General features: G+C 45.2%; 56 protein-coding genes (2 of these 56 running past the window's edge). 21 read left to right on the forward strand and 35 right to left on the reverse strand.

Annotated elements, in window-relative coordinates:
* From Q1A23_RS03315 to Q1A23_RS03385, 15 genes are all read right to left on the reverse strand, one after another.
* Positions 1-661, reverse strand: the 5' portion of a protein-coding gene (locus Q1A23_RS03315; RefSeq protein ID WP_299819454.1) for a restriction endonuclease subunit S. It extends 602 nt beyond the left edge of the window; 661 of the gene's 1,263 nt are visible here — the first part of the coding sequence; it begins with the start codon at positions 659-661; the stop codon falls past the left edge of the window.
* A 3-nt stretch (positions 662-664) separates the two neighbouring features.
* Positions 665-2,194: a type I restriction-modification system subunit M gene (locus tag Q1A23_RS03320; protein WP_299819456.1), complete on the reverse strand. Its 1,530-nt coding sequence runs from the start codon at positions 2,192-2,194 to the stop codon at positions 665-667.
* 14 nt (positions 2,195-2,208) lie between these two features.
* Positions 2,209-2,775 (reverse strand): restriction endonuclease subunit S, encoded by a 567-nt coding sequence (locus Q1A23_RS03325; RefSeq protein ID WP_299819459.1) that lies wholly within the window; start codon positions 2,773-2,775, stop codon positions 2,209-2,211.
* A gap of 612 nt (positions 2,776-3,387) precedes the next feature.
* A complete protein-coding gene (locus tag Q1A23_RS03330; RefSeq protein ID WP_363322020.1) occupies positions 3,388-4,383 on the reverse strand; it encodes a BT4734/BF3469 family protein in 996 nt (331 codons plus the stop codon).
* A 124-nt stretch (positions 4,384-4,507) separates the two neighbouring features.
* On the reverse strand, positions 4,508-5,533 hold the full coding sequence (locus Q1A23_RS03335) for an AAA family ATPase (protein WP_299819462.1): 1,026 nt from the start codon (positions 5,531-5,533) through the stop codon (positions 4,508-4,510).
* A complete protein-coding gene (locus Q1A23_RS03340) occupies positions 5,526-5,888 on the reverse strand; it encodes a helix-turn-helix domain-containing protein (protein WP_299819463.1) in 363 nt (120 codons plus the stop codon). Before Q1A23_RS03340 ends, Q1A23_RS03335 begins: the two co-directional genes overlap by 8 nt.
* An 80-nt stretch (positions 5,889-5,968) precedes the next feature.
* Entirely contained in the window at positions 5,969-6,997 is a 1,029-nt protein-coding gene (locus Q1A23_RS03345; RefSeq protein WP_299819466.1) for a hypothetical protein, read from the reverse strand.
* Positions 6,975-8,249: a site-specific integrase gene (locus Q1A23_RS03350; protein ID WP_299819469.1), complete on the reverse strand. Its 1,275-nt coding sequence runs from the start codon at positions 8,247-8,249 to the stop codon at positions 6,975-6,977. The genes Q1A23_RS03345 and Q1A23_RS03350 overlap by 23 nt, the downstream gene beginning before the upstream one ends.
* Positions 8,250-8,709: 460 nt before the next feature.
* Positions 8,710-9,444: a DUF4184 family protein gene (locus tag Q1A23_RS03355; RefSeq protein ID WP_299819472.1), complete on the reverse strand. Its 735-nt coding sequence runs from the start codon at positions 9,442-9,444 to the stop codon at positions 8,710-8,712.
* A gap of 163 nt (positions 9,445-9,607) precedes the next feature.
* Positions 9,608-10,525: a cysteine synthase A gene (gene cysK / locus Q1A23_RS03360; RefSeq protein ID WP_299819475.1), complete on the reverse strand. Its 918-nt coding sequence runs from the start codon at positions 10,523-10,525 to the stop codon at positions 9,608-9,610.
* 12 nt (positions 10,526-10,537) lie between these two features.
* Positions 10,538-11,380 (reverse strand): serine O-acetyltransferase, encoded by an 843-nt coding sequence (locus Q1A23_RS03365; protein ID WP_299819478.1) that lies wholly within the window; start codon positions 11,378-11,380, stop codon positions 10,538-10,540.
* A gap of 197 nt (positions 11,381-11,577) precedes the next feature.
* Positions 11,578-12,699: a hypothetical protein gene (locus Q1A23_RS03370; protein ID WP_299819481.1), complete on the reverse strand. Its 1,122-nt coding sequence runs from the start codon at positions 12,697-12,699 to the stop codon at positions 11,578-11,580.
* Positions 12,700-12,998: 299 nt separating this feature from the next.
* Entirely contained in the window at positions 12,999-13,721 is a 723-nt protein-coding gene (locus tag Q1A23_RS03375; protein WP_299819484.1) for a hypothetical protein, read from the reverse strand.
* 292 nt (positions 13,722-14,013) lie between these two features.
* Complete coding sequence (locus Q1A23_RS03380) at positions 14,014-15,213, reverse strand: MFS transporter (RefSeq protein ID WP_299819487.1); 1,200 nt, start codon at positions 15,211-15,213, stop codon at positions 14,014-14,016.
* 72 nt (positions 15,214-15,285) lie between these two features.
* A complete protein-coding gene (locus Q1A23_RS03385) occupies positions 15,286-15,780 on the reverse strand; it encodes a hypothetical protein (RefSeq protein ID WP_299819490.1) in 495 nt (164 codons plus the stop codon).
* Between the two features lie 372 nt (positions 15,781-16,152).
* Here Q1A23_RS03385 and Q1A23_RS03390 point away from each other — a divergent pair, with 372 nt between their 5' ends.
* Complete coding sequence (locus tag Q1A23_RS03390) at positions 16,153-18,093, forward strand: peptidylprolyl isomerase (protein ID WP_299819493.1); 1,941 nt, start codon at positions 16,153-16,155, stop codon at positions 18,091-18,093.
* Between the two features lie 87 nt (positions 18,094-18,180).
* On the opposite strand, the gene Q1A23_RS03395 is transcribed toward Q1A23_RS03390, so the two are convergent.
* A complete protein-coding gene (locus tag Q1A23_RS03395) occupies positions 18,181-18,843 on the reverse strand; it encodes a thioredoxin family protein (protein WP_299819496.1) in 663 nt (220 codons plus the stop codon).
* A 546-nt stretch (positions 18,844-19,389) separates the two neighbouring features.
* On the opposite strand from Q1A23_RS03395, the gene Q1A23_RS03400 reads away from it, so the two are divergent.
* The 8 genes from Q1A23_RS03400 (at position 19,390) to Q1A23_RS03435 (ending at position 26,145) form a co-directional block, all read left to right on the forward strand.
* Positions 19,390-19,644 carry an autorepressor SdpR family transcription factor gene (locus Q1A23_RS03400; protein ID WP_299819499.1) on the forward strand — a complete coding sequence of 85 codons (255 nt, stop codon included), beginning with the start codon at positions 19,390-19,392 and terminating at the stop codon, positions 19,642-19,644.
* Positions 19,645-19,648: 4 nt separating this feature from the next.
* On the forward strand, positions 19,649-20,308 hold the full coding sequence (locus Q1A23_RS03405) for an SdpI family protein (RefSeq protein WP_299819502.1): 660 nt from the start codon (positions 19,649-19,651) through the stop codon (positions 20,306-20,308).
* A gap of 26 nt (positions 20,309-20,334) precedes the next feature.
* Positions 20,335-21,744: an alpha/beta fold hydrolase gene (locus Q1A23_RS03410; RefSeq protein WP_299819505.1), complete on the forward strand. Its 1,410-nt coding sequence runs from the start codon at positions 20,335-20,337 to the stop codon at positions 21,742-21,744.
* Between the two features lie 103 nt (positions 21,745-21,847).
* Positions 21,848-22,828: a dienelactone hydrolase family protein gene (locus Q1A23_RS03415; protein WP_299819509.1), complete on the forward strand. Its 981-nt coding sequence runs from the start codon at positions 21,848-21,850 to the stop codon at positions 22,826-22,828.
* A gap of 104 nt (positions 22,829-22,932) precedes the next feature.
* Positions 22,933-23,940 (forward strand): STM3941 family protein, encoded by a 1,008-nt coding sequence (locus Q1A23_RS03420; RefSeq protein ID WP_299819512.1) that lies wholly within the window; start codon positions 22,933-22,935, stop codon positions 23,938-23,940.
* A gap of 158 nt (positions 23,941-24,098) precedes the next feature.
* Positions 24,099-24,632: a hypothetical protein gene (locus tag Q1A23_RS03425; protein ID WP_299819515.1), complete on the forward strand. Its 534-nt coding sequence runs from the start codon at positions 24,099-24,101 to the stop codon at positions 24,630-24,632.
* 465 nt (positions 24,633-25,097) lie between these two features.
* Positions 25,098-25,463, forward strand: a complete 366-nt coding sequence (locus Q1A23_RS03430; protein WP_299819518.1) for a DUF2200 domain-containing protein — start codon at positions 25,098-25,100, stop codon at positions 25,461-25,463.
* Between the two features lie 169 nt (positions 25,464-25,632).
* Complete coding sequence (locus Q1A23_RS03435; RefSeq protein WP_363322021.1) at positions 25,633-26,145, forward strand: VOC family protein; 513 nt, start codon at positions 25,633-25,635, stop codon at positions 26,143-26,145.
* Positions 26,146-26,255: 110 nt separating this feature from the next.
* On the opposite strand, the gene Q1A23_RS03440 is transcribed toward Q1A23_RS03435, so the two are convergent.
* The 6 genes from Q1A23_RS03440 to yidD form a co-directional block, all read right to left on the reverse strand.
* Complete coding sequence (locus Q1A23_RS03440) at positions 26,256-26,465, reverse strand: helix-turn-helix transcriptional regulator (RefSeq protein ID WP_299819521.1); 210 nt, start codon at positions 26,463-26,465, stop codon at positions 26,256-26,258.
* A 2-nt stretch (positions 26,466-26,467) separates the two neighbouring features.
* Positions 26,468-27,004, reverse strand: coding sequence for a DUF2975 domain-containing protein (locus Q1A23_RS03445; protein ID WP_299819523.1), 537 nt, complete (start codon positions 27,002-27,004; stop codon positions 26,468-26,470).
* Between the two features lie 263 nt (positions 27,005-27,267).
* Positions 27,268-27,546 carry a hypothetical protein gene (locus Q1A23_RS03450; RefSeq protein ID WP_299819526.1) on the reverse strand — a complete coding sequence of 93 codons (279 nt, stop codon included), beginning with the start codon at positions 27,544-27,546 and terminating at the stop codon, positions 27,268-27,270.
* Between the two features lie 105 nt (positions 27,547-27,651).
* Positions 27,652-28,347, reverse strand: coding sequence for an ABC transporter ATP-binding protein (locus tag Q1A23_RS03455; protein ID WP_299820098.1), 696 nt, complete (start codon positions 28,345-28,347; stop codon positions 27,652-27,654).
* A 28-nt stretch (positions 28,348-28,375) separates the two neighbouring features.
* Positions 28,376-29,851, reverse strand: coding sequence for a DUF5687 family protein (locus Q1A23_RS03460; protein ID WP_299819529.1), 1,476 nt, complete (start codon positions 29,849-29,851; stop codon positions 28,376-28,378).
* A gap of 151 nt (positions 29,852-30,002) precedes the next feature.
* Entirely contained in the window at positions 30,003-30,224 is a 222-nt protein-coding gene (gene yidD / locus Q1A23_RS03465; RefSeq protein WP_299819532.1) for a membrane protein insertion efficiency factor YidD, read from the reverse strand.
* A gap of 98 nt (positions 30,225-30,322) precedes the next feature.
* Between yidD and Q1A23_RS03470 the strand changes: the two genes are divergently transcribed.
* On the forward strand, positions 30,323-32,647 hold the full coding sequence (locus Q1A23_RS03470) for a S46 family peptidase (RefSeq protein ID WP_299819535.1): 2,325 nt from the start codon (positions 30,323-30,325) through the stop codon (positions 32,645-32,647).
* A 9-nt stretch (positions 32,648-32,656) separates the two neighbouring features.
* Here Q1A23_RS03470 and Q1A23_RS03475 read toward each other — a convergent pair whose 3' ends face one another.
* On the reverse strand, positions 32,657-32,839 hold the full coding sequence (locus Q1A23_RS03475) for a hypothetical protein (protein WP_299819548.1): 183 nt from the start codon (positions 32,837-32,839) through the stop codon (positions 32,657-32,659).
* 24 nt (positions 32,840-32,863) lie between these two features.
* Between Q1A23_RS03475 and Q1A23_RS03480 the strand changes: the two genes are divergently transcribed.
* The 3 genes from Q1A23_RS03480 (at position 32,864) to Q1A23_RS03490 (ending at position 36,208) form a co-directional block, all read left to right on the forward strand.
* Positions 32,864-33,703: a hypothetical protein gene (locus Q1A23_RS03480; protein WP_299819550.1), complete on the forward strand. Its 840-nt coding sequence runs from the start codon at positions 32,864-32,866 to the stop codon at positions 33,701-33,703.
* A complete protein-coding gene (locus Q1A23_RS03485; RefSeq protein ID WP_299819551.1) occupies positions 33,700-35,787 on the forward strand; it encodes a hypothetical protein in 2,088 nt (695 codons plus the stop codon). Before Q1A23_RS03480 ends, Q1A23_RS03485 begins: the two co-directional genes overlap by 4 nt.
* Before the next feature lie 295 nt (positions 35,788-36,082).
* A complete protein-coding gene (locus tag Q1A23_RS03490; RefSeq protein ID WP_299819552.1) occupies positions 36,083-36,208 on the forward strand; it encodes a hypothetical protein in 126 nt (41 codons plus the stop codon).
* An 87-nt stretch (positions 36,209-36,295) separates the two neighbouring features.
* Here the strand turns inward: Q1A23_RS03490 and sigZ are convergent, their stop codons facing one another.
* From sigZ to Q1A23_RS03530, 8 genes are all read right to left on the reverse strand, one after another.
* Entirely contained in the window at positions 36,296-36,907 is a 612-nt protein-coding gene (sigZ, locus tag Q1A23_RS03495; protein ID WP_299819554.1) for an RNA polymerase sigma factor SigZ, read from the reverse strand.
* A gap of 91 nt (positions 36,908-36,998) precedes the next feature.
* Positions 36,999-37,418 (reverse strand): ArsI/CadI family heavy metal resistance metalloenzyme, encoded by a 420-nt coding sequence (locus tag Q1A23_RS03500; protein WP_299819556.1) that lies wholly within the window; start codon positions 37,416-37,418, stop codon positions 36,999-37,001.
* Positions 37,419-37,546: 128 nt separating this feature from the next.
* Entirely contained in the window at positions 37,547-39,448 is a 1,902-nt protein-coding gene (locus tag Q1A23_RS03505) for a DUF3857 domain-containing protein (protein WP_299819558.1), read from the reverse strand.
* Between the two features lie 93 nt (positions 39,449-39,541).
* A complete protein-coding gene (locus tag Q1A23_RS03510) occupies positions 39,542-41,506 on the reverse strand; it encodes a DUF3857 domain-containing protein (protein WP_299819560.1) in 1,965 nt (654 codons plus the stop codon).
* 653 nt (positions 41,507-42,159) lie between these two features.
* A complete protein-coding gene (locus tag Q1A23_RS03515; protein WP_299819562.1) occupies positions 42,160-42,528 on the reverse strand; it encodes a hypothetical protein in 369 nt (122 codons plus the stop codon).
* 169 nt (positions 42,529-42,697) lie between these two features.
* A complete protein-coding gene (locus tag Q1A23_RS03520; protein ID WP_299819564.1) occupies positions 42,698-43,483 on the reverse strand; it encodes a TIGR03915 family putative DNA repair protein in 786 nt (261 codons plus the stop codon).
* Positions 43,484-43,493: 10 nt separating this feature from the next.
* Positions 43,494-43,700 (reverse strand): hypothetical protein, encoded by a 207-nt coding sequence (locus Q1A23_RS03525; protein WP_299819565.1) that lies wholly within the window; start codon positions 43,698-43,700, stop codon positions 43,494-43,496.
* Between the two features lie 16 nt (positions 43,701-43,716).
* On the reverse strand, positions 43,717-44,982 hold the full coding sequence (locus Q1A23_RS03530) for a putative DNA modification/repair radical SAM protein (protein WP_299819568.1): 1,266 nt from the start codon (positions 44,980-44,982) through the stop codon (positions 43,717-43,719).
* Positions 44,983-45,229: 247 nt separating this feature from the next.
* Here Q1A23_RS03530 and Q1A23_RS03535 point away from each other — a divergent pair, with 247 nt between their 5' ends.
* From Q1A23_RS03535 to Q1A23_RS03570, 8 genes are all read left to right on the forward strand, one after another.
* A complete protein-coding gene (locus Q1A23_RS03535) occupies positions 45,230-47,125 on the forward strand; it encodes a hypothetical protein (protein ID WP_299819570.1) in 1,896 nt (631 codons plus the stop codon).
* Positions 47,126-47,201: 76 nt separating this feature from the next.
* Positions 47,202-47,831 (forward strand): DNA starvation/stationary phase protection protein, encoded by a 630-nt coding sequence (locus tag Q1A23_RS03540; RefSeq protein ID WP_299819573.1) that lies wholly within the window; start codon positions 47,202-47,204, stop codon positions 47,829-47,831.
* 382 nt (positions 47,832-48,213) lie between these two features.
* A complete protein-coding gene (locus Q1A23_RS03545; protein ID WP_299819576.1) occupies positions 48,214-48,699 on the forward strand; it encodes a tetratricopeptide repeat protein in 486 nt (161 codons plus the stop codon).
* Between the two features lie 788 nt (positions 48,700-49,487).
* A complete protein-coding gene (locus tag Q1A23_RS03550) occupies positions 49,488-50,330 on the forward strand; it encodes a S1-like domain-containing RNA-binding protein (RefSeq protein ID WP_299819579.1) in 843 nt (280 codons plus the stop codon).
* Between the two features lie 82 nt (positions 50,331-50,412).
* On the forward strand, positions 50,413-52,902 hold the full coding sequence (locus tag Q1A23_RS03555) for a DUF5916 domain-containing protein (protein ID WP_299819582.1): 2,490 nt from the start codon (positions 50,413-50,415) through the stop codon (positions 52,900-52,902).
* A gap of 9 nt (positions 52,903-52,911) precedes the next feature.
* A complete protein-coding gene (locus tag Q1A23_RS03560) occupies positions 52,912-53,583 on the forward strand; it encodes an oxidoreductase (protein WP_299819585.1) in 672 nt (223 codons plus the stop codon).
* A gap of 41 nt (positions 53,584-53,624) precedes the next feature.
* Entirely contained in the window at positions 53,625-54,419 is a 795-nt protein-coding gene (locus Q1A23_RS03565) for a methyltransferase domain-containing protein (RefSeq protein WP_299819587.1), read from the forward strand.
* 104 nt (positions 54,420-54,523) lie between these two features.
* Positions 54,524-55,018 (forward strand): hypothetical protein, encoded by a 495-nt coding sequence (locus Q1A23_RS03570; protein WP_299819590.1) that lies wholly within the window; start codon positions 54,524-54,526, stop codon positions 55,016-55,018.
* Between the two features lie 237 nt (positions 55,019-55,255).
* Here Q1A23_RS03570 and Q1A23_RS03575 read toward each other — a convergent pair whose 3' ends face one another.
* From Q1A23_RS03575 to Q1A23_RS03590, 4 genes are all read right to left on the reverse strand, one after another.
* Positions 55,256-55,390, reverse strand: coding sequence for a hypothetical protein (locus tag Q1A23_RS03575; RefSeq protein WP_299819593.1), 135 nt, complete (start codon positions 55,388-55,390; stop codon positions 55,256-55,258).
* A gap of 336 nt (positions 55,391-55,726) precedes the next feature.
* Positions 55,727-56,668 carry a succinylglutamate desuccinylase/aspartoacylase family protein gene (locus Q1A23_RS03580; RefSeq protein ID WP_299819596.1) on the reverse strand — a complete coding sequence of 314 codons (942 nt, stop codon included), beginning with the start codon at positions 56,666-56,668 and terminating at the stop codon, positions 55,727-55,729.
* 1 nt (position 56,669) lies between these two features.
* Positions 56,670-57,572, reverse strand: coding sequence for a 30S ribosomal protein S6--L-glutamate ligase (gene rimK, locus Q1A23_RS03585; RefSeq protein WP_299819599.1), 903 nt, complete (start codon positions 57,570-57,572; stop codon positions 56,670-56,672).
* A gap of 7 nt (positions 57,573-57,579) precedes the next feature.
* Positions 57,580-57,671, reverse strand: partial view of a RimK/LysX family protein gene (locus Q1A23_RS03590; protein WP_299819602.1) — the 3' portion only. It continues 391 nt past the right edge of the window; the window shows 92 of its 483 coding nt (coding positions 392-483); its start codon lies off the right edge, out of view; the stop codon is at positions 57,580-57,582.

Genomic DNA, 57,671 nt, shown 5'->3' on the forward strand with positions numbered 1-57,671 from the left:
AACGTATCTTACCGGTGAGGAGCTGCTGCATGAGCGCTCTCTTTCGCTTTTGTTTGGCGGTAATCAATTGTTGCAGTTTGTCAATACCTTTATCCCAAGTAGAAAGGATAGAGGCTATAGTACGTTGCTCTGATAGAGGAGGTAGAGGAATATATAGTTGCCTTAAACTCTCTTGATTGATGTTTGTATTTGCACTAATTGAACTCCTTATTAAAAGCTGATTCCTGAATTTATCACCGTAAAAACAGTACTTTTTAAAATCATGATAAAATACATTTTTATTAGTTCGATATCTGATTATAAAACCACTATATACAGTATTAGCAAGGTCTGAATCAATTAATGACGTTAATCCAACACCATCAGGTTTTACTGAGGACCTTATAAATAAAACATCTCCCTTTTTCAAAGAATAAAGTTCCTGCTCTTTATCAGTAGCATTTACAAGTGCAAAATCTTGAGCCTCAATGACAGATTTCCCAAATACGTCTAAAAGATTTATAAAAGGAACCCCGTGACCAAAATCATCTTTAGATTTGTTAATCCCATTCTTAAAATCACCTACATCAGCAAGCCTAATTAATTTCCAATCATCAGGTAGCCAACCGTATTTAGTTAGTTTTAGCCCCTCTTTTTCCTCTATTTCTAAACTTGTCTGCATAGCTTATAGGCTTAATTCCTCCAAATAGCTTTTCATTTCCTGCTGCACCGCAGTCAATTCCTCCTCCAGCACCTCGATCTCCAGCTGCACCGCTAGCACGTCGATGGCCTCCTCCTCCTCAAATGTGTCCACATAACGTGGGATGTTCAGGTTGAATTCGTTCTCTATGATCTCCGCCATAGTGGCCACGTATGCGTATTTTTCCACCACCACGCCAGCTGTTAGCTCACCGCTGTTAAAGCGGCGGTACGTGTCAACAATGTCATTGATATCCTTTTCCCCTAACCTATTCTGGTTCTTACCTGGCTCGTAGCGCTGACTGGCGTCGATGAACAGCACGTTACCGGTTACTTTACCCCTGTTAAAAATCAGGATAGCGGCAGGAATACCCGTACCGTAGAATAGATTAGCAGGCAATCCTATTACCGCCTCCAGCAGGTTCTCCTCGATTGTTTTCTGGCGTATTTTCCCCTCAGATGCACCACGGAAAAGCACACCGTGCGGTACCACTACACCGACTTTACCCCTGCCCTCATAGGTAGTCTCAATCATGTGCGAAATAAAAGCCCAGTCTCCCTTACTCACAGGCGGAACACCGCGCCAAAAGCGGTTATAAGGATCGGCAGCTGCCTCATCTGCGCCCCACTTGTCCAGCGAGAAAGGCGGGTTGGCCACCACCGTATCGAATTTCATCAGCACGTCCCCCTCTTTCAGTTTCGGGTTGCGAATGGTATCCCCCCAGCGCACCGTGGCGTTATCGAACCCGTGCAGGAACATGTTCATTACCGCCAGAGCCCACGTACTGCCGTTGGCCTCCTGTCCGTACAGCGAGAAATTATCGGAGCCTACCTCGCGGCCCGCTTTGATCAACAATGAGCCGGAGCCACAGGTTGGATCACTAATACGGGCACCCGGTGCCGACTTAGTCAGTTTGGCCACTAACGTAGACACCTCTCCCGGTGTATAAAACTCTCCCGCTTTCTTGCCTGCGTCAGAGGCAAAGTGTGCAATCAAAAATTCGTAAGCATCCCCGATAATATCGTTGCCGTCTAGGTGGGACGGGCGCAGATCCAACTTTTTATCGCTGAAATCGGTCAGCAAGTTTTTCAGGCGCGTTTTCTTGCCTTTGGCATCACCCAAGTTGCTAGAGTTAAAGTCGATGTTGCGGAATATACCGGAACCATCCTCCCCGCCTAGTTTCTCACGGTTAGCCTCCTCTAGGTCGTTCAGGGCAATATTAATAAGCTCCCCGATGTTATTCTCGTTGCGGTGCTCATACAGAAACTCAAACGTGCAATGCTCCGGCACAACAAAGCGCTCGTGGCGCATAGCACGCTCGGCGCGCTCCTTATCCCCCTCGTATTTCTCCAGGTATTTGCCGAACTTATCCTTGTGCACATCACTTACATATTTTATAAAGAGCATGGTCAGGATATAATCCTTGTACTGACTCGGATCGATCACGCCACGAAAGGTGTCGCACGCTTTCCAAACGATGTTATTTATTTCTTGCTGTGTAATTTTTCTTTCCATTGTATAGGTCGTTTTTATCGTTGTACTGCCGTTAATAATTGGTTTTGAACAAGTTGCTCTCGCAGGGCCTCCAGCCGCTGAGTTAGCAACTTTTCTCTATCGCGCAGCCGCTGTATATTGAGCACCTGTTGCTGCCGCTGCAGGCTCGGCACCGGGACCTCCAGCTCCTCCAGCGTCTTTTTGGAAATGGAGAGCATAGAGGATCCCTTAGCCTGAGATTTTAAGTAGGCCTGAGTAGTCGAATGGTTGAGGTACCACGCTAGGTAATCTGGCAGTAGCACCCCGTTATTTGTTTTCATAGGCTTTAGTATTAAAAATGTTGATGATGCAATGGCTGGCCCAAAGGCTGAACTGTATACTACGGCAGAATTACCGGCACCTTTCGCCACAAACAGCACATCCCCCTCCTGCAGTAAGTGCTTATCATTCTCCTCAATTGTCACATTCGGCACAATCCCCACATGTAACGCACCAGAGGCTGTCAGCATACTTGCCTGCAGGTAAATAGCGTTCCCCGTAATAGTTGGCTTGGCATATACCCCGGTGTGAACTGTGACTATATTTTTTAACAATGCTAACATTTTTTATTTCAGTAATCGCTCTACAAATGTATTTAAGTTTTCTATATATGCAACTTAAATATCTCAGTACAAAATCTACAAAATTTATGGTTGTAGCATAAAGATTTGTGACTCAATAAAATAGAAAATAAAAAATAATAAAATTATACACGCGCACTTGCACGCTGCCCCAACCAGAGGGAGGGGAAACCGATTATACCACCCACCCCTCCGGCAATTCATTAAGACTAAGCATAAATAGCAGCAAGCAGGAATCTTAAAAAAACCAAAAGGAAAACTCTTTTTACCGGATACAAAAACGGCTGGATTGCAGCAAATCACGGTTTATGCAACCAGCGGAGGCAGGAGTAAACTACGCAAACGCTGCAAGCGTTGCAAACACAGTTCTCGGTATTTCCATTTGTGTTGGCTTGAGGTTATCACTTGCAAATGGGAGTTCACAAACTGGTGTACATTTTGGATGGTAACGCCTGCGTCCAGCTGCATAGGCCCTAACAGCAACTCCGCATTTTGGAAAAAGTGAATCACCTCCATTACGCCTCCCTTTTTTCAGGCGGCAGTCCAATGCTAACCTCTCTGTCTGTTGGAACACTTGTACTTAGTGCCCCATCCCTAGGAGGTTCTGACGCCGTGGTTAAACGCGCGCGTCCCCTGCTTTTCAGGCATATTCTGTTTTGACGCTGCCTGTGAGTGTGGTGATTGCTGCGCATGTTGCGCTCTTTTGTTTTCAGGCACTTTCATACCCGCCAGCTGGCAATGGTGGATGAATGTGCCGAAATTGATTTTACCGTTGCCATGTTTTAGGCAGTTAGAATATTGACGGTCTGTACGACCTGGATGGTACTCTGGGTGGAACTGACTCACCCGGTGAAAGTATTCTCTCCCTCCCTCTCCAAAGGTCGCGGCAAGGCTAAATCCTATTGCAAGCCAGTTATGGTAACCGCCTGTGATGTCGATCTTTCTTTCCTCGATCTCCCTAATATATACCTCAGCTGCCGCACGATCCCGGCTGCCCTCAGGTTGAACAAGCTTGAAATTAGGACGCTGCGGCTCATAGTAAACCTCCACCGGTATAGCGCGGTGGTTAAAGTAGGCATCAGGATCATAGCTGTAACCGCGCAGGCTCGCAACATTAGACGGGGCGGGGTCTACTTTAATATGGTATATCTTGTCGAAAGCCTCTATCAAAGCCAGGATATGCTCACGGTGCTTGTCAGGGAAAGCTATCGGTATCAGACACCAGAAACCCGTCCCTGATACAGAGTGCCCACAATAAGCCACGTTCGGGATTTTACTTATCTCCTCCTTTAACTGATTATAGTTTTCGATATGCCCGTTCTCCTTAAGGTCAATATCTAGCTGCACAAGGCCCGAGTGCCGAATGAGGCAGTTTTCATTGCGAAAGGAGAACACACCAGAGGGCGTGATACCTGGCAGCGCTGCTTTCAGCTCAAGACGCTTTTCCTTGCTTTCAAGGTTTCTGATTTGCTCGACTCTAGCCGCATGCTGGGCCGATGTCAACCAAGTAAGCATGTTTATATTGACCGGGTTACCAGGCGTTACATAGTTCTTAAAACAAGACACCTCTACATTTAGAACACTATCCATGATGTTAAACAAAACTCTCTCAAGAATCTTTCTTTGTGGCAGCTGTTTCCTGTTTCTTTTCCTTTAGAGAAAGAAACAGGAAACGGTATTGCTAGCCATTTCTCCATGTGTATCCCCTCTGAACTCAACTGCGGGCTGACCACCCGAGCTTTGCAGCTTTATCAAAGAGCTTGGATACGCTCCCCCTATTGGCATACCCGATTTGTGACGCTATCTCGTCATAAGCTAACCCCTGCTCTTTCAATTGTCTGGCCTGTTCGTACTTTTCACGCGCCTTATCAGAATCCGGGTGCTTTACCAAAAGCTCGAACGGAGTCCTTTCTCCCGAATTTGAGAATGTAAAGTTCTGTTGATCAAAGTTCAACACAAAGCTCTCGTTCTTAAAGTTAGACGAAAGGTAATTCCCCTTAACTATGCAGAGATGTCGCCTGTTTGGATCATTTGAGTCTGCCCTGAACTCTATTACCAACCTCATTTTCGCCTCAAAGCCCTGCCCGCTCAACAGATTGTTTTTACTGGGTTCATTTTGCTCTGTTCGCTTACTGGTGTGGTGCAGGAACAAAACCAGGCATTTGTGTTTTTCAGCCAGTTTCTGATAAGGATTCAGAAATGCCCTCATTTTCTGGGTGTCTTTTAGGTCACCGCTATAAACATCAGAAAAGCAGTCAACTACTACAAGGTCTGCCGGTCTGTTATCTAAAGCAGCATCAAGCATCGGCAAAAGTTCCTCAAAGTCAAATATAAAACGCAGGTTTCGCAACGCCTCATGATCATAACATGAGGCCTGACGTTGCAGCAGAAAAGCAGTAGCCTCTTTCCCATCCTCAGAGGATACATAGACACAGCTCTTGTGGGATGGAGAAAGGGGAAAGTCCAGAAAGGTATCCTCACCTGCCACTAGCTTGATCGCTAGATCGCGCAGGAACATGCTCTTGCCCGTATCTGAGGCCCCGGCAACCGCAGCAACACCCGTTTTGGGCAGTAAAGGGTAAACCAAATACTCCATCTCCTGCACATCCTCCAACAGTAGCTGTTCCCCTGTTACCTCAAACTCTCGATACTGCCTTGCTCCAGAACTCGTGCTTTGCCCGTTACGCACCAGCTCGTTTAGATCCGTCGATGGAATTTCTACTCTTATCGTGTTATCCATTGTTGCGCCCTCCTTTCTTTCTAGCTGACGCAGCCAACTTTAGACAAACATCCTGCCGGGCAGCACCTCTACCCCTGTCCGTTGTCTGGGACTCAACCCACTCCAGCAGCGCTTTCCGTGAAAAAACCAACCTGTTACCAAAGCGCTTGTGGGGCACCTCATCGGCGGCGGTCATCTTGTAGAGCTTGGACTTGCTGATAGGATACCCTTGTCCGTTCAGGAATACAAGAGCATGAGGCAAGCTGCATCTGTCCGCCTCCTCTGCAGGTTTTGAAAATGTTTTGTCTTTAAGGTACAGCAGCAATGACTCAATGCTGCTCAACCTGTTTTCAATGTATTCAAATGGGTTTTCCATTTCTCGTAATAAAATTAGTACGAGCGCAAAATCACCAAATGAAAAGGGGGTAAGGGGTGGTAAGGGGTTACGTAAGGGGGTTATCTTTTCATTTCGGCCTGTTTTAATTCATTTTGTACCAGTTCTAGTGCTTTTGGATAGCTTACAAGCAACTTTGTAACGGCCTGCAAATTTTTAACTTGACTACCTGCAACTCTAGTAGAACGTGAGTTTTGAATCTTATTATAAGCAGCCTGGAACGCTTTCGGGCTAAAGCCACTTTCCAACGCTATCTCCTCTATAGCCGCAAGCTTACCTCGCTCATGGCACTCAAAAGGCTTTTCATAACCTGCCTCCTGTAAATAATAATAGTACAAGGCACGGACAGCCTGTGTTAGGCCCAAACTTTTATGCTGTGCAACCGTGTTTGATTCCTTTCCTTTATTGGCCACAGTTCTAGCATCAATTTGCGGATTCCCTTGTTCTTGAACCATGTAATGGCTTAGTAGCCCCTGCAGATATGGTAAGAACAACCAACACAAAGCGTACACCATGGATGGCCGATCAAACGGGCTCCCCTCGTAAAAGTGGGTTTCGTAAAAGTCATTTTTGAGCCGCAAGTACTCAGCGGCATAGGACGTGTCTGCGATTCTGTAATCTACGTTACTGTCTACATTTGCCACTCCCTTGCTGGGGGGCGCATCCATAGCGTCATGCGTGTCCTGCTCCTCTGAATAGGCAATAAAACCCTGAATTCGTTCAACCTCATTTTTAAGCAGCAGCTCATTGACTCCGCCTGCATACATGCCATGGAAAGCAAGCTTGAGTGCCTCAAACGCCACCTGTGCATGAACCGCTTGCAGATATCTGTGCGCCACCCCAGGCGTTGTGATAACCAAAGAGGTAGCACCGGGCCCGGTATAGGCAATCCCTAGGTCAGCAGCCAAAGATTCGTCCACCTCTTTCCGAAAAGGGGCCTCTAGCTCCCGCTGTTTGGCAGCTAAGCGTCTGGCGTGTCCCTTGCCGTAGTCATTAATAAAGCTACCATCCAGATAGGACATTATCTTTTCCACCGCATCTGCGTTCGCAGCGTCGGCCTTTTTCTTATTATTGTTGTTCGCTTTGCTCATCTGCTACCTCTCCTTGTTCCACATTCTTAAAGCTAGTCAGTAAGGCAGCATTTTTGACCCGCTCCTCTTTTTCAAATGAGGCCAAGTAATTCTCCGTTGTCTTTACGTCGTTGTGTCCTAAGCTCTCCGCTATAAAGGCGATGTTTGCCCCTGACCGCTTTAGTACGGTGGCAAAGCTGTGCCGTGCGGTATAGGTGCTAATGTTGCCGAGTCCGAGGCTCCCACCGATGTCTTTCATTTTGTCGTTTATCAGGTGGGTGATGTTTTTAATAACGCGCCTTTCATCAACCGGGGATTCAGTCCCTTTCAGGATCGGGAAAATAAAATCATTCGGTTCACCACTTTTGTTTCCCCACCTGTCCATGATAGCCTGCATTTCAGGGGTGATTGTGGCATAAATCAGCTTTTTCTTTTTCGCCTTTGCGATGGTCTTTTGCCTGTAGAAGCAGATTTCCCCGTTGCGGCTATTAGAGTACTTTAACTTACATACATCTGTGATGTTGGCTCCGTTGCACAGGTACAGAAAGATCCACAGGTCCCGACACCTCTCAATAGTCTCTGTTTCACATTCGTAATTGTAGATCTTGCCTACATCCTGAACTGACAGGGCGATATTGCGGCCCTCGTGCTGAGGAATCTCATACTTGCCTTTCCCGAATGGATGCTGTGCGGCTTTCACGATACCGGCATCTTTCGCCTCGTTCATGATCACCTGTAAAGCGCGCATGTACATGGAGATGGTAGTATAACTTTTGTTTTCCGCCAACAGATGCTGTTGGTAGCGGTGGAGCCATTCAACTGTCACCTGCGAGAATTTTATTCTTTCACCGGCAAACAGTTTAATGCTGCGTAGCGTGTACTTATACCAATCTGCGGTACTAACTTTGCCTTTCGCAGTTAACTCGTCAATACGCGCCTGAAATGCTGTATTAAGCGTATCTCCTGTAGCACTACCCAAGCGCTTATTTAATGCCTCTAGTGAGAACTGATCTTGCTTGACAAGCTCTTTGACCGACTCCTTAACCTTGTCAGCCGCTACCTGTACGCTTTCTCGTATTTCTGACAAGGCCTTAGTTTTTGAGGACGGGAGCCTTTCCCACTCCACTAGCGAAATTGATTTACCCGTAGAGTAATATTGCCTGCTCCGTGCATAAGCAACCCTTATTTTAATCGGAAACTGACCTGACTTTTTAGCTCTCCTGTTATCCAGGATGGCTGCCAATGTGACGCCGTTATCTGAGTAGTGGTACATGCTGTCTCTGTTTCAAGGTTTGAAAATTTGCACACACAATTTGCACACAGACTCAGCGAATGCATGCTAAAAGGTGTTACATAATGAAACAGGCTCTCAACATAAACAATTCATTATAAGATACTTATAATAACTTTGAAAACATATGAAACTGCAGGAAAGACAGACTTTTTTGCATGGCATGCAAGAGGTCATCGGTTCGACTCCGATATTCTCCACTTGATAATCAAGCACTTACAAGGTAAAACTGGTAAGTGCTTTTTTTTGTGCATTCCTCATTCACTCAACTCGATTCTAAGTATACTATAAACTTAAAGTAAGCAGGTCAGAACTATCAGTTTTCTTTACTAATAACTGCACAGTTAGCAGCATTCTATACTCACCTAGCTAATGTGAACGCCCAATTCTAATGAGTTTAGAAAGAGCCTAAGTCACAAGACAACCAGAAGTAATTTCTAGCTTACTTTATACTATACCTCGCAATAAAGGACGAAACTGTTATCCCGATCAAGATAGCTGATATGGAAGTGATGATGAAGTTCCAGTATGCTTCGCTGTTTAGGGTTATTAGCGCCCTCAAAACCACAACCCCTATGGCTGTAAGCCCTGCAACGGGCCAATACATGCTCCATTTCCTGCCACTAAGTAGCTTGCGCTGGCCTGTGGGCAAACACATAACTATACCTACTATAAATAAGCCACCCACCATGGACCCAACCAGATCCAGGAAATGGTACAGAGGCATTTTCTCGCCAGCAACAGTTACAACCTGAGACAAGAAAGGAAATAACTTTACTCCCAAACCCTTCCGATGCGTAATGCTATCCCAGCAAATATGAGAAGTAGCACCAATCAGAATGGATGTGACCACAACGCCAAAGCGACTTTTGAAATGGAAATTCCAATCGAAGGCCATAAAACTTGTAAGGCGCTGTTTTAGAAAAGCAGGCAGATTGTTGATAAGAGGATTGCGAATGACATTATGAAACAAAAAGCAAAGCAGAATGCCCAAGGGCAAGTTAAACCAGAATATACCTTCCCAGGCATGGCTAATGGTGTTACCCGGCACCATTTTTAAAAACTTCTCAAAATCCGGTGCCAGGCTACCAATAACCAAGCCTGTAACAGATACCCACTTTCTGGGGAGAAGGCTTAGTGGCAGAACAATGGCCGGATGTGAAAAAGTAAATGGCATATTAAGTACGTTTAACTTAAGGTAAGAATTTAGTTGCACGCTTAGCCAAGCCTGCTGTTTACAGTAACAGGGCATAAACATGATCCACTTTGCTAGCCAGTTTGAATAATAAAAACCAGGGCAACCGGATAGCTGCCCTGGTTTTTATTGACAATAATCTTCGTTAAACAAATAAGTCTTCCACAGACAGGTAACGCTCTCCGGTATCGTAGCAGAATGTAAGGATTCTGGAACCATCCGGTATCCCCTCTTCGATTTTCTTATTTACAGCGGCAAGTGAGGCACCGGAAGATACACCAACAAAAATACCCTCTTCGCGTGCAGAACGGCGGGCAAAATCAAACGCTTCATCTTTGTCTACTTGGATAACTCCATCAAGCAAACTAGTATCCATGATTTTTGGAATAAAGCCGGCACCAATACCCTGTAAGGGATGCGGGCCAGGCTGCCCGCCACTAAGCACCGGCGATGCTGTAGGCTCCACGGCAAACACTTTTAAATCAGGGAAGCGCCCCTTAAGCACCTTTGCTACACCTGTAATGTGCCCACCTGTACCAACGCCCGTTATCACATAATCTAATCCTTCCGGAAAATCATCGATAATCTCTTGCGCGGTTGTGCTGATGTGTACCTGAACATTTGATTCGTTGTCGAATTGCATGGGCATCCAGGCGTTTCCGTTTTCCTGCACCAGTTCCTGCGCTTTCTCAATGGCACCTTTCATACCTTTCTCGCGCGGCGTCAGTTCCAGCCTGGCACCATAGGCCGTCATCAGCCGTCGCCGCTCAATAGACATCGACTCCGGCATTACAAGTATAAGCTTATACCCCTTAACGGCCGCCACCATAGCCAACCCTACTCCCGTGTTACCAGATGTTGGCTCTATAAGAATACTGTCCTTATTTAGAATTCCCTTCTTTTCCGCATCTTCGATCATGGCCAACGCAATACGATCTTTTATACTTCCACCAGGGTTATTACGCTCCTGCTTCATCCATACTTCTGCCTTATCTCCAAACAGATTGTTAATGCGCACGTGCGGCGTGTTGCCAATAGTGCCAAGTATAGTTTTCGCTTTCATATAGTATGTTTTTTAAATTGAGAAATTGATAAGGTATGACGGGTCCGGCTTTTGGCTTACTTTGATCTGAGACCTGTGATAAACCCTGGAGAAGGCCGGAACACTTTCTGTAAGCCATACATTGCCTCCTATTATGCTATGGCGGCCAACGATAGTATTGCCTCCAAGTATGGTTGCGCCTGCATAAACAATCACATTATCCTCTATAGTCGGGTGCCGCTTCGTGTTGGCCATCGCTTTATCTACGCTTGCTGCGCCTAACGTTACTCCCTGGTATAGCTTCACATTATCACCGATAACGGCTGTCTCGCCAATTACTACACCGGTACCATGGTCGATGCAAAAAGCGGCCCCTATACTTGCACCCGGATGTATGTCGATACCTGTTTTGGTATGTGCGTGCTCAGCATAAACACGTGGCAGCAAAGGCACCTGTAACCTATTAAGCAAATGGGCAATCCGGTATACTGCTACTGCATAAAAGCCTGGGTAGGTTCGTATTACTTCATCGGTATTTACGGCTGCAGGATCGCCGGCCTCTATGGCGCGGGCATCTTCCACTAGATCATTATACACCGTTGGCAGCGCATCAAAAAAAGCACTTACTATAGTTGCAGGGGCTTCGGGCAAGCGTTCCTGTAACTTAATCAAGATCAGGACCAAGTCCGACTCCAGTACCTTTAGCCGGTGCTCCACCTCTTTGCTGGCGCTTATACTTTGCTCAGACAGCGGCGGGAAAAGCAACTGCAGTAGGCCATCTAAAAAGGCGCAACTCACTGACCTTGGCACTACATGGGCTGAATTCCGGTGGCTGTTGGCCAGGTGCTCTATAAATGCCTTTTTATCTGAAAGCATGGATCGTTCAAAGAATTAGGTACAGTTACTTTTATACTTTAAATAGAACAAGAGGTTTTAGGCCTAAAGCACCAATCTTGTTGCTGTTAGTATGAACAACAGCTTAACCAAGAAGTAGTTTATACATCTTGCATATAATTAAGAGGGCCTGCGGTGTATACCGCAGGCCCTCTATCATTCAGCAAGGCTGAATTACCTTAGTCGCAATGGCTTACGCCCATTTTGCCGTTATTATATTTATCCAGGATATCTGCCCAACTTATAATTGTACCCCTGCTAGCTGTTGATGCCGACGGGTTAGTAAAGTAAGCTGTTGCCTTATCAAAGGCTGTTTTTACGTTTGCTGGCATTGAGGCCCCTGCAGTCATATTAAGCTTAGCTGCAATATACTGGTGTGCGAGTATGTAATATTCGTTTCCGCCTTTTGGTGGTGTGTTCAATACTTTAAGGTATGTTTGGCCACTTGTATAGAAAGTAGTGTTTGCCAGGTTACCCCATGCCGGATCAGCCTTTTTGCCATTTGCATGGTTTTTCCAGTAGCCTTGTGTGCGGGTGCAGCCAGTTGGTTCTGCAATAACAGGTTTATCGACACAGAAAACGACATTATCGATTGCGCCAGAGCCTACAGATGTGTTTACTCCATCCAGCACCACCATGAGTTTTTTAGCACTTGCCACGTTTAGGGTAACCGTCTGCACACTTCCTTCTTCCTTGTAAGGAGTAAGCGGGAAGTTATACTCCTGGTTTTTAGCATCAATCACCCGAACATAAGACTGGTCTTCCACCACGTGGTTTAAGTCTACATCCACAACATCAATAGATTTTAAGAAAACCCCGTTGGATATGGCTGAAAAATCCAACGCTAGGGTAGCTCCCCAGGCATTATCACTTGGGTCGGAGAATTTATGCCCTTGTGCATCTAAGCCATTAGGGTTTGCAGCCACCTCTGCTGGCGTGTATTGGTTAGCGATTAACATTTTTCCCAGATGATCAGGCACACCCAAATCATGCCCATCGTCGCCGGTATGCACCCGCGCATCGTATACTCTTGCTACATTTGTACTTGTGTAATCATCGTTTATACTATTAGCTTCACGTTTTTTAGCAAATATTCCTACTGTTCCATACGCCCCGGATACTTGGGATATTGGATAATCGCTGGCTGAGAAATTCTCGAAATCAATAGTATAGCAGTTCTGCGATACAGCATTCAGGCTTGCTGAAGCATTTGTACCCATTGCATCCTCCTCTTTCTCACAACCGAAAAACACAAGAGCACCTAAACATAAGGCACTCATTTTAGCTAGATTTCTTTTCATAAATTTCATAGTTTAATAATGGTTAAAAAATACACGCACCATATTCTGGTGATAATTAACAATAGCGGGCAACTCAAAAAGCAACCGCTATCTGGCAAAGGGTGAGGCGCAGCAGCCGTAAAGGCCGTGCGAGGGTATGTTGATTGTGGTAAGGGCAAAAAAAACCTGGCAAATTAACTCAGCCAGGTTCAAGGTATTTTATCATTAAAATTTCATAGCGTCTTAAATAGTACAGTTTTGGTTTACCTTTTAGCCTGCCTGTTTTACAAGCAAGCTAAAAGGAGTATAATTTTATAGTATTAGTCTCTACAGAATTCAATTACGTCGATCGCGCCAGAGCCGGAGTTTTTTCTACTGCCCGTGAAGGTTACGCGTATCTTCTCGACACCAGTTGTGTTTTCGGTGTTAAGGCGGGTTGCACCATAAGCACCTGTAACCGGCAATTTATAAGCTTTTATAACGTTACCGTTTTTATCTATCAGTTCTAATTCAGAGTCGGCTTCATCTTGTGTTATATCCAGCACATGTATGGCGTTCAAAGTTATACTTCCCATTGCCGAGAAGTCCATTTCGAGGCGGCTGCCTTTGTTATAAATAGCCGTTGCGTTGCCTTGTACCTTACCGGCGGTAAGCACATTTCCCATTGGCCTGATAGCCGCATTGTTTGGTGTTCTGAAGTTTTTGTTACGTTCGTCTGGCTGGCTGGTGTTATAAAGTATAGCAGCGTTAGTGTTAGAGTAAGTGCCTCTTTCGGTATTAAAATAAGCGCCTCTATCGGCTTTTAACTGAGCAGATACGCGTACTGGCGTACCCTCGCTATATACTGTAGTTACAGACCCTGCTCCTGTTTCGATGTCGTTGTAACCGTCAAATTCTATCACTTCACAGGCATCCGGGGAGGTTCCAAAGTTACTGGTGTCGTTTACTGCAAGCGGTGAAACTGCATCATTCTCATTCTCACAACCCAACAACACTACGCTAAACGCAACTACACACAAAGATTTTAAAGTAAACTTTTCCATACACACACTTTAGTTATTTACACATACTGGCAGACTTGCTTCCCTATTGGCAAAATTATACTTCCCTGCTGCTCATATAATAGCTTCAGGTTTAAGTATAGATCCGGATTATGTAAACCAGAATAGATTTGATAGGGAAGTTAAGAACTGCTTTGGGTGTGTGTACGGCAGATGTTTAAAATCTGTTAGCTAAATTTTGTTTTTTTAGTTAAATTTTTCAAAAGCTTTAATTGCACTAAAATATATCATTATCAATACCCTTAACAAATAGACATATATAAATAATACAATATCAGCTACTATACTTTCGTAGGAATGCGGGGCTGTCCAGTTGCCTTTTGGAAGAAGTTATCAAGTATAAAAAGGAAATAAAGGCACATGCGCCTGCCACCCAAAACGTGCGCGTAAAATAGTCAGGGTTATTGTCGTAAAGCCAGCCAGAACAGAGTGCACCCAAGCCAATACCAACTTCCAAAGCGATGTACATCGTGGCCATGGCTCTACCCCGGTGGGCCTCGTGGCTCAAGTCTATCGTCCAGGCGTAAACAGTTGGAGAGTTCATACCGGTAGCTACCCCAAAAAGCACACCAGCCAACAGCAATTGTGTTGCGGAGGCACATAAACCAACCATTACCATGGCTACTGTTAAAAGGCCTGTACTGATGCGCAGTACGTTGATGCGGCCATATTTATCGGATGCGCGCCCAGCCAAAAACCGAATTGCCAGCGATGACACAGTAAAACTGGTAAAGAAGAGACCTTTGTTCTGTATGCCAAGGTGTGCACTAAAATCGGGTATGATGGTAAGTATAGTGCCAAAGGCAAACGTAGAAAACAGCATCACAAACGAAGGCCCCCATACACGCGGCTCAAATATTTCGTGCCGTGATATACGCAATAGCCCCATCCTGAACCGGTGCGGGTTATCCAGGGTTTCGTGCATGCGCACCAGCACCGCCACCGACAGAAAAGCAGCCAAAGACGATGCGTAAAACATTGTGTTAACCGAGTAAAGGTTGGCAATGGCACCTCCCAGCGCAGGGCCAGCGGCCATGCCCATACTTCCTGACAGGCCGATCAAGCCCATTGCCTCGCCCCTTTTCTCCACGGGTACCACATCGGCTACGTAAGCAGATGTGCCCGTAGGTGTAAACCCTGTAGAAAAGCCGTGCAGAAACCGCAGCAGCAGAAAAGCCGCCACACTTCCGGTTACAGGGTACAGAAAACCGCAGAGGATGCAAACAGCCCCTCCTACCATCATAACAGGTATTCGCCCTATCTTATCCGCTAATTTGCCACTAAACGGCCTGGAGAGGCCTGCTGTAATCGTAAAGAGAAAAATGATCAGCCCTTTATACTCTTCGCCGCCCAAGCTGGTGAGATAATCCGGCAGCTCCGGGATAATCATGTTAAAACTGGCGAAAAACAGAAAGGAGCTTAAGCACAGTAAGCCAAACTGAAGACCATATACCCGCGTGATTTGCTTTGCCATACTTTACAAATGAGCCTGCAAAGGTGGCAAAGCTTACGCTTTGATGCCAGTAAATAAAGTTTTAAAGTATAACTAAGCCACAGAGCCTTGCTTAGCAGTCTGTACACCGTTTATCATGATGCCTTTCTCCAGGGCAACCAGGTGAATGCTTCTGGATACATGCAACATCACTTCGGATTGTTGGATATGGCCCAATCTCATTTTTATACTTGCCCCAGAAGTAAGATGGTAAACAATGGTGTATGCAGATATACTTAGTGCCTTTACATCTTTCCAGTAAATTACCCGCTCACGCGCAAACACGGCCAGCCTATACTTTACCAACTCTGGGTTCATGGAGAAATAAGCTTGATTTATCACCACCCGATTATTGCCAACAAACAGGCAGGCAAGACCTGCCAAAAGCACTACCCCGCTGCTGATTGCCCAACTTAACCGAAAAGTATCCAAGATAAAAATTTCTCTTGCTAAGGCATACAATCCACCAAGGGTTAAAAATGTGCCTGCTATAAGTATAAATCTCAAGCTTTGCTGAAGTTGCTTCTGAGGGTATAAAGTGACGTGCATACAAGTATATCATTGTGGCTAAACCAGCCTGTTACTACTCCAAGTTGTAGAAAGTGGAAATGTGAATCTCCCTCTATCTTATAAGGCGATGTTGCAATGCCCAGGTTTGCCTGAAGCTAGTAAACAGCAGCAGCAGCTACTGTCGTTCCGTGAATTTACATAAAATCTGCTACGCCGCCAGCCATCTTTCACTAAGACTTCGGATACAGGGTAAACATCAAAATTTTAATTTAAATAATTATAAGGCTATCTAGAAATATATACTTTATAGAAGTGATAAAGTTTTAATTATTTAAATTTTAAATTGAATTTATTTTATAAATAAGACCTGTTAATGATTTTGATTATATTGAGGCTTCAAATACAGGCTCCATGAGAAAATACTATTCCCTAGCAATCACATTCTTAGCATTGGCATCGTGCCGGCAACTGCCGCAACACACGCCCGAACTCACAGTAAACAAGTTTTCAGATACTAATTTACAAAAAATATACACAGTACAGGATGAGCGTAAAACACAGGAACTGCAGCCCTACCTGCACCACAATAAGCCGGCATACCGCACGCAGGCTGCACTTGCCTTTGCCTCTGTACAAGATACTGTTGCCATTCCGGACCTGCTAGGCCTGCTATCTGACACTACCACCGCCGTGCGCAAAGCTGCAGCGTATGCCCTGGGCCAGGTAGGCCATCGCAAAGCAGAAGATGGCCTTATAAAACACATGCCACACGAAGGCAAACCAGAAATACAGGCAACACTTTTAGAGGCTATAGGCAAAGTAGCCGGCCCTGCCGGAGCTGATTACCTGGCTAACTACAACGCCACCAGCGAGGTAGCATTGGCGGGACAGGCATGGGGCTTGTACCGGGCAGGCTTAAGGCAACAGTATACACCCAAGGGGGTAGAGCTGGCTGTAAAATTCTTATCGGCGGTGAGGCCTTATGAGGCGCGTTTGGCTGCGGCCCATTTTTTGGCCCGCGCCCCTAAATTAGACCTTACTGCTTACCGCCAGCCCCTGCTAACGGCTGCCACCTCTGATGCCGCCCCTGAGGTACGCATGGCCGTAACCCAGGCTTTAGGTAAAGTTAAGACAATGGATAAAGCACAGTTCCTATCCAACATAGCACAAAGCGACCCTGACTACAGGGTAAGGCTTAGCGCGGTACGTGCCATGTCTGGTTTGGAGTTCAGGCAGATAAAGCCTGCTATACTTAGTGCCCTGCAGGATAAAAACATAAATACCGCTGTGGCAGCCTCTGAGTTTATACAAGCAAACCCGGCTGGCGTAGAAATAGACACATTGCTGCAGATGCTGCCACAGGTACAGGACGCACGCGTTAGAAGCGGCATGATTTGGGTAATGCTGCGCAACAGCCAGCCTCACAACAGAGCCCTGCTGAATAACCGCTATAAGCAACAATACCAAAACGCCAAAAACCCTTACGATAAGGCCTACCTGCTTAAGGCGTTGTCTGGAGACGTAGAGAATTACAAATTTATTTCGGAGCAGATGTTTGCCGCAGAACAGCCAATTATAGCCACTACCGGCATGGAGGCAATTATAACGATGCGCCAGCAAGGTGATTTCCCGAGGAGGCTTGAGGCCGATTTTGCTGAAGTATTTAAAAAGGCCGTTGGCTCCGGTGATGTGGCTTTGGTTGGAATGGCTGCCGCTGCCATCCGCGATCCTAAATTTAATTTGCGCAGCCACTACAAAGACAATAGCTTTTTAACCGTAGCCCAGCAAAAACTGCAGCTGCCCCGCGACATGGAAACAAACATTGAGTTGCAGCGCACTATAGATTACCTGAATGGCAAGCGAGAGAGCATTACCCCCGAAAATCCGTTTACACACCCGATAGACTGGGCTTTAGTTAAAACAATACCGGATGGGCAGCAAGTACTGCTCAGAACAGACAAGGGTACTATTGTGCTGCAGTTGTTTATAGAAGATGCCCCGGGGTCGGTTGCCAACTTTGTGGAGCTTATCGAGAAGCGCTTTTTCGATAATTTATACTTCCATAGGGTAGTGCCAAACTTTGTGGCCCAGGGAGGCGACAAGCGTGGAGACGGCTGGGGAAGTTCTGATTACTCTATCCGGTCTGAATTTGCGCCCCTGCATTACCGCGAAGGTTATTTAGGCATGGCCTCGGCAGGCAAAGACACCGAGAGCAACCAATGGTTTATTACCCACTCTCCGGCTCCGCACCTTGACGGCAAGTACACTATATTTGCCAAAGTGATCGACGGCATGGAAGTGGTGCACCAACTGGAAGTAGGCGATAAGATTTTGGAAGTAAGCCTGAAATAGCAGAATAGGACAGCAATGTAAAACCTTAACTGCAAGTATAAACAAAAAGAGGCGACACGGTGTGTCGCCTCTTTTTGTTTATACTTGTTAAGAACAGCGCTCTACCAACTGCTCTTCCGGTGCAACCAACATGCCCCAATCCGATACCAAGCGGGTAAACTCTTGCTGCAAGGTATTGCTGCGGTCTTTGGCATACCAGCCATGCAGCTTTTCTGCCATCTCCTGAAAAGGCGTATCTTTTTGTTTCGCCTCTAGCACCAACTCCTGCGCAGTAGCGGGTCTTGGGCCCCAGGTGCCCAGGACTTGCAATGTATCGGCATGCAGGGCAATCAGTTTAGGTATAGAACGGCCGCCGTTGGTAAGGTAAGCATCCATAATCTCAGGATTTTCATCGCGGAGCAAAAGCTTTACCTCAACTACCGGAGAGGCATCTGCAACCTTAACAATGGCCGGTATGTTTTGGGCTGCATCGCCACACCAGGCTTCTGTAAGTATAACCCATACCATGGGGGTTTGCAGGCTTAGCATTTTCTGAACCATTTCATCCTGCAGCACAGTAGTTTTCTCTACCCGTCTCATGCGCTGCATGTTCATGCGGGTGTATTCCACCATTGCTTCTGAATGGTCGGTGCCGGTTGTTTTATTTTCAGCCAAAAGCTTATCAATCATCTCACGGTACTGTGTGCAGCTGATAGCCTTTGATAGTATTTCTTTGGTAATCAATGTATTTGCTCCGGTTCTCTCAGTCATAATATCTTTTATTCTTGATGTATGTGGTTGCAATAAAAATATGCGCTCACCTATATATTACAAATTATGGATATAAATAGTTCCCCTGCTCCTGCTTTAGCTGCTTTAAGCGGCTTTGTAAAACTGTGCTTCACAAACAGTAACTTATTGATTTCCAAAATTTAGCAAGGCAGTTAAGCATTAAGCTAAAATTTGACTTTTATCAGAGGTTATAATTTTTAATCTTGCTTAAAGATACATTAAAACAGCTGAACCTAGTATAGCCAAACTGCTGCAGCATGGCAATGCTATCTGTTTATCACTACTACACAACTATACTTATACTTCTAAAACACCTGGCGCTTCAGAAGTATAAACTTTGCATTTACAGGAGATAAAGCCCCGAAACCTAAATTTAATTCTCGGTGGCTTTAGCCTCATACTTTAACTTTTACTTTCTCATAGTTATCATCTGCTTATAACACTTTACCAATTACAAGATTTTACAAAGTATATTTTGCAATTAAGCATTTTATTTAGATATTTATCTAAATACCTAATAGCAGCGTGAACAAAGTATTTAAAGCTTTAAATGACAACACCCGTCGGGAGATTTTAAATCTGCTGAAGGAGAAGGATATGACAGCCGGTGAGATAGCGGAGGCTTTTAGCATTACAAAACCAAGCATTTCGCACCACCTCGATATTTTAAGCCAGGCAGAGCTGGTAACATCGGAAAAGCAGGGGCAATTTGTAATTTACTCGCTTAACACTACTGTACTTGATGATATACTAACCTGGATGATGACACTTAAAAATTAGGCCCATGAAACAGAGAAGCACATTACTGGAGACCCTGATTTGGGGATTGGCACTAATACCGCTGATTTACTTATTTATAAACTGGCAGGCACTTCCAGACCGCGTCCCGATTCATTTTAACTATAAAGGCGAGGCCGATGACTGGGGCAGCAAAAACTTTTTGGCAGGTGTTGTTTTGGTTGTAACGTTGGGCCTGAACCTCCTGTTACTGGCCATACCTGCCATAGACCCCAAAGACAAGATTACGCATATGGGCAGCAAGTACCACCAATTACGGCTGATGCTGTCCTTGTTTTCGTCGGCCTTAACGGTATTTATTATCTACAGCGCCAAAGCAGGCAGCCTCGAAAACTCAAACTTTATTCATTTGCTGGTAGGCGGCTTGTTTATCGCTTTTGGCAACTATTTCCAGGCTATCAAGCCTAATTACTTTATTGGCATACGCACCCCCTGGACCCTGGAAAGCGAAACCGTTTGGCGTAAAACGCACCGCATTGGCGGCAGGCTGTGGATGGTGGGCGGTGTGCTTATGTGCCTCACAGCACTCATAAATGACCCTATACTACGCCTTGTTATTTTTCTTGCCACGGCAGCCATTGTTGTACTTGTACCGGTGGTGTACTCTTTTGTAGAACAGCGCAAAGAACGACAGGCAGCGCATTAACCTTATCCTTAACCCAACTACATCTCATGAAAAAGCACCTCTTTTCCTTCTTTCTGCTTTCGCTGCTCACGTATACTTCGCTTGCGCAAGAGGCAAACAACGTAACTGGATCTTGGAATGGCTCTTTAACTGTAGGTGGCGCAAAACTAAGGCTGGTCTTCAATATCAGTACCGGCCCCGGTGGCACCCTCACCGCCACCATGGATAGCCCCGACCAGGGCGCCAAAGGAATTCCGGTAGCATCCGTGAAGCAGGAGCAGGACAGTTTATACTTAGATATTCCGGCTATTCGGGGAAATTATGCGGGCAAAATTACTGGCCCCGAAAGTATAGATGGCTACTTAAAACAAGCGGGCCAAAGCATGCACATCCCGCTTACAAAGGGAGAGGCATCAGAACCAAAGCGCCCGCAAACACCCGCTAAGCCTTACCCTTACCAGGAAACCGAGGTAACCTTAGATAACAAGGCTGCAGGAATAAAATTGGTTGGTACACTTACCCTACCGGCTGGTAAATCGGCTGCTCCGGCTGTTATACTTTTTACCGGCTCCGGCCCCCAAGACCGCGACGAAACCATACTAGGCCACAAACCTTTTTTGGTGCTTGCCGATTACCTTACCCGCCAGGGCTTTGCCGTATTGCGCCTCGATGACCGTGGCGTGGGTAAATCGGGAGGTAATTTTGCCACAGCCACCACCGCAGACTTTGCCTCTGATGCAGAAGCAGCTTATACTTACCTGAAGAACTTTAAAGGAGTTGATGCTAAAAAGATAGGCTTGCTAGGCCATAGCGAGGGCGCCTTGATAGCTGCAAAAGTAGCCGCAAAACACCCTGAAGTAGCTTTTGTTGTATTGATGGCCGGCAACGCAGTACCCGGAACAGAGCTGCTGGTGGCCCAGAACGAGGCATTGTTGAAGGCATCGGGAGTACCACAAGAGCAACTGCAAGTATACCTGCAACTGCGCGAAGCTCAATTTAAAGTAGCCGCCTCCGAAAAAGATGTGTTTAAGGCCGCTGAAAAAATAAAGCAACTGGAGCATGACGCAAAAGCCAAATTAACGGAACAAGAACAAAAGCAACTGGGGCTAACGCCGCAAAATGAGCAGGTTCTGGTGGCACAACTCAGCTCGCCCTGGATGCGCTACTACCTGGCCTACAACCCCGCTCCTGTTTTGCAAAAGCTAAAAATGCCTGTACTTGCCCTTAATGGAACCAAAGACCTGCAGGTGCCTTACCAGCAAAACCTGCCTGCTACCGAAAAAGCATTGCAAGCCGCTGGAAACAAAAAATATAAGATAAAGGAAATGCCAAACCTCAACCACCTTTTCCAGACCGCTAACACAGGCGGTCCAGCAGAGTATGGGCAGCTAGAGGAAACTATCGCTCCTGCCGCATTAGAGGAGATAGCAAACTGGCTAAAAGTAGTGGTGAAATAAATATACTCGCTTTGCCGATTACGGTTATCTGCTGATTTCGACAAAAAAGCGTATGTTTATTACGTTTATACAGTAGTTAGCGTTTATTAATACTACATAAAAAATGAAGAAAGCTTTAATGCTATTATTTCTTATTCCGCTCCTTTCTCATGGGCAAAAGTTAACTAAACAGGGGTTAGAAGAATACTTCCTTTTAGACAAAGGCGATACCGTCAACTTTTATATCTACAATCCGGAGAGACTAAAGAAAACAAAGGTCTTCTTGTTTTTGCAGGGTTCCAAACCAGCCCCTATGATAAGCAGTACTGACAGCGTGGAGTGCTGTTTCAATAACTTTCCAAAGTCTGAAATGAATCATTTTCCTAAGGAGTATGCCTTTGTGTATATCCAGAAGATAGGGGTCCCTTATTACGCCAATACAGACCATTATGTGGCTAGTGCTAAGTTCAATGAAAGGAACAACGTACTAGACAGGGCAGAGGTGGCTAGCAAAGTACTAAACTATGTGGTTAAAAGACTATACCCAAAGGCACAAGTTGTTGCAGTCATGGGGCACTCAGAAGGGAGCGACGTGGCGGCACGCTTGGCAGTAATCAACAAAAAAGTAACACACCTAGGCTTCGCTTCTGGAAACGGAGCCCCGCAGATGTTTAATGATGTTTTGTTCATCAGGCGTAAAATGCACAGCGGGGAAATAAACGCTGTGGAGGCCCAAGCTCAGCTTGACGCTTACTTTACAGGTATGGAAGGAGTGTTTAAAAGGCCCGGTTCTGTTACTGACACTTTTCGGGGTGATACCTATAAATGGCACTATGCGATAAACCAGCCCCCGATAGAGAACCTTTTGAAGCTGAAGATTCCTATCTTCCTGACAATAGGAAGCAATGATGAAGCCGTGCCTGTAGAAGCCACGGACTACATCAAGTCTGAGTTTGTTCGCCTGCAGAAGAGTAACCTAACTTACAAGGTATACCCCAACAGCAACCACAGCTATGTCGAAACTTTGCCTAACGGAGAGTCCAGAGACCATTGGTCGGAGCTATTCGCCGACTTCGCTGAATTTATCAAAAGTAACAACCGCTAACCAAGCACATGAGGTAAGCTTCGGCAGATGCCTTGCTCACCTCATGTACAAATCCGTTGGCGGTAATATTGACAGAGCCGACCTTAAAGACAAAGAAATAGTTAATGACAGAAATAAAACTATACAAGACAACAACCAAAGGGCTGAAAATTATCGGTATGTGTTTGCCGTTTGTGGTATTAGGTCTTTTTTTGTTATCTGACGCAACATTTGGGTCGACAAATTATATTATGAGTTGGCTTTGTATTTGCTTCTTCGGACTTGGTATTCCGATTGGGCTATTTCAAACTTTTGACAAACGACCACAAATTATAATATCAGAAAACGGCATTTGGGACAGGACGACAAATCAAGATGAAGTAAAATGGGAACAAATAATTGAAGCCTATCTACTTGACATTCACGGACAAAAGTTTATTTCATTAGTAACAGACGAAACATTCGTTTTCAAGAAGAAAATTTACAAGTGGGCTGAAAAAATAAATAGAGAAATTGGAGCACAAAATCTCAATCTGCATTTAGGACAAATAAACATTGACGAAATTGAACTAACTAATTTTCTCAACCGATTATGCAAAGAAAATATAGAAGAGCGAAGAAAATTGATTAAGACATTTAAAATCAAGAGTGCTGATTTTTCTATTTCCGACCTTCAGAAGATACTCGTTTACATTTTAGTTTCAGTAGCACTTCTTTTATTGTCCCTATCAAGTTTTGCCGCATTTATGACAATTATGATTGTGATGGGAATTTCTGCGTTTATTGCACGGTGGAGACCAGACAATTTGACTTTAAGAAGATATGCAGGAACAGCAACTTGGCTTGGACTTATAAATATGGTTCTATGTTTCGGTATAATTAAAGTTTACGACAATATAACCGAAGACGTGGCTGAACAAGTGGCAATTGAAATCGAAGAGTTCCAAAGGCAAAATGCAACTTTCCCGATTGACATTAAATCAATCAATGAGAAATTAGAACTTAATTTTATAGAACGCTATTTTGCTAACCAAATTGACTATAAGACACTTGACAACGACTATGAATTAGAAGCGAATATGCTTTTCGGAAAGCGTAGAAAGTATGACAAAAACAATAGTGAATGGAAATAAATACTACCGCCAACAGCCGTTTTGCAAAAGCGGGGGTTTTGTGCTTCTATGACAATGAAGTGCTAAATTCAAGCTTTGTGCATCTAATGATGTTCAGTGCTAAAAATCCCCGCCTTCGCAAAGCGGCAAAACGTTAGCCAAAAATTGGAATCATAGAAATGAAGAGAAGAACAGGAACAATGAAGAACTTGGGGCTTATTCTGATTTCCGTTCTGTTAATATCATCTTGCAGACAAGCACTCTATGACATTAATTATAAAGGAGAAGAAAATTTCAAATCATTTTATGTAGTTGACACTATAAGCATAAAGAATCCTGTGCGTGTCTTTTCTCAAAAGCATGGTGGAATGTTTATTCTTTCAAGTGATAAACTCAAAGAGTACCGAAATGAAGCAGACTTCTTTCTATCGCCTGATGTCTTCATCTTGGGACAGGATTTATATAGGGATTTGAGCACGGAAGATTTTAGACGTTACAACTATCCTGACCGTGGTGGATGTGAAGTGAGAGAGTCAGAAACTAAAGTTGATGGGTTAGAGATTTATGAATTCGTCAGCCAACCAAGGTTTGTAATGGGCTTGATAAACACGAATTACTATCATGTAAAGCATAATTCTGAAGTCTATTTTAATATTCCTGTAAAGAACCCCAAAGCAACATATCACAAAATGGTTTATCCATTGTGCCAGTAGGTTTTGTACATAGAATTCATCGAATAAAAAAGAGTAACTTAAATAAATCTCTGGCTAACAAAGTGCAGCTTTAGCCCTTGCTACGCTTCGGGCTTCGGCTGCACGAGTAACGTTACAAGTTTGTTCAACAACAGCAGGTAATGACAAAAGCAGAAAAATACTTTCACAGTTTGAACCTCAAAGTCAAGAGAAGCTGTCAAGCTTACGACAATTCTTTTTTGAGGTACTACCCGACACAGAAAAAGCATTCTGCATAATAAAGTCAGTAAATACCATCTGTAATTTGCTGCTTACAAGAAGTATATCAGCTTTTTTACAGTTTAGCAGAAATTGAAGATAAAGTCTCTGTATATAGCGTTAAAAAGACAATAGACAGATTTCATGCTCGCCAAACCCTTACCAATTGATTTGATACGGAAAATCATTTTACTAAAATCAACGCTTTGGTGCAATCAATAACCAAAAATGAAAATAACACCTGAACATAATGAGCGAATGGCGAAAATGACATTCGCATCAGTTTACCCTCACTACATCACGAAAGTGGAGAGAAAAGGGAGGACAAAAGAAGAACTGCATCAAGTAATAGAATGGCTTACAGGATTTAACGACAGTAAATTACAAGAGCTAATTGACGAAAAGGCAACTTTTGAAATATTCTTTAAAAACGCAGAACTCAACCCAAAAGCAAATTTGATAACAGGGGTGATTTGTGGCTACAGAATTGAAGAAATTGATAATCCTTTAACCAAACAAGTAAGGTATTTAGATAAACTTGTGGACGAGTTAGCAAAAGGTAAAAAAATGGAGAAAATACTTCGGGTTAAATAAATACTCAAATACCAGACGACACAACAGAAAAGACCACTAACAGCATGGTTAAGGGCTAAGCTTTGTGCGCCTCTCAAAGTTAATGTTTGGTTAGCGGTAAAGCGTATCCGAATCGCCTCCTCCGGGGGAAAAGCATGAAGGAGGGCTAGTACACATAGAAAATAACAACATGAAAAAATCTGTATTATTACTTGCAGGACTGCTGGCATCATTTGGGCTTGGCTTTTCCATTAATACCATTATTGCAAAACAACCTGACATTGCTGTTGGCAAAGCAGGCATCAATGTATACAAAACAGAAAAAGACAACATGAAACTAGGAGCATTTTCAGTAAGTATGAATGTTAAGGACCTTAAGGTGTCAAAGGAGTTTTATGAGAACCTGGGGTTTAAGGTTTTTGCTGGAGGGATGGAGCAAAATTACCTCATCATGAAAAATGAGAATGCACTCATCGGGTTATTTCAGGGCATGTTTAAAGGCAATATTCTAACGTTTAATCCTGGTTGGGACGAAAATGCCGCTAACATTGAACAGTTTGATGATGTACGGGATATTCAGCGAAAGCTAAAAAACAAAGGAGTTACATTGACAAGCGAAGCAGATGAGAAAACCTCTGGCCCGGCAAGCCTTATGCTCACCGACCCAGATGGCAACGTTATACTTATTGATCAACACCGTTAAGCCATACTACCGCCTGATACTGCTTAAAAAAAACCTACTAAACAACAATCAACCTCTTGCTGCAACCTGTAAAAGGCCGTGAGTCCTGATTTGCCGGAGGCCCCTGTAGCTCAGCTTTCTTTGCCATACTCAAGTAAATCTCCCGGCTGGCAATCAAGGGCTTTGCAAATAGACTCCAACGTGCTGAAACGAACCGCTTTTGCTTTACCGGTTTTAAGTATGGAGAGGTTGGCCAGCGTTATATCCACTTTCTCGGAGAGCTCGTTCAACGACATTTTGCGCTTGGCCATCATCACATCCAGGTTCACGATAATTGGCATACTTATACGGTCAGTTCGTTTTCAGATTGTATTTCAACACCTCGTTTAAATATCTGCGAGATCACAAAAACAAGCCCTGCCATAACAATGAATTCGTCTGTTGCCCACTCTTCCTGCAAAATTCCGGTTCTTTTCGCTAGCCATCCTATATGGGCATTGTAAAGTACTGCAACTATCCAGGTGCCTAACAAAATGTAGCTTATCTTCTCAATTACCTGCGCAACCTCAATCTTAAACGGATGCACCAACTTTATCTTTGATAAGATCTTGATTACCAGGTGTGCGACAAAAGCCTTCATAACCAACAGCGCAACTATAAAAGAAACAGTCTGCGAGTAATGCCAGAAATCAAACTGCCTGACGCTATACAGGTCAAGCCCTCTGTACAAGTCCTTTGCCGCATTGGGGTTGTTGTAGCTTATCCCGTACGCGAAAAGTATGGCGCCAGCCTTTATAAGAAAGCCAATAAAAGCCACCCATGCCACCACATGCATTACCTGAAGTATAAACTTGGTTTTGGTTTCGTTTTCCTTTTCCATAGTAGTATAAATATTATATCTCCTTTTACTGGCTAAATATAATATATGTTTATCGATAAACAATAAATTTAATACGATTCACAATAAATTTTATCTGTTTATACTTTATTGGTCATCACCAGGGGATAAAGTATACTTTAAACTATAAGGCAGGCAACCCAACTCCTGCTACTCTTGCAGCAAAAATGGGCTCTAATGGAAATTGTGGAGGAAAAGGATTTATGCGTGTGTGCCTGGCTTGAGTGATCAGGCCAGATAAAAATTTACATGGAGTGTACGGGTTCCATTTCTAACATAATATGCTGAGGGGATTTCTTTTTTATAAGTGCGGCAATGCAATTGTAGGCGCTCAGCATATCTTCTTCTTTCTGATAGCTGAACAAAGTATAAGCTTCCTCTCCCTGATGTAGCCCAACTATAATGTATAGGTTATAAACACGCTTCTCAAAAAAAGAAAGGGTGTGGTTTTCGATGCGGGTTACATCGGAGAGAGGTACCAGGTAATTAATGCAGCCGTTAGGCGCGGCAATCTTAATATTCATCAGCCTACGTAAAACTTTTGGAAAACTTAGGCATGAGCCAACGCTTGGCTCTGGTAAGCGCAGTTTACCAAATATATGCTTACGAAGCGAATTTAAGTTACGTTATTATACTGTGAAATAAGTTTCCAGCTCGTGAAGCGTATTTTCGTTTGTCTGCATGTCCTGCACTACTTGCCCTTTTTCCAGGATCACGATCCGCTCACAAACATCGATCACATGGCTTAGGTCGTGGCTTGAGATGAGCATGGTCATGTGCTTGTGCTCGCGCAAATTCTTAAGCAGGTTTTTTAAACGTATCTGGGAGCTTGGGTCCAGGTTGGCAAAGGGCTCATCAAGTATAAGCAGCTCTGGGTTAGAGAGCGCGGCAGCGGCTACCCCTATCTTTTTCTGGTTACCCTTCGAGAAGTCGCGGATGTACTTTCGCTGGTTCAGAATCTCGCCATTAAACAAATCCATAAAAGGCTGCAGGCGCTCTGTAATGTCTCCGTCAGAAAGGCCGTGCAAATCGCCTATAAACTTGAAATACTCTTCGGTGGTAAGATAGTCTATCAGAAAGCCTTCGTCTAAGTATGAGCCTGTGTAGGTTTTCCAGGCGTCAGACTCCATTACGTTTATATCTTTAGCGTATACCTCGCCTTTGCTTGGCCTGATCAGGTCAAGTATCATCCGGAAGAGCGTTGTTTTGCCGGCACCGTTGTTGCCCACCAAACCAACCGATTCGCCGGCCTTTATACTTAGCGCTGGTAAGTTTACTACTGTGGTTCCGTTATATATTTTCTGAAGATTCGTTATTGTTAGCATCATCGTGGGTTTTAATAGATAAGGTTTATTAGGATTGCCTGAAACCGGCGGCCAGTTTATACTTGTGCTCTACAAAGCGCTTGGCGGTCCATTGCAGCAGTTGCTTCTGGAAAATAATGCCTAGTAGCCCAAAACCGCCAATGGCAGCAACGCCTGCATAAGGTATATCCAGCAGCCAGAACGGTACATAAATAAGTATAGGCAGGAGCATGGCCGGCAGCATCATCACAAACTTAGAGGCTCCTACGCCCTGCCAGTTAAAGGTGGCGCTCTTGCTCAGGTCCAGCCGCTCTTTGTTGTACACCGAGAAGTAAAAAATCACGAATACATTAACACCGACATTGTAAAGCAGGGCGGCAGTATTGATGAGCAGGATCTTGTGCCCGAAAAAACCATACGGCAGGGTAAGTATATAGGCCAGGGTCATAACCGGTACCATCATCCAGTATTTGGCAGTAAAAAACTGTACCGGCGAAATGCGCTGTGTTAGCAAGCCATCGAAATGGGCACTTTGCCAGCCCGGCAAAAACTGCCCGTAATTAAACATGGGCATACCCGATAGTATGATGCCTACAAATATCAAAAAGCCAAATCCTTCGAGGTAAGTATCGTTTGTGTAAAAGATAAAGCCGTAGAACAGGAACATAACCGACAAAGCCGCAATAGACTTTGTGCGCTTGTGCCGCCAGATAAGCTTCAGTTCCAACTCTATCAGTTTGCCAAGCTCTCCGAACCGGCTTAAAAAAGCAATATTGCCGCCAGTTGCTTGCGTGGCTTTGCTTACTTTCATCTCTTCGGGGTAAGTATGGGCCCTCAGGAAAGTATAGTTAAGCAGGTAAGCGCCTAAAAGCAATAACACCGGAACCGCTACCAGCCAGGGCTGAAGCAAAACCTGCCCGAAAATAGCTTTGGAAACCACCTGCAACTGCAGCAGCTCCAGGTAGTCGAGCAGCATAAGCAACGAAATTACAAGCCCGAAGCCCAGCGTGTAAAATGGCTTGGTGCTCATTTGCCGCTTAAAGTACAGCAGCAGGTAGTTGTTAAAAAGGGTTACCGCTATCATAGTGCCCAACCACGCAAAAGCTATACTTTGGCCATACGCCGGCACCACCGCCGACAGCATAAAAGGTATAAAAACAAGCAGGGGCAGCAGATTGAAGAAGCTCGGGATCGATTTTAACAGGACGTAATGCACCAGCTTATTTTTACCGACAGGCAGATGCAAGTATGGCTGCACCGCCAGTACCGGCAAATCCTGCATCATAAACCGGAAAAACAGATCGATAAGAAAATAGTAAAGCAGCATGCCGTTAAACACAGCTACCGCACTTTGGCCAGGGTATATTTCTGCCAGTATATCATCGGTATAAAACCCAAGAAACAGGAAAATACCGCCAAAGTATACAACCAGCAGGCCTAGAATAATGTTGAGGGCAATGCTTTTCTGGAGAACAGAAGAACGCAGCTCTGATTTCCATTGGTGTTTGAGTAAGGTTAAGATCATAGGCGATTGACAAAAGAAGGAATATACTTTTCTCAATATACTTAAAAACTCACCAAAGCTCAACCAGCTCCGCCACTAACTAGACTAACATAGGATAAATTAATACTTACCGGCCACAAATACCGACAAACCCGCAGCCGGCAATGGATGGCTACGGCACAGGATCATACCCGCTTCCGCCCCATGGGTGGCAGCGGCCAATACGTTTCAGCGCCATCCAGCCGCCTTTAAAAGGGCCATACTTGTTTATAGCCTGCACCGCATACGTAGAGCAGGTAGGTGTGTAACGGCAGGTAGCAGGCTTTAGCGGCGATATAAGGTGCTGGTATACCCAGATCAACAGCAGCATTATCTTCTTAAATATCCAGGTCATACTATAGGTTTGCACAAAGCTAAACTATCCTAACATACGTTAGGACCAGTAATTTTTTGTTAAATTTGCAGTAGATTATCACATCTAAACAAATTTTTATGTTAAAAAGAATCCTTTCACTTCTGCTTTTAGTCTCGCTTAGCGCGCCTTTCGCTGCTAAAGCCGACGAAGGTATGTGGCTGCCGATGCTTATCAAACGTCTGAACTATACAGACATGCAAAAGCAAGGCCTTAAGCTTACTGCCGAAGAAATTTACTCTGTTAACAACTCCAGCCTGAAAGATGCCATCGTGCAGTTCGGTGGTTTCTGTACAGCCGAGTTCATCTCTCCTGAAGGCTTATTATTAACAAACCACCATTGCGGCTACGGCCAGATACAGTCGCACTCCACACCAGAGCACGATTATCTGACTGATGGCTTCTGGGCTACCTCTAAAGACAAAGAACTGCCAAACGAAGGCCTTTTTGTAGACATCCTCGTGCGTATGGACGATGTAACCGGCAAAGTGCTGGAAGGCATCAACGCCAACACTTCTGAGCAGGAGCGTGCACAGTTGGTAGGCCAGCGCATGCAGGCTATCGCCAAAGAGGCAAGCAGCAACGGCCAGTACGTGTCTTATGTGCGCGATTTCTTTAACGGCAACGAGTTTTACCTGTTCGTGTACGAGCGTTTCTCAGACGTGCGCCTGGTAGGTACTCCTCCATCATCTATCGGTAAGTATGGTGGCGACACCGACAACTGGATGTGGCCGCGCCACACCGGCGACTTCTCTATGTTCCGTGTGTACATGAGCCCGGACGGCAAGCCAGCTGCTTACAGCAAAGACAACGTTCCTTACAAGCCTAAGCACCACCTGCCCATCAACATCGGCGACAGAGAAGTAGGTGATTTCTCGATGGTATTCGGTTTCCCTGGCCGCACCAAGCGTTTTATGACATCGCATGGCCTGAAGCTGGAAGTAAACCAGCTGAACAAGTCTCGCATTAAACTGCGCAACGACAAGCTGAACCTGTGGAAAGAAGAGATGGACAAAAACGATGCTACACGTATCAAGTATGCATCTAAGTATGCGTCTACGTCCAACTACTACAAATACTCTATCGGCCAGAACGAGGGCATCAAGCGCATGCGCACCATCGAAGGCAAGATTGTAGACGAGGACAAGTTCCAGAACTGGGCTAATGCAGATGCTACACGCAAAGCTACCTATGGCAATGTACTGAACGAAATTAACGAGGCTTACACCAACATTGAGAAGTATAACCTGGGCAACGTTTACCTGAACGAGGCTGTGCTTGGTACTGAATCATTGCTGATGGCTTATCGCCTTGCCGGGCTTCACAACGCACTTAAGTCTAACGACCAGGGTGCTGCCAAAAAAGCTGTGGAAGACCTGAAGCCGCGCGTAGATGCTTTCTTTAAAGATTATCACATGCCAGCGGATAAGAAAGTTTTTGCTGCCCTGATGAAGTACTACGCTGAAGACATTGCCAAAGACCAGCAGCCAGAGGCTTTTAAAGCGATGGTGAAAAAGTATAACGGCAACTTTGATAAGTTAGCAGATTACGTGTACAGCAACTCGTTCGTAGTTTCTCAGCAGAAGATGAACGACTTCCTGAACAACCCAACTGCCAAGAAACTGGAAAATGACCCTGCTTACCAGATCGTTTCTTCTATCATTGATAACTACAGAACCAACATTGCTCCAAAGCTGGCAGAAAGCAACGCCAGACTTGACAAAGCTAACCGCCTGTATGTTGCCGGTCTGCGCCAGATGAACCCTGACAAAGTGTTTTACCCGGATGCGAACTCTACGCTGCGTTTAACTTATGGCTCGGTGCAGGATTACAGCCCAGAGGATGGCGTACGTTACAACTACTACACTACCCTGGAAGGCGTAATGGCGAAAGAAGATCCTAACAATGAGGAGTTTGTTGTGCCAGCTAAACTAAAGGAACTTTACAACAAAAAGGACTATGGCCAATACGCTAACTCTAAAGGCGAAATGGTTGTTAACTTCATCACTAACAATGATATTACAGGTGGTAACTCTGGTTCTCCGGTGATCAATGGCAAAGGTGAGTTAACGGGCCTTGCTTTTGATGGTAACTGGGAGGCCATGACTGGTGACCTTGTATTTGACCCTGATTATAAGCGTTGCATTAACATGGATGCTCGTTACGTGTTGTTCATCATCGACAAGTATGCCGGTGCCAGCAACCTGATCAGCGAGATGACGATTGTTAAAACCGATAGCCCCGGCGCTGAAGATGCAGCTGCCGCTGCTCCAGCTACGCCGCAGGCCGAACTTTTAAACGCTGCCGTACAGGAAGCCAACGAGCAACTGCGTGCTGGCAAAACAGAATTCAAAGTTGATAAAAAGAAAGGCAAAGCAAGAGTTAAGCTTCAGGTAAAAGACTAAGTTTAGTTTTTATACTTTTAAAAAGGCGCTGGATATCTCCAGCGCCTTTTTTTTGTACCTACCCTGCCCCATTGTTCTGGCGTCAGCATCCAGCTGGGACATCGGCATGTTTAAGTCTCCAGGTTCGTTTCTAGCCAGGTGTTTTGCAGCACCAAACCCTAAGCCCCTGAACATCCGTAATGTATACTTCAAAAAGTGTAACCCAAATACCCAAATGTGACGAACAAACTTTTACGCTTTTACCTGTATTTCATACTTTACCTCGCTTCTGACCTGGCCATTGCCCAAGCCGATGTACCTGCTGGTGCACGCGCCACAGCGTTAGGCAATGCCTCTGTTACCTTACCAGATTTATGGGCGCTGCACAACAACGTGGCAGGCATTGCAAACCTGCAGCAGGCACAGTTGGGCGCTTATGTAGAAAACCGCTTCGGGATGCGTGAATTAACTACCGTTGCCTTACTGGCTGCAATTCCAACGGCAAAGTATGGCAGTTACGGGTTAAGTTTTAGTCGGTTTGGTGATGCGTTATATAGCCAGCAGCACATTGGCTTAGGTGCAGCGCATAAACTGGGGCAGTTTAGCCTGGGCGCAAAGCTGGATGTGTGGCAGATTGCAGTACAGGGTTACGGTAGTCAGAAGGCAATGGCACTATCTGTTGGGGGCCAGGCAGAGGTAATACCAGATTTATACTTTGGCGCCTATGCATACAACCTGAACCAGGCAAAACTAGCGGCTTTTGAAGATGAACGTTTGCCCACCATCATGAAAGCAGGATTAGCTTACCGGCCTTACCACAAGCTACTGCTAGCCGCAGAAACACAAAAACACATTGACTACGATGCCACCTTTAAAGCCGGCGTGGAGTACCAGCTTCTACAGAACAAGTTTATACTTCGTACCGGTTTTCAGTCGCTTACAAACAGGGCAACTTTTGGTGTCGGTTTTATAGCACGCCACCTGCTCGTAGACTACGCCTTTGGGTCCACCACGCTGCTTGGCACCAGCCACCATGTATCTCTTACTTATCGCCTGAAGCCAAAGGAGGAGCTATGAGAAAGTATAGCATCATCCTCTTTATACTTTTTACTTTTACCGCTGCGCAGGCACAAGATTACCCACGCCAGCAGATTGATTTTGACCTTTTTGTGCAGGAACTATTCGCGCAGCAGGAAGAAGATGACATTCCCTACGAAGACTTTTACGAAACGCTTTTTCAGTATTACCAGCGGCCCATCAACCTAAACAATACCACACCCGAGGAACTAGCTTCGCTGTTTATACTCTCGCGGCCCCAGATAGCCTCCTTCTTTAAGTATACTTCTGATAACGGAAAACTGCTCAGCATCTATGAACTACAGGCCGTACCGGATTTTGATTTGCTGACCATTTACCAGCTCGTGCCTTTTGTGCGTGTAGATGATGCAGGCCTGAATGCGGATCAGCGGCCGCTGTGGCAAAGGGTAATCGGCGAAGACAACAACGCACTTATACTTCGCTATGAACGCACCTTGCAGGATCGCCGTGGTTATATGCCTGTAGATTCTAACAGCCGTTCCAGCAGCCGCTACCTGGGCTCACCAGACAAACTGTACATGCGCTACCGCGTTAGCCACACCCGCGACTATAGCCTGGGCATAACAGCAGAAAAAGATGCCGGAGAAGAACTTAGGTGGTCGCCGAGTAGCCGCCGCTATGGTTTTGATTTTTATTCGGCGCACCTGCAGCTTTATAACAAAGGCAAGTTTAAAGCTATTGCGCTAGGCGATTACCAGCTCCAGATCGGCCAAGGGCTGCTGCTCTCGTCGGGGTATAGCGTGGGCAAAGGCAGCGAAACCATTACCACCGTTAGCAGAGCCAACTTAGGCATAAGGCCCTACAGTTCGGTGCTGGAATATGCCTACTTCAGAGGTGGGGCAGTTACCTATACTTTGGGTAAGGTTGATGTAACAGGTTTTTACTCTAATAAACTGGTAGATGCCAACCTGCAGGCGCAGCAGGACACTCTAATCAATTCCAGCGACTTCTTTACCGGCTTTCAGACCACGGGGTTTCACCGCACCCCTACCGAGCTAGCCAACAAAGACCAGGTACGGGAGCAGATTTACGGCACAAACGCCAGCTACTTGTCCCGCGACAGATCCCTGGCTATTGGTGTTACGGCATTGGGAACCACCTACAATTCGCCGGTACAAAAAGCCGGAGCACCTTACCAGCGATTCGAGTTTGGTGGCAAGCGTAACTACAACATCGGCACCAATTACAGCTACACCTGGCAGAATGTATACTTGTTCGGGGAAACGGCTGTGAGCAAAAGTGGCGGTATGGGTACAGTAAATGGCCTGATCGCCAACTTATCTAACAAGGCAGAGCTAGCGATGGTATACCGCAATTACACCCGGGATTTTCATACCTTTTATGGAGGTGCTTTTGGAGAGGCTACCCGAAATATAAACGAACGAGGCTTTTACACCGGCATCAAACTAAAGCCTTTTGCAAAATGGGAGCTAACTGCTTACTACGATCGCTTCCGGTTTCCGTGGCTTCGCTACAGGGTAGATGCTCCTTCTTTTGGAGATGAGTACCTGGTGCGCTTATACTTTAAGCCTAACCGCCAAAGCAGCCTCTACGCCCAGTTCCGGACCGAAAGCAAAGGCTTGAATATGGCAGGAAATACCACAAGTATAGATTACGTGGCGCAGGTACTCCGCAGAAACTACCTGTTATACTATGAGTTTGCACCTACCAGAACCGTCGCCTTAAAATCGAGGGTACAGTTTAGCAGCTACGAGCAGGAGTCGCCGCAGCAGACAGGATATCTTATTGCTCAGGACATCAACTTCAATTTTGGCAACATCCGCCTCAGCACCCGCTACGCCCTCTTCGATACTGATGGCTACGACACCCGCCAGTATGCTTATGAGCGTGATGTGCTATATGCCTTTTCTGTTCCGGCCTTTAGCGGCAAAGGCACCAGGGTATATGGCCTGCTTCAGTTCAGCTTGTTCCGGGATCTGGATGTGTGGGTAAAGTATGGCTTAACGCATTACCGGGATCAGGATAGCATCGGCTCGGGGTTGGAGACGATCGAGGGATCCAGAAGGTCAGATGTGAAGGCGCAGGTTAGGTATAAGTTTTGAGGTTTTATACTTGTAGTTTGAGTTAGTGACTATACTGGCCAGCTCTGCCTTTCTTTTTGGCCGGCTGTTTACCTATAGTCTTACTTGTCTATACTTATACTTTTTGCTACACTATCTGGCAAAGTGCTTCCTCCGTCTTACAGCCTATACTTTCATTTCTGGCTTTTTTGCTCTCCCAGGCCGGAAGGCCTCGCCTTTGCGCATCGCCCTGTTTATTGAAAGCTGTCTCCGCGCTGCTCCGGCTGCCCTGCGGGCACCGCAACAATAGAAGGCGCGCAACACAAAGGCTGGATGTATGAATTCTTCGCAGGCAGCTTCTACAACTGGTTGGCTTGGGTTTTCCTCTTCGGAGGGGCTGGGGTGGGTTTATACCTTCGTAGAGACAGGTCGCGACCTGTCCAAGGAACGGCAGCAGCTATGACCCTTATACTTTGGTTAAAGCGACAGCAACAATTCCCCAGCTCGCAGCGGCAGGGCTGGTTAGTCCCGGAGCTGAATAATTTAGAATTTACTTAACCAAATGCTTTAACGGCTTGCAATTTTCTTTCACGCTAGCCCCTATCACCTGTCCATCGTGGCTAAACTCCAGGTGGCAGCATTCCATAAACAAAGCTTTTAGTTTTTCGCGCCCACGTTGCACCCTGGATTTTGCACCGGAGTATGAAATACCTAAACGCTCGGCAATTTCTTTCTGGCTTACTTCTTCCAGTTCGCTCAGGCGTAGTGCTTCGGCATATTCTGAGGGCAAAAGAGCAATGAGTGGCTCTACCAGGGCTTCTACATCATGGCGGGTTTCATCAGGCAACTCTCCCTCCGTTAACTCCAGATCAGCTATATTTTCGCGGCGGCTGTTCTCCCTGAAAAAGTCGTACACAGCATTGCGCGTAATCTGGTACAGCCATGCTTTTGTGTTTTTCACCTCCTGCAGCTGTTCGCAGTTCTTGTAAACTTTCAGGTAAAGCTGCTGCAGTATGTCGTTAGCCTCGTCTTTATCTACAATCCGTTTTCGAACAAAGCCTTTTAGCTGAGCTTCGTAGGCCAGAAACACAGGTGCCACCGCAGAGCAACTGTCAGCGGCGGGGCTAAGGTTATCGTTGGGAGTGGTGCAGCAGTTTTCCATACTTAAATAAACGAAAAATACTGAAATAATGCAGCAGCGACAGGTATAAAATACACCTGCCGCTAACGCTACAACTATGTTTTATTTTGTACTAAATGGCTGCTGTTTCTGGCTTTGCGGTTCTGGCATTTGCGCCTTCGCCGTATATGGTGGCTTCTCCAAAAGTATAGAACGCTTCCCAATCCACGCCCTGCGGGTCTGTTATCCAGGATTTTTCGGACTTAGCGTAGCAGCAGGTGCATTTTCCTTCTTCTCTTATCTTGCCTTTGGCTTCTTTTAAACGGCTGTATACTTCGGCTAATTCTTCCTCGCTTTCAGCTTGTATACCCAAGTGCTCAATGCCCGCATTCTCGGGGTGTAGCGAAATGGCAAAGTTAATTCTTGGGTCCTCCAGCATCCACTTGGCATAATCTTCTTTATGCACGGTAGGCGTAGTGCCAAACAAAGCAGTATAAAAAGCTACAGACTCGTCCAGCTCTTTTACTCTTACATTAACGTGAAATCTTTTCATGGCTTATCTTCTTTAAGGATTTTCTTTTAGATTACACCTTGATGACGGAGCCACTCTTAAAAAGACGCAGCCCTTTGCAAAAAATTTACAAAGGGCTGCGCGATTGAAGAAATACGATAAAGTTTCCGCTATGGAATGTTTTTTACAAACACGACCTGTTGGGTATCGCCCTTGATTATCTGATTCATAAACTCCAGGTATTTCGGGTACAGCTCTTTGCTGTAGCGCCCCTTATCCATTTGAAGAACGCGTACATAAGCCACATTTTGTCCATCTACTTTTATACTTGTTCTGTATTCGCCAAACTTAGACTTAAACACAATGTCCTGGGGCTTATGCTCTAATGTATAGCCAACCGGCAACTCATACGTTATACTATCTACATCCAGGAACGACAGCGTACGGATCACATCTGTTTTACGATTCTCTAAAGGCTCAGGAGCGTAGGACCACTTGTTCATCAGGTTAGTGGTTAAGAACATGCGCTTCCCGCTAATGGTAGCACTCTGCCGAAGGTCCAGTTCCAGTTTCTCTGTCACAGAGGGCAGCTTGGCCTTCTTTTGTTCTAGTGTAAAATTGGTGATCTCAAAAGATGGTAACTTAGTCTGCTGATAGATCCATTTTCGCTGCTCATCAGGTTTAAGGTTATGTAATACATCGCTGCGCGACTCCTGCTGAAGCCCCGTGTATAGCGTAGTTACTGACGCCTTGCCATTTCCTTTTTCGTCCAGTTTTACCTTTACAGCACGACGCTGCACGTTATCGGTGGCAGTATAATCCGGCGTTTTTATCAGCTTACCTCCCTCTGGCGTTATCAACAAAGCGTGTCGGCCACCTGTGTGGCTGCCTGCATAGCCTGCTGCCACATTCTGGCTCGTGCACTCCAGCCAAATAGTATCGTTGGCAGTAGGCACATAAAGCACCACGTGGTTAAACTGGCTGCTCGGGAAATCAGTTAGGATATCAGACTCCCCACCACCTGCACGTATCAGCGCCTGGTACGAATTAACGCCTACTGTTTTAAGCATGGCCTGCGTGTAATTCGTTAAGGCTTTGCAGTCGCCGTAGCCCTTGGTATCTACAAAACTGGCCTCAAATGGCTGCCATCCTCCTATTCCTAATTGTATAGATACATAGCGTGTTTTACTTTGCAGGTAATCATACACTTTCTCTATCTTTTCTTCGGGGGTTTTAGTTCCCGCTACCATGGCTTGCAGCTTCTGTGCAGTTTCGGCTGGCAGCACATCACGCCCCTGGTTTAGCTTATCGATAAATTGGCCGTAGCTCTTCCAGCTTTCCATGTTGCCCTGGTAACCGTCTACCTCAAACACAGTCGGAGCAGTTCTTACCAAGGGTACCATGTCTTTTAAATCCGGCCCATAAGGCTCTTCTCTAACCGGCTCCAGGTTCTTTACCTGCCACAGGTATACATCATGTGTTGCAGTAGCCTCCTGTTTTACCTTTTCCGGGAGGTTAGCCTCGTGGTAGCGCAGCTTCATTCCCTTGGGCATCTCTACCCGCAGAAAAGCATTCTCCACCGACAGGTTCTCTTCATCTAAGGGGTACCACGTTGGGTAAAACATCAGGTTTTTAGATATTTTCTGATATTCGTACTCTACCGTGAAAGGGTAAACAGGCATACTTAGGTTGGCGATTTTTATCCTGTTATCATCAAACAAGGAGGCATCAGACACGGCGCTCACATCTTTGATATCGCTGTTTTTAAGTTGCTTTACCTTTTTGCCATTTGCATCATAAAGCGTACCCTTTATATAAGATACTTTGCTAAGCTTATCGTAGGGTATGTACAGTTTGGCGCGGTGCTCGCCATTGGCATTAAGTATGGTAATGGTTGTTTTGAAAGTGGTGGTGGCGCTGTTGATGGCCGTAACTGTAAAAACTGTTTCTTCGGAACGAATAATAGCATTCGATTTTTGCTTTGCTTTATCATCGGCATTACCTGCAGCCATACTTCCGGGTACATATAGCAAGCTCACCAAAAGAAGGGCTAATGTGTAGACGTGTTTCATATCTTGGAGTATTAAATTTATACTTTATGCATAATGCCTTTTACAGTAATGTTACTGTAAAAGGCATTATGCATCTGTTGGCTTTGTTTCTGATTAATTACTTGCTGAGGATTTTTTGATCACTATCTGCTCTGCATGTTTAGCAACAATCTGGTTGTAAAACTCTTTCAACATAGGGTACTCCGGGGCAAAGAACACAGCTTTGTTTATATTGATCTTACTCATTACCTGTATCTGATTGCCCTGCTTTTCTACCAGGTACATAAAGCGGCCGTGCCCTTCAGGTAAATTCACAGCTACATTTTTTGGTGCTTCATCAATTTCGTAACCTTCTGGTATGGTAAAGCTGCAAATAAATGTTTCATCTATTGGCGTAGCAAAATCAACAGGGTAAATGCGCTCTTCCAGCTTAAACGGGTTTTCTTTTTCGCCGTGCCCCATCAGCGGGTTAAGGTAAATCACATCGTTAATATGGCCGCTGCCGCTTGCTGTTAAATCATAAGTAATATCGAGGGCCTTATCAACATCTTTCAGGTTACTGATTTGAGGTTTGCCTACTTTTAAGTTTCCTACTTCCTTGGCCAACTTCTCCATATACTTGTCTTCGCCATCTTCCAATATCGATTTGCGCATGTACAAGGCATTGTACCCACCAGCCGATTCTTTACCGGTGCCTTTCATTTCACCGTCTTTGGCAATGGTTAAGTTGGCGCTAAATAGCTTCGTGTATTTAGAAGCAGGGGTAATATTAACCCAACGCTGATCATTTTTCTTGATAAGTCTGCCGATACCGTTAAGGCACCTTACAGGCAGCATCCCTGCCGGCAAAAGCGGCTCTGTTGCATCAAGTAAAAATTCTTTCTCCCCGATTTTAACGTGCGATACAACATAATTAAACTTCGTGATCATAGGCGGCCCCTGGCGTACCATTCCATTTTCGCGGGTACTTAGCAATACTGGTGCTGCATCTAAACCTGCCTCCAATAACATGGATGTCATAAGCAGGTTTATTTCTGCAGCGCTGCCTGTGCCTGCATCGTATACTTTACGGATGGGGTCTTTTGTGTAGATGCCATACTTACCGTTCCAGGTCATGCGCTTTTGCACTAAGCTGAAGATGGCATTCATCTGCTGCACAGGCTCTTTGTTGCCGGCCAGAACCGGGGCTAAATCTGCTTTAAAGAAGTTGCTTCGGTTTAGCTGTGTCCCAAAGTCCTCGTCCTGCAGCAGCTTTTTGGTAACATCGTCCCAATCGCCTGTCATGGTGCGGACAGGCTGGTTAGGGTACCTTATCCGCTCCAGCTCGAATTCTATTTTAGACTGATAATCGTTTAAGGTAGTAATGTATTTTTCGCTTTTTAAGGCAGGCACATCTTTCATAACCCAGTAGTACTCGCTGTTGAGCATGTTTGTCTGACTGTTACTGGAGTTGCTTTTCTTCGTATCATCCAGAGCTAAATAGCCCTGCATCAAAAATTTATAATCATAATACTCTGGTATTTCGGCGCGATACTCGCTGTATACCGTTGGGATAGAATGCTGAAATTCCCACTCACGCATCGTATAAATAAAGTCAGAATGGACTGTGTAGTTTATGTCCAGCACAGAGCCCTCTTTTACATTAGGTAAAGTAAACTTCTTCAGATACCTGTTATCTGTCTGCTTTTCATCAAACACATCTTTCGACTCCAGCTTATCTTTTTGCTCTTTGCCGTCTACTAAGTTAAAGGTGTAGGCTTTTATGTTAGACACCCGTTCTTTTGTAGTGCCTTGTATATAATATGGCACCGACACGTTTGCCCAATCGTAACCGGATTTCTTTAGAATTTTGATACGAATATGACGTTCGAACACTACCTGAACATTGTTGTTGAAGGCAAATTTGGTTCTGCCAAAATCATAAAGTATAACAGCCGATGCACTCGTGTCCTTGGCATATGACTTCATGGTAAGTTCGGCTTCGTCAACCTTGCCAAACTTTTTAGGAGAGCCTTGAGAGTAACCTGAAAGACAAATTAAGAGCAAGAAAGAAATGAGGGTAAAAGTTTTAGCTTTCATAGGCAAATAGTATAAATGGTAAATTAAACTGCATGTTAAACCATGACTCTATCCGCCCTAAAGATCCTTCAGAATATATAGATTCATATTTCAATCTATAAATAAACAGATATATTCCATTTTTGACAAATTAATACCCGAATTTTACCAACATAAAGTATAAATCCAACCGGCAGCATAACAAATGATGTACAAACGTAACTAACGGTTATAGCCCAGTCAGCCTCAGCAGCTTAACCCAAAGCCTCATCAGAAACCCTGATTGATTAACTTTATTTATACTTGTATTGATGCTGCTACCGACTGTTAAAGGATACCTGCAAGAGAAGCAAAGTATAAATACCGATACGATGGCAAATTAACAGAAAAGGATAGTGAGTTGGTGAAGAGTGGCAACGGAGGGACATACCAGAGAGGTAGCTGTAACAGCTTATGCAATCTCAATCTACTCTCCATGGAACAGGAGTTCATTTGATTTTAGTCGAATTTCAGGATTATTAACCTAAAAGCGCAGGTTCTGTTGCAGTTTATTCTTAAAAAATAAACGCCAGGCTGCTAGCATGGCGCAAGTATAGGAATATACTGTAAAAAAGAAAAAAGAGGAGCGGCAGCAAAGGGTGTGGCAAGGTTTGGTGCTGTCGCTCCGCTTTATACTATAGGAAGGATGAATAATTTACTTTGTTTTTCCAGAAGTCACGGCAAGCCTCGCGTTGTTGCTCTATGAAAGTTGCGTCGCGTTTTAGTTCTTTCCAGTTACCCAAACCTAAGCGTTCACATAACCTGTAAAAGCTATCTCCCTGATTTTTTTGCCCTTTTACCTGCACCAGACTGCTAAGCAGGGGTCTGCCTTTTTTATACTCACTCTCTGATATTTCATCAATTACCTCTGTCAGCATTGATCTTTCGTATGAGTTTTCGAGATTAAGTCCTAGCTCGGCTTCGTAAATGAGGTTTTGGAAGGTCATCAGGTTAGCCCTGCCGCGAGCTACTTGAATGAGTTTCTTTCGTACGCGTGTGTTCATAATGTGAAAAACGGTTTAGAACAGGCAATTACATGTAACAAGTTATGCGCTTGAAAATGTGGCCTATATAGTACAATTAAAGATATATATATTGTTTTAAACGTATTTCCGGGAGAAATAGTTTCAGAAGCGGTGCAATTTTGAAAGTATGAAACTAAGCTGCAGCAACTTAGTTAGTTGGTTTGGCAGTAAGTGCGCGGGGTTGCTTCTCTGAAAGGTACTTCCAGTAGCGCTTTGGCACATGCCGTAAGTGCAGTTTTGGGTTTTTACGCTCCGGTATGTTTACATGATCAAAGTATACTTGCCACAGTTGTTTATACTTGTCTTCTTCCTCTGAAAAGGCATTTGCAGGTACTGTGCGCTGCTGCTGTGGCAGCTCCAGGTTAATGAGCGAAACCGTATGCAGATCGTAGTAGGCGCCATACTTGCGCTGTGTATCATAAATTGCCCACCGCTGGTCAGCGTAACGCTTCTCAAAGTGCTGAATTATCAGAGGGAGCACGTTAAAATCCGGAGAGATAGTGGCGTAGTATAAATTATCTTCTGTTTTCTGGAAACGGACAAATGCCTCCATACGGTGTTTTTCGCGGAACATTTGCTTGGCCACCTGCTGCACCTGCAACACACAAGGCGCCGCATAATTATCTTCTATGTTTTGATCTGTGCTAAAAACTAACTTAATGTAGCTAAAAATCAGCATCTCGAAGCCGGGTTGCTCCCATAGGTAAGTATGGTATAAGGCCTTAAGCGCACTTACTGATAGCTTCTTCTGGAGGCCTTTCCATACCCTGCTCACCTTTTCTTCGTCGGTAGCAACGGCAATGGTTTGGCCAAACATGATGGGCTGTGCCAGCTGCTCCTGCTCTATGGCGGTAGGCCATGCCTTGCGCTCATAAGCCTCAAACACCACCGTCAGCAGTCCTTCAAAAGTGCCGTCATAAGTATAAAGACACATAGCTTAGCTGTTACTGATGGTTGTTTGCGCTGTTCCTGCCTTTTTCGCCTGCCTCTGTCTGCATTCTGGCTGATAGGTTCTTAAGCTGCGGCACCAGCATGTTCAGTTTGCAGTAAAGGGATACGCGGGCTACTTTCTGGTTCTTTCTCATAACAATAACTTTTTTGGCTTGTATGGTTGGTTTCGTATTAGCTGGTTTGTTTTTACTCGATGCCATGGTACTAAACTTTATATCATCCTGCGTTTTTAAACAGGTCTAGCTGCTGTGTCAGCAAGGTGCTTCTAACAGAGCCATCCCCAAAGAGGATGCGGTTTTTCAACGTGTGCGAATCAAAGTCCTGGCGGTACATGCTCTTTGTCTGGCAGGTAATAAAGTACTTTGCCCGTTTTAGCACGACGCCCATCTGGCGCAGGTTCTCAAAGTTGAGCGGGGTGAACCTTCTGGCAGATACAATCTTCTTTGCGGACTTTACCCCGATGCCCGGCACACGCAAAATCATCTCATAATCGGCTGTGTTCATCTCCACCGGAAACATGTGGCGGTTGCGTAGCGCCCAACCCAGCTTCGGATCGATGTCCAGGTCCAGGTGCGGGTTTTGCTCATCCACAATCTCCTGCACATTAAAACCATAAAAGCGCATCAGCCAATCGGCCTGGTATATGCGGTTCTCACGTATAATGGGTGGCTCTGTAATAATGGGCAATCTGTTGTCGCTGCTGATGGGTACATAGCCTGAATAATACACACGCTTCAGGCTATAGTCTTTGTACAGTTGGTTAGATAACTGAAGGATCTGATGATCGTTCTCTGCCGATGCCCCTACTATTAGCTGCGTACTTTGCCCTGCCGGCGCGAAAGCCGGAGCAGACTTAAACAGCACTTTTTCTTCCTTTGCCTGTATCAGCTGGTTTTTTATGCTACCCATCGGCTGCAGTATCTCCGCATAATTTTTCTCGGGTGCCAGTTGCTGCAAACTCATTTCAGATGGCAACTCAATATTCACGCTTAATCTGTCGGCATACAGGCCTGCTTCTTTTATAAGCTCGTCGCTGGCGCCGGGTATAGTTTTCAGGTGTATGTAACCGTTAAACTTCTCTTCCTGGCGCAGCTTCTTAGCTATCCGCACGAGCCGCTCCATTGTATAGTCTGCATTCTTAAAAATGCCTGAGCTAAGGAAGAGCCCTTCGATGTAGTTGCGACGGTAAAAATTTATGGTGAGGTCTACTACCTCCTGCACCGTAAAAGCGGCACGTTTTATATCGTTGCTTTTGCGCGTTACACAGTAGGCACAGTCAAATATGCAATGGTTGGTAAGCAATATCTTCAGCAACGAAACACAACGGCCATCTTCAGTATAGCTATGGCATATTCCCATTCCCTCTGCATTGCCCAACCCCTTGTTCTCATTTTTGCGTTTACCACCGCTAGACGAACAGGAAACATCATACTTGGCAGCATCTGCTAATATCTTTAGTTTCTCAGTTATTCTACTATCCATTTTCTTAACGCTTTGTAGGTAAGACGGTTTAAAGATACAACAACCGCCTTACATCACCCAATATTATTAGCATTTATTTATCAACCATGTTATCAACACCCTCTTGTTTGCTAACAATATTAGCAATTAATATATCTTAAACATTGCCCTAAAAGCGCCCCAGCACCTAAAAACAACACGAAGCGCCACATGTACACAGATAAATCGTTATATTAGAAAGCTTTTTTAAAGCCTGGCTTTTCCACACATGTACTTATCGCACCCTTTTGTAAAATTGACGCTCCGCACGCTACTGGCAAGTGCGCTGCTACTCTTTACCTGCGTGTGTTATGCACAGGACCCTATTACACCTAAACAGGACACAGCAGCCCTTAAAACCGATACAACTAAAATTAAATTTGATGAACGCCTGCTGGAAAACCTGAGGCGCATGTCGGAGCGCAAAACCATAATGGGCAAACTGCTGGACGCCATACTTGTGTTTGACAGGAAGTATGAGGAAGTATATGGCCTGGATGCCGAATTGATACAGCGGGAGTATGAACGGCACAATTATAAAGTGGTGAGAAAGCTGGATATTGTTACACTAGATGCCTTTGGCTACTCTATACACGACTCTACGCGTACCCCACGTAATTTTCTGGAGAAAGCCGGTAATGCCATACACATTAAAACCAGCCGGGGCTTGGTGCGCAACCAATTGCTTTTCAGAAGAAACGAACCGCTAGAGCCACTTGCCCTTGTAGAGTCGGAGCGATTGCTGCGCCAGACAGATTATTTACTGGATGCCCGCATTATCGTGAACGAACTTACCACCGATGATGACAGCGTAGATGTATTTGTGATAACTAAAGACGTTTTTAGTTTAGGCGGTTCCGGCTCCTACTCCCCGTCATCTGGCTCGGGCAGGATATCGTTGCGTGACCTTAACTTTTTGGGCCGGGGACACCAGGTGCGCGGCACGTACAGGTTTAACATGAACCGGCCACGCCCCTGGGAAATATCAGGAGCATACTCTGTACAAAATATTGGCAGGACGTATGTTGGAGCCGACCTGGTATACACCAATGAAAACTACTACAAGGAAAAAAGCGCCTACCTGCGCAGAGACTTCTTCTCTACTAATACAAAGTATGCCGGTGCCGTTGGCTACGCCGCCATAGAGGAACGTTTACTTGTGCCGCCCGTAGCAGGTGATACCATTGCTTTATTCGATGACCTGAAGTATAACCGGACAGATGTATGGCTGGGCCGTTCCTTTAAGTTTAAGTCTTACCACCTGGGGTACGAGCCGCGAGGCCGCCTGATCTTAGGCCTCCGCATGATAGACACCGACTATACCCTCGCTCCTACTGATAATTTCCAGAGCAATGTACTTACCCTGGCTAGTGTAGGCTATAGTGTGCGTAAGTATTACAAAGACCGCTACTTGTTTGGCTTTGGTAGAACCGAGGATATCCCTGCCGGTGCGCTAGTGTCGTTTACTGGCGGCTACGAAAAGGGGGCCAATACAGAGCGGCAGTATTTTGCCGCGTCAGCCTCTTTTGCCAGGTACCGCACGCACTCCGGTTATTTTTACGGCAGCGCCACCTGGGGCTCCTTTATCCGCGACGACAGATGGGAACAAGGGTTAGTGGAGTTTGAGAGTTTATACTTTACAGAGCTTAAAGAATGGGGCAATTGGAAGCTGCGCCACTACATACAAGGCAGAGGCACGTTTGGCATCAACCGCAACCCTGAAGAGCTGCTCGCCATCAACAACGAAAGTGGCCTGCGCGGTTTCCGGTCTGAGTTGCTGCGTGGCTCGCGCCGCGTCACGTTTAACTATGAGGCAAACCTGTACACACCGTTCACTTTATTGGGCTTCAGGTTAGCAGGCGTGCTGTTCGCTGATATTGCCTGGCTGTCGTCGGGCAACAAAAGTTCTCCATTTAAAAACACTCCTTATCGCGGCTATGGCCTTGGGGTCAGGTTCCGCAACGAGTACCTCTCCTTCAGCACGATACAGATATTACTGGGCTATTACCCTAAGCTCCCGCCCAACGAGGATTTCGATAGTTTCAGAATCCTTGAGTCATCGCGCCCGTACTATGACTTTACAGACTTCAGGTTTGAGCGCCCCGGCGTAGCAAACTTCCGGTAAGCCAGGCATACTTATACTTGCCTGGCCAGCGTCTGATTGTAGTATGTATAACCGCTTAAACAAGCACATTTTACCTATGGAAAAACTAAAAGAGAAATCTGAATACGATGGCAACCCGGTAGGTTTGTCTAAAGATACAGCCACTAAAATGGCATCTGAACTTGACCGCCACCTGGCGTCGTTAATCACACTTTACAACCAGTACCACAAGCACCATTGGGTGGTAGAAGGCCCTCAGTTCCGTGACCTGCACCTGTTTCTGGAAGAACACTATACCGAAGTGCACGAGCAGTACGACGCAATTGCAGAACGGCTTACCGTTATGGGCTACTGCCCTACCTGCCACCCAGCCAGGCAACTGGAGCTAACCTATATTCAACATGAAGAAGAAGGCGTGTTCAGGATAAGGGAGATGCTGCAGAAAGACATGGAAGACGAAAAGCAGATTGTGGTAGAGTTGCGCAAAAGTATAAAGCTGGCTTTTCAGCACGATGATTTTGCAACCAAGGCCCTGCTGGAAGGCATCCTGTTAAAAACAGAAGACAGATGCCACCACATTGAGCACTTCCTGGGCGAAGACAGCCTATCTATCGGCCTGACCACGAAGCCGGAGGATATACTGGAAGAGGATACGCAAGCAGCACCAGGCAAAAAAGCCCCTTTGCGTGCAGGCACTAAAAAGGCAGCAACCAAAACCAAGGCATAAAAGTCTCCTTGTTTCAGTAAAGTATAAAGGCAGCCCCGCAGGCTGCCTTTATACTTTATATACTATTCATAATTGTAATTTAAGTATATTAAACTTACTCATATGATTTAATGAATGGTCAAATCTAAAATACCTATCTCTAAAAGCTTAAATTGCTGATACCATTTTTTTCTAAAACGCGCTTCTGATATTTTAAAAATACTTTACAATTGATTAAGGAAGAGATAGATTTCCAAAATTCTGTGCCCCCTTGCTCATAAAGTACGCATCTGCTTTATATAATAATAATTTAGGTGCTTCATAGCTTTTTCGCTTTTGCTTCATATTACCTTTTTCTTTCCAGGCTATATTATTTGAGACAAGTTTGAAGTAAATTACGATTATGAATTATTGCACTTACAAATATTTCAGAATTGTACTGCTACTAGGTACAACTGGGCTATCAACATTAAGTTGCGATAGTAAAGCGCAGCCAGGGAACCGGAACGATGAAACTATCCAGTTTGCGGATGTTAACTATCTAAAGGAAGTTGCTGATCAAGCATATCAAAACAAGGAATTCGACAAAGCTAAATCTTTTTATTCAAAGCTAATCAGTTTGGATTCCCTGAGTGGTGAATACTATTACAGAAGAGGCGTTAGTTATGCCCATTTTTACGACTTTGAAAAGGCCATTGAAGATTACAGTAGATCGGTTGAGTTAAGCTATAGAGTACATGATAGTTACTATAATATGGGCATTATATATTACATCATGTTTATGAATGATTCAAAGGCGATAGATTGCTTTAAGAAAGCACTTGAGGCGGATCCAAACTCCAAGGATGCCGCCGAAATGTTGGAGTCAATTTATCAGAAAGTAAATTAATATACTGAAAATGGCGCTTTACCACAACCTGTTTTATTTGGTATATAGTTTTCTGAAAGGGCTCGAAAGCGGTTATAATTATCAGAATCGTACCAACAGAGTATTGTTTTCAATTTTTATCATCAGTTACCTAGAAATTTCAAATCTCGTATCTATAAATCCATCCCTTTTTCAGGGTGAAGTATGGCTATTTTCTTTTGCTACTTTATTGTTAATTAATTTTCACCTCTTCTTCTACAAAGAAAAATATACAAGCATAGTTAAGAAACAGCAAGAGAAATCTAATAACACATTAAACTATATTAGTGCAACATATATCATTGCAAGTGCTATTGCGCACTTATATATAAATGTTTTTAATTGATTGACACCTTGGTATTTTCGCATTAAGACTTAATCAATTCCTGCTAAATCTATGTGTATTCGGCCGGTTGGTTCCGAATAAGGTAAATTAATGAACTCACAAAGGCTGGTGAATTGCGGAATTCAGCACTTCTGCTTTGCACTTTCTAAGATTATCTTTCTTTCTCTTCCTACTCTTTCACCTCCCCGTAGTTTTCCGGAGGAACAGAAAAGGTAAGTAAGATAGCACAAACAACGTGTAAAGGCGCCTGCTTAGAAACGAACAGTTTAATAATTTGCTGAGATGGCTCCCTTTCAACACTATATAATTTATACTTTACAGCTTTTATACACCGGCACCCTACTTATCAGTTATTTGTACTTTCAGCACAGTACGCTTTTTACTAGCTTTGTAAAGCAGCACTTTATACTTTAACACAACAAAGATGGTAGCATTAGGCGATTATAACGAACTGGAAATTGCACGCGAAGTAGACTTCGGCGTTTACTTAACTTCTGAAGACGGCGACATCCTGCTTCCAATGAAATACATACCGGAGGGAGCCCGTGTGGGAGATAAAATCCGTGTATTTATTTACCGCGATTCCGAAGACCGCATGATCGCCACTAACCTGACGCCATACGCTACCGTTGGCCAGTTTGCCTGCCTTACCTGCACCGATGTAACACCTTTTGGCGCGTTCCTGGATTGGGGCCTGGAGAAAGACCTGCTGGTGCCGCTAAATAACCAGAAAAACAAAATGCAGGTAGGCAAAAAGTACTGCGTGTATTTATACTTAGATGATGCCTCAGACCGTGTGGTAGCCACATCAAAGCTGGGCAAGTTTCTGCAAAACGAGAATGTTGAATTAACGGAAGGCGAGGAAGTACAACTGTTGGTGGCTAGTTTTACAGATCTTGGTATTAAAGTGATCATCAACAACGCCTATATGGGCATGCTGTACAGAAACGAGGTTTTTAAAGACCTGCGTATCGGCGATACCGCAACCGGCTACATTACGCACATCCGCTCTGACAATAAGATTGATGTAAGTCTGCGCAAGCCCGGCACTAGTCTGAAAGCGGAATCAGACGAAGCATCTGAGAAAATAATGAGATTATTGCGCCAAGGCAGCGGCTGGCTTCCCATATCTGATAGCAGCACCCCGGAAGACATCTATAAATTACTGGGCATGAGCAAAAAAACCTTTAAGCGTGCCATAGGCGGTTTATACAAAGCCGGGGCCATTACCATCTCTGAAGACAGCATACGCCTGACAAAAGAATAAACCGCTACTGTGCACCCTCTACAACCTAACCTTATCTGATAACCTTTAAAAGCTGCGCACTACACCCGCGCAGCCTACTGTAATGTTTTACAAGTTATTCTCGCTTGCAGGTATACTCTGCACCCTATCCTCAGCTGTTTATGCCGGCAACGGTCATAATGGTAAGTCTTCGGCTAAAGTAAAAACAACAAAAGCTGCACGCACCGCCCTGGCTCCTGTAGTAGATGGAGTACTGGAACCCGAAGTATGGCAAAACGTGACGCCGGCTACCAACTTTATAAATTACGACCCGCATAACGGCAAACCCTCTTCTCAGAAAACAGAGGTGTTTATGCTGTATGACAACGATGCCATTTACATAGGTGCACAACTCTACGATACCGCCCCCGATTCTATACTTACCCAACTTGGCGAACGCGACTCTGGCGAGAATAACGCGGATATGTTTGGTGTGTACCTGGATACATACAACGATAAGCAGAATGCCTTTGCATTTCTGGTGTCGGCGGCAGGCGTGCAAACAGATATAAAGATATCGCAGGGTAGCGAAGACCGTTACTGGGACGCGGTGTGGGCAAGCAGCGTAAAGCGCAACGAACAAGGCTGGACAGTAGAGGTAAAAATACCTTACGGTGCCCTCCGCTTCCCGAAAGCACAAGTACAAACCTGGGGCGTAAACTACATGCGCATTATCCGCCGTACCCGCGAAAAATCATACTGGAACCACGTGGACAATGCCGTTTCAGGTTTTGTGAACCAAGGGGGGCGCGCCATTGGCATCGAAAGTATAGAATCGCCGGTCAGGTTGCAGTTTACACCCTACGTATCTGGGTATGTAAACCATTTCCCGTCTGATGTGGCAGGCAAAAGCAACTACAGCTACTCCGTTAATGGTGGCATGGACGTAAAGTATGGCATAAACGATGCCTTTACATTAGATGTAACCCTAATCCCTGACTTCGGCCAGACACAATCAGACAACCAGGTGCTGAACCTTTCGCCGTTTGAGGTAAAATTTAACGAGAACCGGCAGTTTTTTACCGAGGGTACAGAGCTGTTTAACAAAGCAGGCTTATTTTACTCTCGCCGCATAGGTGGCACGCCCATCTTATACAACCAAGCCAGAAGCTATTTAATTGATGGCGAAACGCTGGAAGAAAACCCGGGCACAAGCAGCCTGGTTAACGCGGCAAAGGTATCTGGCAGAACCCGCAAAGGATTGGGTATTGGTCTTTTTAATGCGATTACCCGCAATATGTTCGCAAAAGCCAAAAACGAAAGCGGCGAGACAAGAGAGATATTAACCGACCCGTTAACAAACTACAGCGTTTTTGTGCTGGACCAGACGTTGCGCAACAACTCCTTCGTAACCTTTACCAATACCAACGTAACCCGCTCCAAAGGTTTTTACGATGCCAACGTATCAAGTATAAAACTGCGCTTTGCTGATAAGTCCAACACTTACGCAGTAAGTGCAGGCAGTAACCTAAGCCAACTGTTCGGGAAGTATGATGGAGAAGATGTCACCCTGGGCCACCAGTACAACATAAATCTGGCAAAGATAAGCGGCAACTTTCTGTACAGCCTGAACCACAGCGTAGAGTCTGATACCTACGACATAAACGACTTGGGTTACCTGCAAAACAACAACGAGGTAGCCACATCGGCACAGGTAAACTACAACTTTTACCAGCCTGTCTGGAAATTCCTGACCTGGAGCAACCGCCTGAGCGTAAACCACAACATGCTGTATGCACCACGCAAGTTCACTAACTGGAGCTTTGGAGGCAGCCACTCGGTAAAGTTCCGCAGCTTTACCAGCGCCTATTTTAACTGGACTGTAAGGCCGGGCAATGCCTACGATTACTTTGAGGCACGTGCTTTTCCGGCGGTTTACATCAGGCCTGCTGCTACAGAGGCTAACATAGGCATCTCCACAGATTACCGTAAGCGCCTGGCCCTGGATGCATCGTTGGGCCATTGGGAGTCGGGTAAGTATAACCAAAGCGACTGGTGGGGAAGTTTTAGCCCACGCTTTAGAGTAAACGATAAGCTGCTCCTGATAAACGGTAACGACTACAGTATTAACAGGCATAGCATTGGGTATGTAAGAGACCCGGAAATGAAGAGCCCTCAAACATTCTTTGCAGACCGCGACCTCAAAACGCTTACGACAACACTTTCTGGTGCCTACATCTTTAACGAGCGCACGGGCCTTACGCTGAACATGCGTCACTATTGGTCCAGGGCAGAGAATAACTGGTTTTACTACCTGCAGGATAATGGCAAACTGCTGCACATTACCGCTGAGCAGGACCCTGAACAGTCGCGATTCAGGGATATTAATATAAATTACTTTAACATCGATTTAGTGTACAGCTGGCGCTTTGCACCTGGCAGTGAATTACGCGTAGTCTGGAAAAACGCGATACAGGATAACAGAGATAAAGTAAGCTCGCAGTACTTCGATAACCTGTCGCGCACCATGCAGGCACCGCAGAATAATAATTTTTCGGTAAAGCTTTTATACTTTATAGACTATATAGCCTTAAAAAACGTACTTTCTGCATAACCCAAAAAAATGCAGAAAGTTAGAAGCGCACTTATTGCCGGAGCCAGCGGTTTAGTTGGCGGTCATTGCCTGGAGTTGTTGCTCCAGGGCGACAGATACAGCCAGGTAATATCGGTAGGTCGCCGTGACCTGCCCCTGATACACCCCAAGCTAGAGCAAAAGAAGGTAGATTTTAATAAGTTGCAAAGCTATGCAGCCGACCTGGATGTAGATGATGTATTCTGTTGCCTGGGCACGACCATTAAAAAGGCCGGATCTAAAGAAGCGTTTTACAAAGTAGACCACACATACGTAGTAGAGCTAGCCAAGCTTACAGCGCGTAAAGGTGCCGCTCAGTTTGTGGTGGTTTCGGCTATGGGCGCTGATGCGGGTTCTATGGTTTTCTACAATAAAGTAAAAGGCGAGATGGAGCGCGATGTACAGCAGCAGGGCTTTGGTGCTGTGCACATTGTAAGGCCTTCGTTGCTTTTAGGCGAACGCGACGAGCACCGCACCGGCGAGGCATTTGCAGCTAAAGTAATGAAACCGCTGAGCAGCCTGATGGTAGGGCCATTAAAAAAGTATAAACCCATAGAAGCCGAAACAGTAGCCCGTGCCATGGTGTATGTTGCTTCGCAGCAGCAGCAGGGCGTTCATATTTACCCATCAGATGAAATTGCCGCTTTAGGTACTAAACTGTAGCCTGAGCTATGCCGTAAGTTGCATGCATATACTATAAATTTATGCAGTCACAACACTTACATCACATATTCCCGAAAGCATCTCAATACGACCCGGAATGGGTACGCAAGCACTCTATGGGCGAGAACGTGCTTTTTAACCTCGAAAGCCTTACTAAATCACTTAATCTGAAGCCAGGCATGCGCATACTTGACTTGGGTTGCGGCAAGGCCATCAGCTCTATTTTTTTGGCAAAAGAGTTTGGGGTTAAAGTATGGGCCGTAGACGAAGCCATATCGGCCAGCGATAATTACCAGCGCATAAAAGACGAAGGCTGCGAAGACCATGTAATACCCATAGAGGCAGATGCCCGCGCATTGCCCTTTGCCGAAGAGTACTTTGATGTAGTGATTGTAGTAGACTCCTACACATACTTTGGCACCGACGAGAAGTACCTGCCCTACATTGCCCGCTTTATAAAACCCGGCGGCTACATTGCCATTGTAGATGTATGCTTTACCAAAGAGATAGACACCCTGGATCAAGTGCCCGATTTCCTGCGCGACGATTACCAGAACTACTGGTACTTTGTGCACACCATAGAGTGGTGGAAGAGGCTATGGGAAAAAACAGGTTTAGTGGAGGTAAAAGCTGCAAAGCTGCTAAACGAAGCGGAACTGGTGCGCCAGCAATATATCAAAGATTTTGAGGCTGCCGAGGAAGAAGACCCCTTTGCCAAAGCGCTGGAACGTGACAAACAGAACTTTATATCTTTCTTTAAATTGATTGGGCAACGCACTAAAAAAACCGTTTACCTGCAGGATTATAAAGTGGAGAGTAAAAATCAGGAATCCTAGCACAATAATAATGTACAAGTACGTTAGAAGTAGTAATTTTGCCTGAGCTAAAGCCTTTATTTAGGCGCAGGCAAATGCTAATCTTTCAATATTTTTATAGTTAAATGAAAAATCTATTACGTATTACGTTTGCATTGGCAATTGTACTTTGTGTTTCGGTTGCGGCACAGGCACAAAGCGGTTACAGCACGGGTATTGGTTTAAGAGGCGGTGTAGCGTCTGGCCTTACCATCAAACACTTTATCAAAAGCGATGCTGCCATAGAAGGTATCATTAGCACCAACTTCAGGCACAGGGGTGCAGTTATTACAGTACTCTACGAAAAACACGCACAGGCTTTTAATGCACGCGGCCTGCAATGGTATTATGGTATCGGGGGGCACATTGGTTTCCACGAAGGGCACCATTACTACGACCGCGGCCACAAACACTACCACGACGATAATGTAGTAGCCTTAGGTATAGACGGTGTGCTGGGACTGGAGTATTACATCCGTGATATTCCGTTTACAATTGGCGCAGACATAAAGCCATACATTAACATACCAAGCGGCGGCGGCTACTGGGATAGTGCCCTGCATGTGCGTTATGTGTTTTAATTGATTTCAACAATCAGAGTATAAACAAAGAGGCCTTGCTAACTTATTAGCAAGGCCTCTTTGTTTATACTCTGATTGTTGTTTTGTAATGCACCTTCTAATGCGTGATAAAGTATATGATCTCGCCTACGCTGGTACCAAATCTAAAAATAAAGTAAGCGGATAATAGTATAAGCCCACTTCTGAGATACCAACTGCTCTTCCCCGGAAGACATTCCTTCTTGATGTTCATTGCTGCTAATGTGTTATATTATACACAAACTCGCCTACAGCCTCGCCGGCAAAGTACATAAAAAAGACAAGTATAACAGCTACCACCACAGGACGGTGCAATTTACTTTCCTTGCCAGTACAATGTTTTATGAGCTTCATAAGCGACAGATTTATACGTGGTGTAAAAGCTTAATGTGTAAGGTTGTATATAAGCCTTCCTACCGACTCTCCTACCATCAACCCTGCGCAGAACAAAACAACAACTACAGCAATAAGAACAGGTAAAGAGTACCTGGTTTTCGTAATGCTACAGTTATTAAAGAAATTCATCATAAGGATTGGGTTTAGCGCTTTAGCCGGCTATTCTACTCACAACAAACCTAGCTTTTAAACTAAAGTATAATTTAAATATAAGGATATTGCTTTAAAGATAAAAGGCGAAGGCCATCATCTTTAGTAGCCTTCGCCTTTTATACTTGCCACATTTAGGCCTATTTAATAAGCTATATGAAGCAATGCGTCGCCCTGGTTAACCACAGGCATGTTATTTAAACCCACAATGTAGCCAGATGCAGGCGCATTCAGCCTAACCTCCATCTCACCGTATGGGTCGGTTATGCTTCCTATCACCTGGTTCTTTTTTACATACTCCCCTATGTTGATAGAAGTACGCCACAAACCAGCATTTTTTGCGCGCAACCAAATATCTTTCATGCAAACCATACTTGGCTCTGTAGGCTCTGTGTGGTTTGCCATCATACCGAGGTGGTGCAGCACACGGCAGGTACCTTCTATCCCTATCTTAATGCCTTTTTCATCAAACCGGAGGCTCTCGCCTGTTTCGTACACCAGAATAGATTTGCCAAGTTTGCCAGCTTCTTTGCGTAGCGATCCCTGGCGATAAGGAGCATTCATGATAAAAGGTGCAGCAAAAGCCTTAGCCAACTCTTCATTCTTATAGTCGCTTAGCACGCAACGTATCTGTGGGTAATTGGCACGGCTCGAGCCCCCTGTATGGAAGTCGAGGCCGTAGTCTACGTAAGGCATCACCTCCTTCATAAAGCGGTGGGCAACGCGGCTGGCAAGCGACCCGTCGCGGTTACCCGGAAAGCTGCGGTTAACATCTTTGCCATCCGGCACCTCCCTGGAAAAGTTCAGGAAGCCATAGATGTTAAGTATAGGCACCGCAATGATGGTTCCTTTTAGCGGATACAGCATCTTTTTAGACAGCATCCTGCGGATAATCTCAGTACCGTTTACTTCATCGCCGTGCATGCCAGCCATCAGCAATACTACCGGGCCATCGTTTACAGACCGAAAAACATAAACAGGTATCTCGATTACCGTACCGCTGGGCAATTTACTTATCACCAGCTTTGTCAGTACCTTCTCGCCCCGGTCTATGCTTTTGCCGTTAATAACTATCGTTTCGGGCATGCTATTCCTGTACTTTCGTTTTAGGCTTTTTCTTTGCCAGTTCTTCCACGTACTCTATTATTTTGGTGGCGATGTCTTTTTGGGTGGCACGCTCTATCCCCTCCAGCCCCGGCGACGAGTTTACCTCAAGTATAAGGGGCCCGCGCTTAGATTGTAGCATATCTACACCAGCTATACCTAAACCCAAGGACTTAGCAGCCAGCAAAGCAGCGGCTTTTTCCTGGCGGGTAAGTTTTATCAAAGATGCATTACCGCCACGGTGCAGGTTAGAACGGAACTCGCCCTCTTTTCCCTGTCGTTTCATAGCGCCTACTACCTCGCCGTTTACTATAAATGCGCGGATGTCGGCACCACCAGCCTCTGCAATAAACTCCTGCACAATTATACGTGCCTTCAGGTTATGGAATGCCTCGATTACTGACTCAGCTGCCTTCCTGGTCTCGGCCAGTACTACGCCCAGTCCTTGTGTGCCTTCCAGCAGCTTAATTACCAGGGGGGCGCCACCTACTTCTTTTACCAGCTCGGATGTGTTTTTAGAGTAGTTGGTGAAAGCTGTTTTGGGCATGCCTAAACCGGCACGCGACAGTATCTGGAGGCTGCGCAGTTTATCGCGCGAGCGCACAATAGCCTGAGAGTCTACGGCGCTTTTTACTTTCATCATCCCAAACTGGCGCACTACTGCTGTACCGTAAAATGTTACCGAGGCTCCAATACGTGGAATCACAACATCTATACCTGTGAGGCGCTCTCCTTTGTACAATATGTGCGGGTCGCCCTGCTCTATTACAAGGTCGCAGCGCAAGTGGTCTAATACAATGGCTTGGTGCCCCCGCTGCTCGGCTGCCTCCACCAGGCGGCGGGTAGAGTATAGCTTTGGGTTACGGGAGAGAATGGCTATTTTCATAAATTATTTATTTCTGCTTTTGCTTGAGTTTATACTTTTGTGCAAGGTTTTTACGGGAAACATCGACAATAAACCGCCCTTTTAATAATTTTCTTCCGA

The sequence above is a fragment of the uncultured Pontibacter sp. genome (genome assembly GCF_947492645.1).
Taxonomy (GTDB): Bacteria; Bacteroidota; Bacteroidia; order Cytophagales; family Hymenobacteraceae; genus Pontibacter.

Bases quoted from the DNA above. Each gene is read 5' to 3' on its own strand.
- Q1A23_RS03450 (WP_299819526.1), bottom strand. From the start codon at position 27,546: ATGAATATTAAGATTGCCGCGCCTAACGGCTGCATTAATTACCTGGTA.
- Q1A23_RS03325 (WP_299819459.1), bottom strand. From the start codon at position 2,775: ATGTTAGCATTGTTAAAAAATATAGTCACAGTTCACACCGGGGTATAT.
- Q1A23_RS03415 (WP_299819509.1), top strand. From the start codon at position 21,848: ATGAAGAAAGCTTTAATGCTATTATTTCTTATTCCGCTCCTTTCTCAT.
- Q1A23_RS03380 (WP_299819487.1), bottom strand. From the start codon at position 15,213: ATGGCAAAGCAAATCACGCGGGTATATGGTCTTCAGTTTGGCTTACTG.
- Q1A23_RS03445 (WP_299819523.1), bottom strand. From the start codon at position 27,004: ATGGAAAAGGAAAACGAAACCAAAACCAAGTTTATACTTCAGGTAATG.
- Q1A23_RS03425 (WP_299819515.1), top strand. From the start codon at position 24,099: ATGAAGAGAAGAACAGGAACAATGAAGAACTTGGGGCTTATTCTGATT.
- Q1A23_RS03560 (WP_299819585.1), top strand. From the start codon at position 52,912: ATGCAGAAAGTTAGAAGCGCACTTATTGCCGGAGCCAGCGGTTTAGTT.
- Q1A23_RS03530 (WP_299819568.1), bottom strand. From the start codon at position 44,982: ATGGATAGTAGAATAACTGAGAAACTAAAGATATTAGCAGATGCTGCC.
- Q1A23_RS03505 (WP_299819558.1), bottom strand. From the start codon at position 39,448: ATGAAACACGTCTACACATTAGCCCTTCTTTTGGTGAGCTTGCTATAT.
- cysK (WP_299819475.1), bottom strand. From the start codon at position 10,525: ATGAAAGCGAAAACTATACTTGGCACTATTGGCAACACGCCGCACGTG.
- Q1A23_RS03385 (WP_299819490.1), bottom strand. From the start codon at position 15,780: ATGCACGTCACTTTATACCCTCAGAAGCAACTTCAGCAAAGCTTGAGA.
- Q1A23_RS03395 (WP_299819496.1), bottom strand. From the start codon at position 18,843: ATGACTGAGAGAACCGGAGCAAATACATTGATTACCAAAGAAATACTA.
- Q1A23_RS03565 (WP_299819587.1), top strand. From the start codon at position 53,625: ATGCAGTCACAACACTTACATCACATATTCCCGAAAGCATCTCAATAC.
- Q1A23_RS03420 (WP_299819512.1), top strand. From the start codon at position 22,933: ATGACAGAAATAAAACTATACAAGACAACAACCAAAGGGCTGAAAATT.
- Q1A23_RS03340 (WP_299819463.1), bottom strand. From the start codon at position 5,888: ATGGAAAACCCATTTGAATACATTGAAAACAGGTTGAGCAGCATTGAG.
- Q1A23_RS03320 (WP_299819456.1), bottom strand. From the start codon at position 2,194: ATGGAAAGAAAAATTACACAGCAAGAAATAAATAACATCGTTTGGAAA.
- sigZ (WP_299819554.1), bottom strand. From the start codon at position 36,907: ATGGAAAACTGCTGCACCACTCCCAACGATAACCTTAGCCCCGCCGCT.
- Q1A23_RS03335 (WP_299819462.1), bottom strand. From the start codon at position 5,533: ATGGATAACACGATAAGAGTAGAAATTCCATCGACGGATCTAAACGAG.
- Q1A23_RS03430 (WP_299819518.1), top strand. From the start codon at position 25,098: ATGAAAATAACACCTGAACATAATGAGCGAATGGCGAAAATGACATTC.
- Q1A23_RS03580 (WP_299819596.1), bottom strand. From the start codon at position 56,668: ATGCCCGAAACGATAGTTATTAACGGCAAAAGCATAGACCGGGGCGAG.
- Q1A23_RS03460 (WP_299819529.1), bottom strand. From the start codon at position 29,851: ATGATCTTAACCTTACTCAAACACCAATGGAAATCAGAGCTGCGTTCT.
- Q1A23_RS03370 (WP_299819481.1), bottom strand. From the start codon at position 12,699: ATGAAAAGAAATCTAGCTAAAATGAGTGCCTTATGTTTAGGTGCTCTT.
- Q1A23_RS03545 (WP_299819576.1), top strand. From the start codon at position 48,214: ATGAATTATTGCACTTACAAATATTTCAGAATTGTACTGCTACTAGGT.
- Q1A23_RS03485 (WP_299819551.1), top strand. From the start codon at position 33,700: ATGAGAAAGTATAGCATCATCCTCTTTATACTTTTTACTTTTACCGCT.
- Q1A23_RS03435 (WP_363322021.1), top strand. From the start codon at position 25,633: ATGAAAAAATCTGTATTATTACTTGCAGGACTGCTGGCATCATTTGGG.
- Q1A23_RS03520 (WP_299819564.1), bottom strand. From the start codon at position 43,483: ATGTGTCTTTATACTTATGACGGCACTTTTGAAGGACTGCTGACGGTG.
- Q1A23_RS03470 (WP_299819535.1), top strand. From the start codon at position 30,323: ATGTTAAAAAGAATCCTTTCACTTCTGCTTTTAGTCTCGCTTAGCGCG.
- rimK (WP_299819599.1), bottom strand. From the start codon at position 57,572: ATGAAAATAGCCATTCTCTCCCGTAACCCAAAGCTATACTCTACCCGC.
- Q1A23_RS03455 (WP_299820098.1), bottom strand. From the start codon at position 28,347: ATGCTAACAATAACGAATCTTCAGAAAATATATAACGGAACCACAGTA.
- Q1A23_RS03350 (WP_299819469.1), bottom strand. From the start codon at position 8,249: ATGTACCACTACTCAGATAACGGCGTCACATTGGCAGCCATCCTGGAT.
- Q1A23_RS03345 (WP_299819466.1), bottom strand. From the start codon at position 6,997: ATGAGCAAAGCGAACAACAATAATAAGAAAAAGGCCGACGCTGCGAAC.
- Q1A23_RS03330 (WP_363322020.1), bottom strand. From the start codon at position 4,383: ATGGATAGTGTTCTAAATGTAGAGGTGTCTTGTTTTAAGAACTATGTA.
- Q1A23_RS03540 (WP_299819573.1), top strand. From the start codon at position 47,202: ATGGAAAAACTAAAAGAGAAATCTGAATACGATGGCAACCCGGTAGGT.
- yidD (WP_299819532.1), bottom strand. From the start codon at position 30,224: ATGACCTGGATATTTAAGAAGATAATGCTGCTGTTGATCTGGGTATAC.
- Q1A23_RS03375 (WP_299819484.1), bottom strand. From the start codon at position 13,721: ATGGAAAAGTTTACTTTAAAATCTTTGTGTGTAGTTGCGTTTAGCGTA.
- Q1A23_RS03570 (WP_299819590.1), top strand. From the start codon at position 54,524: ATGAAAAATCTATTACGTATTACGTTTGCATTGGCAATTGTACTTTGT.
- Q1A23_RS03525 (WP_299819565.1), bottom strand. From the start codon at position 43,700: ATGGCATCGAGTAAAAACAAACCAGCTAATACGAAACCAACCATACAA.
- Q1A23_RS03390 (WP_299819493.1), top strand. From the start codon at position 16,153: ATGAGAAAATACTATTCCCTAGCAATCACATTCTTAGCATTGGCATCG.
- Q1A23_RS03365 (WP_299819478.1), bottom strand. From the start codon at position 11,380: ATGCTTTCAGATAAAAAGGCATTTATAGAGCACCTGGCCAACAGCCAC.
- Q1A23_RS03575 (WP_299819593.1), bottom strand. From the start codon at position 55,390: ATGAAGCTCATAAAACATTGTACTGGCAAGGAAAGTAAATTGCACCGT.
- Q1A23_RS03490 (WP_299819552.1), top strand. From the start codon at position 36,083: ATGAATTCTTCGCAGGCAGCTTCTACAACTGGTTGGCTTGGGTTTTCC.
- Q1A23_RS03550 (WP_299819579.1), top strand. From the start codon at position 49,488: ATGGTAGCATTAGGCGATTATAACGAACTGGAAATTGCACGCGAAGTA.
- Q1A23_RS03405 (WP_299819502.1), top strand. From the start codon at position 19,649: ATGAAACAGAGAAGCACATTACTGGAGACCCTGATTTGGGGATTGGCA.
- Q1A23_RS03515 (WP_299819562.1), bottom strand. From the start codon at position 42,528: ATGAACACACGCGTACGAAAGAAACTCATTCAAGTAGCTCGCGGCAGG.
- Q1A23_RS03555 (WP_299819582.1), top strand. From the start codon at position 50,413: ATGTTTTACAAGTTATTCTCGCTTGCAGGTATACTCTGCACCCTATCC.
- Q1A23_RS03510 (WP_299819560.1), bottom strand. From the start codon at position 41,506: ATGAAAGCTAAAACTTTTACCCTCATTTCTTTCTTGCTCTTAATTTGT.
- Q1A23_RS03410 (WP_299819505.1), top strand. From the start codon at position 20,335: ATGAAAAAGCACCTCTTTTCCTTCTTTCTGCTTTCGCTGCTCACGTAT.
- Q1A23_RS03355 (WP_299819472.1), bottom strand. From the start codon at position 9,444: ATGCCATTTACTTTTTCACATCCGGCCATTGTTCTGCCACTAAGCCTT.
- Q1A23_RS03440 (WP_299819521.1), bottom strand. From the start codon at position 26,465: ATGCCAATTATCGTGAACCTGGATGTGATGATGGCCAAGCGCAAAATG.
- Q1A23_RS03500 (WP_299819556.1), bottom strand. From the start codon at position 37,418: ATGAAAAGATTTCACGTTAATGTAAGAGTAAAAGAGCTGGACGAGTCT.
- Q1A23_RS03535 (WP_299819570.1), top strand. From the start codon at position 45,230: ATGTACTTATCGCACCCTTTTGTAAAATTGACGCTCCGCACGCTACTG.